The organism is Chryseobacterium sp. II3a (genome assembly GCF_057815135.1).
The window spans coordinates 1-57671 of the sequence record NZ_JBYPZJ010000015.1 but is presented as its reverse complement, the minus strand read 5'-3'; the positions used below and the strand labels follow the sequence as shown (position 1 = coordinate 57671).

The window sequence follows — 57671 nt, the reverse complement described above, 5'->3', positions numbered from 1 at the left end:
AACGTTTCTCACGCTAATAACAAAACGAAGCGTCGTTTTGAAATTAACTTATTAGAGAAGAAGTTTTACCTTCCAGAGCAAGATAAGCACGTTACACTGAAAGTATCAGCTCATGGATTGAGAGTGATTAACAAGATTGGAATCGAGGAAGCTATTGAAAGAGCTACTAGAAACGGATTGATTAAAAAGAATTAATAAATCATGGCAAAAAAAGGAAATAGAGTTCAAGTAATCCTTGAATGTACAGAGCACAAAGAAAGCGGTATGCCAGGAATGTCTAGATACATTTCTACAAAGAATAAAAAGAACACTACAGAGAGATTGGAATTGAAAAAATACAATCCGGTTCTTAAGAGATCTACCCTTCACAAAGAAATCAAGTAATTTATAAATATAACTTACAATGGCAAAGAAAGTAGTAGCAACCCTACAAACCGGGTCTAAGAAAATGACTAAAGTGGTGAAAATGGTGAAGTCTTCTAAATCAGGAGCTTACGTTTTCGAAGAAAAAGTAATGAATGCTGATGAAGTAGATGGTTTTTTGAAAAAATAATCAATACTTTATTTACAATATAAAAAACTACTCATATTTTGGGTAGTTTTTTTGTTATCTTTGTTCACCAGATTATTAATCAGTGAAATATGATGAAGATTTTTGTTCTAATATGTACAGTTATTTTCCAATTTTCATTCAGTCAGAAAACAATGGATCCTATAGAATACAAAAATTCACCAAGAGTTTTCAGCATCCCGGGATTATCACAATCAGTAAGCATTGATTGTGGTACTTCCAAAATGATTTTACTGTCTGGTCAGGTTCCTTTAGATTCAAAAGGAAATCTGGTGGGAAACAATGTGGAAGAACAGACGCATCAAGTTTTCAAAAACATTGAAAATATTCTGAAAGAGTATGGAGGTACAGGAAAGGACATTGTCAAACTTAGCATTTTCATTACAGACATCTCAAAAACTCCGGATTTCAGAAAAGTCAGGGACGAATATGTCAATCTTCAGAATGCTCCTGTAAGCAGCCTTATAGAGGTAAGCAAACTATTCAGGAATGATGTACTGATCGAAGTAGAAGCCACAGCAGTGATTAAAAACAAAAGATAAGAATAAACTAAAACTATGAGTTGGTTTAAAAATATTTTCAAAAAGGAAGAAAAGGAAACTCTGGATAAAGGATTGGAAAAATCCAGCCAGGGATTCTTTGAAAAAATGACGAAGGCCGTAGTCGGTAAAAGCAAAGTAGATGATGAAGTTCTGGATGATCTGGAAGAAGTACTGATTGCATCTGATGTAGGCGCTTCCACTACCATTAAAATCATAGAAAGAATTGAAGAACGTGTTGCCCGTGATAAATATGTGGGGGTAAACGAACTGGATGCTATTCTTCGTGAGGAAATTTCAGGATTGCTGCTTGAAAACCCTCACGCTGGAACAGGAAACATTGATACTTCAAAAAAACCTTATGTTATAATGGTGGTAGGAGTAAATGGTGTTGGAAAAACAACAACGATTGGAAAGCTGGCTCACCAGTTCAAATCAGAAGGTAAAAAAGTAGTTCTTGGAGCTGCGGATACCTTCAGAGCCGCGGCAGTTGACCAACTTGTTATCTGGAGTGAAAGAGTGGGTGTCCCTATTGTAAAACAAGAGATGGGGTCTGATCCTGCTTCTGTAGCTTTTGACACTGTACAAAGTGCTGTAGCCCAAAATGCAGATGTTGTGATCATTGACACTGCAGGAAGACTTCATAATAAAATCAACCTGATGAACGAACTTTCCAAGATTAAAAGGGTAATGCAAAAGGTAATTCCTGATGCTCCCCATGAAATCTTATTGGTACTTGATGGTTCTACAGGACAAAATGCATTTGAACAGGCCAAGCAATTTACTGCAGCAACTGAAGTAAACGCTTTAGCAGTCACAAAATTAGACGGAACAGCAAAAGGAGGTGTGGTAATCGGCATCTCAGATCAGTTTCAAATTCCAGTAAAATATATAGGCGTAGGAGAAAAAATGCAAGACCTGCAGCTTTTCAATGGTACGGAATTTGTAGACTCATTCTTCAAGAAAAGATGATTTATATCATGTTTTCCCTTACATTAGTAAACAAATCAATTTTAAATATTAACCATTAAAAAATTTGCAACTATGGGAATTATAACATGGATCTTATTCGGTCTTATTGCAGGTGCAATCGCTAAGATGATTATGCCAGGAACTCAGGGAGGAGGCTGGCTTATCACCATTATCCTTGGAATTGTAGGAGCATTTGTAGGAGGCGCTATAGGAGTTTACATTTTGCATTGGGGAGATGTTACCTCATTCTGGAATCCTAGAAGCTGGATTCTCGCTATTGGAGGCGCTTTAATTGTCCTCTGGATTTACGGAATGGCTACGAAGAAAAGCTGATGTAATGCTGATAAAAAAATAAAATCCCGGATCTGAAATTCAGATCCGGGATTTTTGTACAATATAATTTAGTTAGTTGTTGATTCTAATCTGGTAAGGCATTTCCATTTTTATCTCAGACTGCAGCTTCTTGTCTGTAATCTGTTGAAGGATTTCATAATTGGACTTTCCTATTTTATTTTTGATAATTCTTGCAGAAACATCGTCTTCATTAAGATCTTTGAAAATTTGCTCGAATGGGGTCATTTTCTTAGGATAGGATTCTACATAGTAAGACTTCACTCCTGCTTTCTGTGCTGCAAATTTCACAGCATCGTTAAGAGTTCCAAGCTCATCTACCAAGCCGATTTCCTTAGCACGTACGCCACTCCAAACTCTACCTCCACCTACATTATCAATCTGCTCAAATGTTTTCTTTCTATTCTGAGTAACGAAATGTACAAATCTTTTATAAGTACCTTCCACACTTTTTGTCATCATGTTTACTCCATAAGGTGTTACTCCGTTTAATCCTGAATAATACATGGAATTAGCATTAGTCGCCACAACATCTGCACGAATACCGTTCTTATTTGCGATATCTTTATAGTAAGGCAATACACCAAATACTCCAATAGAACCGGTAAGCGTGTTAGGCTCAGAATAAATCTTATCAGCAGCCATTGCTACATAATAACCACCAGAAGCTGCATAGTCCCCAAAAGAAACAACCAGTGGTTTTTTCTTTTTCAGCTGCTGTAATTCAAATAAAATTTCATCTGAAGCATTTGCACTTCCCCCAGGAGAGTTAATTCTGAATACTACCGCCTTCACTTTATCATCCTCCTGTAGTTTTTTAATGTATTTAACATACTTCTCAGAGTGAATGTCATTATATTGATCTCCATTGTTAATAGATCCCGATGCATATAATATCGCTACTTTTTCACCCGATTTATCATCATCAGCAAAAGAACTGATATAATTTGTTAAAGAAACCTTATTCAGTTTCTCTTCATTCTTTACATTCAGCTTTGTTTTAAGCATATCCTCATATTCTGATTTCTGGATAAGCTTGTCTGCCAGTTTATATTTTAATCCCTGCTCAGGAATCATCCCGTATAAGCTGTCAACAATTGTTCTGAACTGAACTGTATCAATTTTTCTGGAGGCAGCCATTTTATAGGATGTATTTTTCCAAAGGTCATTTAACAGAGTACTCAGCTGTTCTTTATTTTCAGGAGAAATATCATTTCTTAAGAAAGGCTCTACCGCAGATTTAAATTTACCATGACGAATTACCTCTATTCCAACACCGTACTTATCTGCAAAATCTTTAAAGAAGGTTACCTCAGTAGAAAGGCCTTTCAATTCTATACCTCCAGCAGGATGAAGATAGTATTTATCTGCTACTGATCCCAGGTAATAAGCGGATTGAGAAACTCCGTTTCCATAAGCATACACAAATTTTCCGCTTTTCTTAAAATCTTCAATAGCATTTCTAAGATCATCAATTTGAGTAAGTCCTGCATTCAGGTCATCGGTCTCAATACTGATTCCTTTAATATTATCATCAGTTTTAGCCTTATTAATCGCCTCAAGTACGTCATATAGAAGAACGTTTTTATTCTGGCTGCCCAGTCCAAACAGGTCCATTTGTTCTTCAGTAGGGCTGTCTATTATATTGGTCTTTAAATTAATGGTAAGAACCGAATTCTTTTTCACTGCCACAGACTTGTCACTTCCCATAGAACTGAACACAAGCATCATAATAAAAAAGACGAAAAATACAGCACAAAGTATGATTATTGCTACTATATTTGCCAAAACATTTTTAAAGAAACTTCTCATAAATCAATCAATTTTTCAATATGTCGCAGCAAAGGGTAGTTTTGTTACTAGGAAGTAACCTTGGAGAGCAAAAAAAAAATATTGAACAGGCTTTACAAAAAATAAAGGAAGCCGGAAATCAAATTTCACAGGTAAGCGAATTTTTAATGTCTGATCCTGTAGAATTTGTCAGTTCCAATATTTTTTGTAATATTGCAGCAATAATATTCACGCATCTTTCACCAATTCAGCTGCTTGATTGTATTAAAAACATTGAAGCTGAAATGGGAAGAATTAATGATTCAAAAGTATCCGGTGGTTATACAGACAGGATAATAGATATTGATATCATTACATATAATGAATTAAATTTTATATCAGAAAGATTAGTAATCCCTCATAAAAAACATCTTTTTGAAAGGGATTTTTCCAGAATATTATTAAAAGATTTTATTTAAAACATAAAACATATTGTATGAAATTAGGTTTATTATTATTGGCTACAACCTTGCCAATTGCCGCTTTCGCACAAAGCAGCAGTACTACAGTAAACTCTTCTACTGAGTATCCTAATACATTCTCTTCAGGCTCCGCTAACGTACAACCTTTTGACAACAAAGCAAGACGCTTCAGAGATTGGTCTATTTCAGTAGGTGGAGGAGCAGCATTTATGGTTCATTCTGACCTTAAATCTCTACGTAAAGATAAAACCAATTGGGGGTATAATGCTTATGTAAGTATTGATAAGCAAATCTCACACACTTTCGGTTTAAGCTTGATGTATACTAAAGGAGAAACTAAACAGACAGGACAACTTACGGGTGCTGCGGGTGCCGCTGCAGGAGTTGCTACTGCAACAACGCAGTTTGACCAATTAGCTTTAATGGGAGATATCAACTTCTCAAACTTGTTAAGAAGAGTTGATAACCATTCTCCTTACAGATGGGCTTTCCATGGATACATGGGTATCGGGCTTCAGGCATTCAGAACGTCATTACATGATAATAATGAAAACAGATGGAGTGATAATCCGAAAAGAATTCCTTCATTTGTAAGACAACCTCTGGATATTGGTTCCGTATTCTATCAGGGAGGTTTAGGACTTAAATATAATGTTTCTAAACTTATTGATGTTGAAGCAAGAACTATGTACATCATCAGTGGTGATGACGAATTTGATGGCGGTGGTCCAGCTTACACAGCATACAACATGCTTAATGACAGAAAATCTGATAACGCATGGACTGTAAGTTTAGGGGTATCTTTCAAATTAGGAAAACACGATTCTCATTTAGCTTGGCATGACCCACTTCAGGAAGCATACTACAGAACCTACGTTTTAGAAAATAAGACTACAGATCTTGTAGTGTGTGAAAAAGGAGATGCTGATAATGACGGAGTATGTGACGATTGGGACAGACAACTTGATACTCCTGCTGGAGCAAGAGTAGATGGTGCTGGTGTTGCTCTTGATATGGATCTTGATGGTGTTATCGATCTTTATGATAAATGTGTAACAGTTCCCGGACCTGTTGAAAACAACGGATGTCCAACCAAATAATATAAAAGCAGAAAACCGCTTTAAAAAATCAAAATAAATAATACACGATGAAATTAAGTTTAGCAATTGTTGCTTTAGCTTTGGCAATCCCTACAGCCAGCTATGCACAAGATTCATCAGCAGCTACAGATGGAAAGTATCCTAATACATTCTCTTCTGGTTCTGCTAATGTTTCCCCATTTACCAATCAGTCAAAAAGATTTAATGACTGGTCTATTTCAGTAGGAGCTGGAGTTCCGTTACTTCAATCAGCGGATTTAACTTCTATCAAAAATGGTAATGGTAAAAACCTTTTTGGATATTCAGCTTATGTAAGTATTGATAAAGCCATCACTCATGCTTTTGGGATCAACTTACAGTATGACAGAGGTGAGACAAGACAAGGATGGTTCAATACCAAAGATGCAGCCCCTGATGCGGGTGCTGTAGCAGGCAGAACTCAGTATGATGCAATTTCCCTTTTAGGAGACATCAATTTCTCTAACCTTTTGAGAAGAGTTGACAACCATTCTCCTTACAGATGGGCCCTTCACGGATATGCAGGTATTGGTACTATTGCTTACAGAGCTTATCAGAAAACGAGTAAAGGACAAACATTAGCTACTGAAATTAAACCTTTCCAATTAGGTTCAATGTTTATGCAAGCTGGTGCAGGTCTTAAATTCAAAATAAACAGAAGAATCGATCTTGAAGGTAGATTAATGTATGTAGTAACCGGTGATGATGAATTTGACGGCGGAGGTATGGCGTACAGCGATATCAACAGACGTTCAGAGCAGGTTTCTGACAACTTCTTCAACGCTACTTTAGGTCTTTCTTTCAAGCTAGGAAAACATGAGTCTCACTTAATGTGGCATGACCCGCTTCAGGAAATCTATTACAAACTTGATGTTTTGGCTAATAAAAACCAGGATATCGAAGTATGTAAGAAAGGAGATGCTGATAACGACGGAGTATGTGACGATTGGGACAGACAGCTTGATACTCCTGCTGGAGCTAGAGTGGATGGTGCCGGTGTTGCTCTTGATACAGACCTTGATGGGGTTATTGATCTTTACGATAAGTGTGTAACGGTTCCTGGACCTGTTGAAAACAACGGCTGTCCTGTGAAAAAAGACAATAATCAAACTGCTGTAGAGGTAGAGAGAACACTTAAAGATATTTACTTTAACTTTAACAAAGCTACCATCAGACCTGAATCTAACAGTAAATTAGACCTTGCCGCTTCAATTATCAAAGAAAACGGAGGAAACTACTTACTAACAGGACACACTGATATTAAAGGAAATGCTGCATACAACTTAAGACTATCTAAAGAAAGAGCTGCTGCAGTAGTAAATGCTCTTGAAAACAGAGGGATCAATGAAAGTGTGTTGAAATCAAGAGGAGTAGGCTCAGCAGAAGCTACTATTCCAGCTTCAGCTTCAGATGCTGAAAGATTGGCAGACAGAAAAGTTACGGTAAGATTTATAGAAAGCTCAGAATGGAATTCTATTAAAAAGAAAGACTATGAAGATGCTCCTGTGAAAAAACCAGTAAAAAAAGCTCCGGCTAAGAAAAAGAAAAAATAATTTCTTGTTACAATACATAAACCGAAAAGAATTGCTCTTTTCGGTTTATTTTTTTTCTACTACCACTTTTTTTACATACCTTTATATCATTTTCCGGGCAATAGGCACAAAATCATCAAGATATAGCCATTATTGTTTTGGAAAAAATAATATAAAAATCACTTTTTAACGTAAAAAAATCATTTAAAATAACTTAACTAAAAAAATAACACTATGAAATTAAGTTTAGCAATTGTTGCTTTAGCATTGGCAATTCCTACAGCCAGCTATGCACAAGACTCAACGGCAGTTTCAAAAGGAGAGTATCCCAATACGTTCTCGTCTGGGTCTGCCAATGTTTCCCCATTTACCAATCAATCAAAAAGATTTAATGACTGGTCTATTTCCGCGGGGGTTGGAGTTCCACTACTTCAATCTGCAGATTTAACATCCATCAAAAATGGTAATGGTAAAAACCTTTTTGGATATTCAGCTTATGTAAGTATTGATAAAGCCATCACTCACGCTTTTGGAATCAACTTACAGTATGACAGAGGTGAGACAAGACAAGGATGGTTCAATACCAAAGATGCAGCCCCTGATGCGGGTGCTGTAGCAGGCAGAACTCAGTATGATGCAATTTCCCTTTTAGGAGACATCAATTTCTCTAACCTTTTGAGAAGAGTTGACAACCATTCTCCTTACAGATGGGCCCTTCACGGATACGCAGGTATTGGTACTATTGCTTACAGAGCTTATCAGAAAACGAGCAAAGGACAAACATTAGCTACTGAAATTAAACCTTTCCAATTAGGTTCAATGTTTATGCAAGCTGGTGCAGGTCTTAAATTCAAAATAAACAGAAGAATCGATCTTGAAGGTAGATTAATGTATGTAGTAACCGGTGATGATGAATTTGATGGTGGAGGTATGGCGTACAGCGATATCAACAGACGTTCAGAGCAGGTTTCTGATAATTTCTTCAACGCTACTTTAGGTCTTTCTGTAAAATTAGGAAAACATGAGTCTCACTTAATGTGGCATGACCCGCTTCAGGAAATCTATTACAAACTTGATGTTTTGGCTAATAAAAACCAGGATATCGAAGTATGTAAGAAAGGAGATGCTGATAACGACGGAGTATGTGACGATTGGGACAGACAGCTTGATACTCCTGCTGGAGCTAGAGTGGATGGTGCCGGTGTTGCTCTTGATACAGACCTTGATGGGGTTATTGACCTTTACGATAAGTGTGTAACGGTTCCTGGACCTGTTGAAAACAACGGCTGTCCTACAACCACTACAGGACCGGTAGTAGAAACAGAAACTAAATTAGAAGGAATTGAATTTGACTTAAATTCTGACAGAATTTTACCTTCAAATACTCCTATCTTAAATAATGCTGTAAACTACATCAATTCTTCAAACGGTTCTTACAATGTTGTAGGAGCTACTGATACAAGAGGTACTGATGCTTACAACCAAAAATTATCTCAAAGAAGAGCAAACAACGTTAAGAATTATCTAATTAAAAACGGAGTTCAATCTGGTAAGTTAAACGCTGTAGGTAAAGGAGAAAAAGACCTTAAATACCCTGAGTGTGAACCTGCAACGAAGTGCCCTGAATGGAAAAACAGAGCCAACAGAAGAGTATACTTCGAAGCTAAATAATAAACTTATTAAGTTACTATATAAAAGTCACGCATCGCGTGGCTTTTTTTGTCTGATACTTTCCTTATTTTTACAACATGATTTCTCCACAGGATTTTCAAAAGCTAAAATATGATACTCTTAAGTATTTCTGGGGCTATACCGGCTTCAGAGATTCTCAGGAAGAAATTATCAATGCTGTCATCAATGAAAAAGATACACTAGTATTGCTTCCTACAGGTGCTGGAAAATCATTATGTTATCAACTTCCCGCTTTACTAAAAGAAGGAACCTGCCTGGTAATTTCCCCTTTGCTGGCTTTAATGAAAGACCAGGTAAATCAGCTTAAATTCCGCGGTGTAGAGGCAGAGTATCTGTCGTCCGAATTAGATGAATATGATGCCGAGGCCATTTACAACCGTTGTAAAGAAGGACTCACCAAATTGCTATACATATCTCCGGAAAGATTAACCAACACCCAGTTTCTTCAGAATATCGAAGAAATTGAGCTGTCATTCATTGCCGTTGATGAAGCACACTGTATTTCCGAATGGGGACAGGATTTTCGTCCAAGTTATCAAAATATCAAAGGTTTTAGAAGTAATAATCCTGAAATCCCTTGTCTGGCATTAACAGCAACAGCAACTCCAAAAGTTCTTGAAGAAATTAAAAATAAACTTGAACTGAGAAATCCTGTAGTTTTCCAGAAAAGCTTTAAAAGGGATAATATCAAAATCTTTACAGAAGAAGTCTCTGATAAATTCCAACGTGTTCTGGATATTTTAAAGTATAATACGGATTCCGGAATTGTTTATGTAAGAACCCGAAAAGAGGCTGAACTGCTTTCAGAATTTCTAAAGAAAAATCATCTGAAAAATGTAGATTATTTTCATGCAGGATTAACAACAAAGGATAAAAATACAAGGCAAAATCTCTGGAATAACAGTGATAATCAGGTTTTAATTTCTACCAATGCATTTGGAATGGGTATTGACAAGGACAATGTACGCTTTGTTCTCCACTACTCCCCTGCCGCTTCGATTGAAAATTATTATCAGGAAATAGGAAGAGCTGGAAGGGATGGCAAAGAAAGTTTTGCATTTATGCTATGGAACAAACAGGAACTTTTAAATTTTGATCAAATCCTTAAAAATCAGATTCCTAATAAAGCGGAATTTTTAAAGATCATCAGCTACCTCTACTCTATTTTTCAGGTAGCAGAATTTGAGTTACCCGAGAAAACGTTCCAGTTAAATACAACCGGAATACAAAATTTCACCAGGTTATCAAAAGCCAAGATCAATAATGTTCTTAATTTTCTTCATAACCAGGAAATTATTTACCACAATGATAATAAGAGCCTATCCTCTCTGGAACTTTTTATTAAATCTGATGAAATAGATCAGCTGCCTCAAAAAGATGCTTATTTTATAGAGCTTCTTCTTCGTACTATGTCCGGAATTACCACACACAAAGTAATGTTCAGCGAGCAGCAGATAAGCAATAAAATTCAGGTAAGTGTTCCTTTAATTAAAGAACGTTTAAAAGAACTTCAACAGAAAAACTATCTTGAATATATAGATGGCGCTTTATCGAGTATAAAATTCCTGAAACCTCGTGATGAAAGGACAGTGAACAATGCTTATTGGAAACTTTTTGAACATATTCAGCGAAACAAGATTCAGAAATGGGAAGAAATGAAGTTCTATGTAGAAGATAAGGACTACTGCAAAATGAAACTTATCCTGGCTTATTTCGGAGAAAAGAATTCGAAAAACTGTGGCCAATGCTCTGTATGTGAAAAGAATAAACAATCTATTTTCGGAAAAAATATTTCCCAGCAGATTATCAATCTATTAGCAAAAAAATCAGCAACCATAGAAGAACTTTCTATACAGCTAAGCTATCATTCCAAGGAAAGCATTCTGGAAAACTTAATTTTTCTATTAGACTCCGGAAAGGTAAAAATGCTGAATTTCAGAACATATGCATTGAACCATGAGTAATGAGTAATAAGTAATTAGCAATGAGTTCTTGAACCTTAAACATTGAGCTTTAAATTGTCTGAATTTCCTCCGAATCAAGACCATCCAACTTCGCATATCATCTACAAAACCTTATCTTTGCAGTATGAAATCATTGAAAGTCGTTTTTTTAGGTACTCCTGAGTTTGCAAAAACTTCTTTGGAGGCTATTCATCAATCTCATCATCAGGTGGTAGGTGTAGTAACCGTAGCAGATAAAGCAAGCGGGCGTGGTCAGAAAATCAACCAGTCACCAGTAAAAGTATATGCTTCAGAAAATAATATTCCTGTTTTTCAACCTGAAAAATTGAGAAATCCTGAATTCTTAGAGGAACTTAGACAGCTTGATGCTGATGTTTTTGTGGTGGTAGCATTCAGAATGATGCCTAAGGTTCTTTTTGAAATGCCTACAATGGGAACTTTCAATCTTCATGCTTCTCTTCTTCCAGATTACAGAGGAGCTGCACCTATTAACTATGCCGTCATCAATGGTGAGGAGAAAACAGGAGCAACCACTTTCTTCATTAATGAAAAAATTGATGAAGGAAATATTCTCCTTCAGGAAGAAATTGAAGTTTTACCTGATGAAAATGCAGGTCATCTTCATGACAGACTAATGGAAATGGGTTCAAAATTAGTAGTAAAAACACTGGATGGATTAGCAGACAATACTATTGAAGAAAAGCCACAACCTGAAGTAGAACACCCTAAAAATGCTTATAAAATATTTAAGGAAGATACCCGAATCAATTGGACCGCCGCATCAAAAACGGTACATCAATTTATCCTTGGAATGTCTCCGTATCCGGCTGCCTTCACAACGTTGAAAATTGGTGAAGAGGAAAAAGGATTAAAAATATTTGGCGGAAAATTTGAAATTTCCAATCATGATAAACCTGCCGGAACATTGGATATTTCAAAAAATGGATTCAAAATCTATACTCAGGACGGAGCTTATTTTCCACAGGAACTTCAATTAGAAGGAAAGAAACGAATGACGGTAAAAGACTTTTTGAATGGCTTCAGAAACTTTGATGAAATAACATTATTGTAATTTATATAATTGAATTTTAACCATAAAAAAGTCACAGCAGATATTTTGCTGTGACTTTTACTTTTTAAAATCATCAAGAATATTGAAGTTATTATAGATAGTTAAGATAAAAATCAGATGATTTTTTTATGCTTTTCCTACAATCTTTTTGCGAAGCCTGCTCAGAGATTCAGGGGTCACCCCCAGATAAGCTGCAATCTGAATATTGGTAAGACGATGAACTGTTTCGGGATATTTCTTTAAAAACTCAATATAGCGCTCTTCTGAAGATTTACTTAAATTATCAATAATTCTACGCTGTAAAGCAATAATTGAGCTCTGAAATTTGAGTCTCATTAGTCTTTCCACCTCCGGCATTTCCACATATAGTTTTTCTTTATCCTTTTTTGAAATCAAAAGAATTTCACTGTCTTCGAGCGCCTGAATGGTAAGTTTGGACGGAATTCTATTGATAAAACTATCTATATCGGAGATCCACCAGTTTTCAATAGCAAAATATAATATTTGTTCCGCAGCATTTCTGTCCGTATGAAAAACCTTAAAACATCCTTTCACTACAAATCCTTCAAAATCGCAGATACTGCCTTCCGTCAATAAAAATTCTTTCTTCTTTATTTTCCGATGGGTAAAGGCACTGCAATACTTTTCCAGTTTTTCATCTGAAATATCAACATATTCCCGGATATGTTTTTCTAAAGACTCGGTCATGGTCTAAAAATAAAAAAAGGTTTAGAAAAATCCTAAACCTTTTATTTTATATGGTAAAAAATCATTTAAAGTGAAACAAATTCACTATCGATCTTCTCTTTTTATAACTGTACCAGCTCAGTAACTTCTACATCATATCCTCCAACCTGAGGTTTGATATTAGGGTTTTGAGTGATTACTTTAAACTTATTAATTCCTAAATTCTTTAAGATCTGCGTTCCAATACCATAATCTCTGTAGTTGTATGCTAAAGTAGGATGCTGCTCCTGCCCGTCCTGATAATTTAGGAACTGCTGAAGTTTTCTTAATGTATTTTCAGAATTGGAAACGTTATTAATGAAAATAATGGCTCCTTTTCCAGCTTCGTTCACCATATTGGTTACTTTCTCCAATAAAGGTTTTTCACCGTTGTTTAATCTTGTTAATACATCAAAATAAGAATCTGAAGACTGTACTCTTACCAAAACCGGCTCATCTACTGTCCATGCACCTTTTGTCAATGCAAAGTGGATCTGATCATTAGAAGTCTCTCTGAATGCATAGAAGTCAAAATCACCGTAATGTGTTTTTACTTTTTTCTCTTCCAGCCTTTCTACAAGATTTCCTTTTTTAAGCTGATAGTGAATCAAGTCTTCAATAGAAACAATCTTCATATCATGTTTCTGAGCAAATGCATGAAGTTCAGGTAAACGGGACATCGTTCCGTCTTCGTTCATAATTTCACAGATGACACCACCTTCTTTCAACCCTGCTAAATGGGTAAGATCAATAGCAGCTTCAGTATGTCCTGCTCTTTTCAATACTCCTCCTTTTCTTGCACGAAGCGGGAAAATGTGCCCGGGTCTCATGAAGTCTGTAGGCTTGGATTTTTCATCCATCAAAGCTAAAATCGTTTTTGCTCTATCTCCTGCAGAAATCCCGGTAGAAGTGCCGTTTCCAAGGAGGTCAACTGACACGGTAAAGGCTGTTTCTTTAGGATCGCTGCTTCTGCTTACCATTACTTCTAGTCCAAGTTCATCACATCTTTTTTCAGGAAGCGGCATACAGATAAGCCCTCTTCCGTGAAGTGCCATAAAATTGATAATTTCTGGTGTTGTGAGTTCTGCTGCGCAAAGAAAATCTCCTTCATTTTCTCTGTCTTCATCATCTACTACTATGATTATTTTCCCATTTCTAAGGTCTTCAATAGCCTCCGGAATAGTATTTAATTTAATATCAGACATTTTTACTTTTTATTTGTGTGCAAAGATACTCATAAAAATAAGCATCTGCCAATTTATATGAGGGGTTTATTACGCTTTGGATAAAGAGTTCACCGCTTCTCTAATAATCTCGTAAGATCTTAATCTTTTCTGATGATCGTAAATATGTGAATTAATCATCAGTTCATCTACATTGAATCTTTCCTGGAAATCTTTAAGTTTTGCCTGGATTTCACTTTGGTCTCCGATAAAAGTATATCTGAGCTTCTGTAAAACCATAGATTTTTCCATTGGTGACCAGATTTCATCCATATCATCTACAGGCGGAGCAAAAGGTTTTCTATCATTTCTTACAATATTGATGAATGCCTGAAACAAAGTGGTTGACATTTTATGAGCTTCTTCCGAAGTTTCTGCAGCAACTCCATTTACACAGGCAATGATATAAGGTTTATCTGAATATTGTGAAGGCTGAAAATGTTCCCTATAAATTTTAAAAGCCATTTCCATTTGTTCGGGAGCAAAATGTCCAGCAAAAGCATATGGCAATCCAAGTTCTGCCGCCAGCCATGCGCTGTCTGTACTGGATCCTAAAATATATAGTGGAATATCTAATCCTTCTCCCGGAATAGCCCGAACCATTGCGTCTGCATTGTCCTTAGAAAAATACCTTTGAAGCTCTAAAATCTGTCTTGGAAACTGCTCATTGATAATGGCAGGATTTCTTCCTAAAGCCTGAGCAGTTAATCCGTCTGTTCCGGGAGCTCTTCCCAGTCCAAGATCTATTCTACCCGGGAATAGGGATTCCAATGTTCCGAATTGTTCTGCAATGATTAATGAGCTGTGATTAGGCAACATAATTCCACCTGATCCTACTCTGATTTTTTTTGTTCCATTGGCAATAAAACCAATTAAAACAGAGGTTGCTGAACTGGCAATGCTTTCCATATTGTGATGTTCCGCCAGCCAGAATCTTTTATAGCCTAAACTTTCTGCGTGATTGGCTAAGGACAAACTGTCCTGAAAAGTATCATGAATGCTTTTTCCTTGCTTTACCGGTGCAAGGTCTAAAACAGAAATTTCAAAATTTTTCATATTGAGATGTTATTTTTAAGGTGATATAAAATCTCCTTTTTCTAAGTGGTATTAAAAGCCATACAAATGTAAGACATCTGAGCTGCATTAGTTACTTTTTGTAATTAATAGGATCTATTGATGAGTTCAGGGAAAAACTATTGGAATTGAATTTTTATTTAAATGATTTTAATTATAAACTTTTGGAAAAAATTAATGACTTATTTTCTCAGAAAGTATTCACAAAAAAACTTTCATCATGAGCCTTGTGGTGGCTGCAATTGCATCTTCTTGTAGTAAAAGTAATACAACCGAAACCCAAGCTACAGCAGTGAATGCTGCCAACCTTAAAACAGGTCACTTGGACGGTCAGGAGATCACATATAATGACATACTGGCCAAATTCCTATTCTAAAAATGGACAACCTACTATTAAGAGAGCTAATAATATTACTTTCACTTACAATAGAACAGTATTTACCACCGGAAATATCAATACTACTAATGCGATGTATCCTTAATTGATACATCAGACTCCTATTAATATAATTCAAAAGCAAGAAAAGAATTCCCTAGGAATTCTTTTCTTTTTTATAGTTGTAGTGATTGATTAAGATTCTGATTTCATTAAATTCAAAATGACTTGGCAGAGCATTTTTCCACTCTGTTAAAGTCTCGTGCGGATTTTTATAAAACTCATCTTCAAAAGCTTTGATTTTATCTGAGGTAATGACTCTGGAAATATCCAACAACCCTTGTTCTGCAAATTTCGCCAGGTGCCCGATCACGGTTTCTTTAACCAATCCTCTTTCCAATGCAATTTCACCAATAGTCTTTCCTTGTTCAAAAAGTTGGAAAGTAAGAACCTGTGAAGGAACTTTAGCAATTTTCATACTGACTTCCTTATCATTCTTTTCATCCAGAAGCCTTACTTCCAGAAGGTGAATATCTTTTAAACTGTTGAGGTATTCTTCAATATCTTCCAGCCAGCTTTTTACTTCTTCATTGTACTGCTTCAGCCCTTTTGCACCTTTAATTTCAGCATAAAACTCTTTCAACGGATCAAAAATTTTATTTCTGGTTTCAGTAAAGAAGAAATTAACAGCCCCTTTTGATTTGCTTTCAATTTCTGACCATTGTTCTTTCTGCTCAATGAAATTATTTACTTTCTGGAAGATAATACGTTCCAGTTTTTCAAAGATTTTCCCAAGATTGGAAGCTTCGTGTTTCAGCTGAAGGTAAAGCTGATTGGCTTTAACACGGTCTATATTTTTAGTCGCAGAAGAAAGTTTGTTCCACTCCTCCACTTCATTTAAAAACCACATGCAATCAACAGTACGAAGTACTTTTCTGATGCTGTAATCATATTTTTCCTGATTCAGAATAGCTTCTACATGATCGTTAGCCACCGTATTGCTATGGAAACTCAGGATTCTGTTATCTTTAAAAATAACTTCAGGAGTAATTTTTGATTTCAAAACAATCCCTTCCAACGTTCTACAACGTGATAAAGCCACATATACCTGGCCAGCTGTAAAGCTTTTCCCTGCATCAATAATGACCTTATCAAAAGTAAGTCCCTGGCTTTTATGGATGGTAACAGCCCATGCTAATTTAATCGGAAATTGTTCAAAACTTCCCAATACTTCTTCTTTGATGGTTTTATCCGTATCCAGGAAATATTTTTTCTGCTCCCAGGTTTCTTTTTTTACAGTAATTTCTTTTTCGCTTTCATCCAGAACAACACGAATTTCATCTTCATCCAACCCAATGATTTCACCAAGCTTTCCATTGAAATATTTCTTTTCTCCGGAAATATCATTTCTGATGAACATAATCTGAGCTCCTATTTTCAGTTCCAAAAACTGGTCATTCGGAAATTGATTTTCTTTAAAATCCCCAACCAGCTTTGCTTCATAGGTTTTGGCATCCACTTTTATTTCTTTAAGCTTTTCCTGATTGATCTCATCTGCCATCTTATTGTGGGAACACAGGTAAACGTAAGATTCTTTACCCATATCAAAATCGGGATCATATCTTTTGTTCAAATGATCGAAATCGATATTTGCTACATCACCATCACGGATTGCATTTAATATTTCCAAAAACTCAGTATCAGATTGTCTATACACTTTCGTAAGCTCAATGGTAACAATCGGAATGTCTTTGATGGCATGGCTGTCAAAAAAGAATGGAGAATCATAATACATTTTAAGGATATGCTCATCTCTCACTACTGGCGGAAGCTGAAACAAATCTCCAATAAACAGCATCTGTACTCCACCAAACCTTTGATTATTTCGTCTGATAAACCGTAAAGAAAAATCCATCATATCCAGAACATCCGCTCTCAACATGGAAACCTCATCAATAATAATGATCTCAACCTCTCTTAGAAGCTTGAGCTTATCTTTACGATATTTGAAATGTGGCATCAGGTCGGCAATATTATTAGCCAAACTGGTATCTATCCTTTCCGTCGTAGGCAGAAAAGTTCTCAGAGGCAATCCGAACATGGAATGGATGGTTACTCCACCCGCATTAATTGCTGCAATTCCCGTAGGAGCAATCACTACATGCTTTTTCTTTGTTCTTCTTACAAAATCGTTAAGAAATGTTGTTTTTCCCGTTCCAGCTTTCCCTGTCAGGAAAACACTTCTGTTGGTGTACTCTATTAAGTCAAAAAAATGATTGTTCATCGTTGTCAAAAATACGGAAATGAATTTGATTTTCTTACCTTGGCATAAGTTTTGAAAATTCTTAAAAAGAAAAAGTTTATTGTGAAAAAATTTTTACTCTATATCCCTGTAATAGTATTATGTACTACTTTAACGCTGGTTTCCTGTAATTCAACAAAAAATCTTGATACCAATCTTCCTATTGATATTGCCAACCGACCTGCTGATGATGAAAGCCAAAAGTATGATCAGGCACAGCTGGATAAATTAAAAGCATCCATTGAAGCTGAAGCCAAAGGGGAAAATTGTACGGATGGCAGTGGATGGACATTTGCGCCTATGGGAGTAAAATCTTGTGGCGGCCCTCAGCAATACATTGCTTATTCTAAAAAAATTGAATCTTCAATTCTGCCAAGAATCAATGAATATACCGACAAAGTAAGGATTTTTAACGAAAAATATAATATTACTTCTGACTGTACGGTCATTGCTCCTCCAGCATATGTTAAATGCATCAAAGGAGAGGCAAGACTGATTACACCAGAATCAAAATAAAAAATAAAGCAAAGGTTCTATATCAAATCAATACTAAGACTTGATATACAAAGCTCCGTCGGAAGACAGAGCTTTTGTTATATTTGAAAATTTGAGATTTGAAGTTTGAGATTAACCAGTAATTCCCTAAAGACCTTGAGTCCGAAATCACGTATTCAGCACCTTGAATCACGCATCAGTTAAAGCTCATAGTCTTTCACATTCTCCTTATACCATGACGAATATTTCACATAATTGTCGGCAATTCTATTTACTTCCCCTTCCAATAACTGGGCATTGATATCTTTGATTTTTTTAGCAGGAACTCCACCCCAGACCTCTCCGGACTTAATATGTGTTCCCTGAGTCACTACAGAACCTGCTCCTACAATTGAGTTTTCTTCAACCAGGCAGTCATCCATTACAATTGCTCCCATTCCGATCAGTACATTATCTTTAATGGTACATCCATGAACAATAGCATTATGCCCAATAGAAACATTATTTCCAATATTCAACGGGTGTTTCTGATAGGTACAGTGCAACATTGCGTTATCCTGAACATTTACCTTATCTCCCATTTTAATATAATGAACATCTCCTCTGATGACTGCATTATACCAAACACTGCAGTCTTTTCCCATCGTAACATCTCCGATAATGGTAGCGGTTTCAGCTAAAAACGTATTCTCTCCGATCTGTGGTATTTTTCCTAAAAGTTCTTTTATAAGTGCCATAAGTATTAATTTGAAAATTTAAAAATAGGCCAATTTGAAAATTAAAATATACTATCTCTTTATGTATATAAGTTCTAAATTACAGCGATAGCAAAAATCTAACTCTCAGTTTCCAGCTTCTAACTTCTAATGCGTATTTTTGTATCTCAAATTTAACGAAAAAATGCGTACCGTACTTATAGAACCAACTGAAAACCCAAAAGTGATGAAATTTGTTGCAGATTACAACTTGATTCCGGGGTCTTTGGAGTTGGACAGAACTTCAGATGTTTCAGAAATTCCTTTAGCACAGGAACTTTTCAATTATCCTTTTGTAGAAAGAATTTTCATTACAGCTAATTTTGTAGCTGTTGCAAAACAGGACACTATTGAATGGGAACATGTAGCTGAAAGTCTGAAAAATGTGATTGAAGACGAGTTATTGGCCAACCCAAGAATTTACCTTCAAAAGAAAAAAGAGATGTATCAGATCTATTCTGAGATGACTCCTAACCCGAATGTAATGAAGTTTGTTTCCAGCAAACTGCTTATGGAAGGGTTTGTAGAAGTAAAATCAAGAGAAGCGGCAGAAGAAGTTCCTTTAGCAGCAGCTATCTTCAATGAATTTGATTTTGCAAAAGAAGTTTTCATCTCTGATAATTTTGTGGCTGTTACCAGAGATAATTCCGTAGAATGGCATGAGGTAATGATCACAGTTCGTGCTCTTATCGCGGATTACCTGCAGAATGGTGGTGAAATTTCCAACATTGAACCTCAAAAACATGAAAATCCTGTAGAAAAGATCATCAACAGAGATTATACGGATGATGAGCAAAAGATTTCTGACATCTTAAATGAGTATGTGGCTCCAGCGGTAGAAAATGATGGTGGAAAAATTTCTCTTATGGAATACGATGAATCTACTAAAACAGCTAAAATGCTTCTACAGGGAGCTTGCTCAGGATGTCCAAGTTCTACAGCTACATTAAAGAATGGAATTGAAAATATTTTAAAGCAATTCGTTCCTGATCTTGTAGAAAGAGTGGAAGCCGTAAACGGATAATCAATATTTCATGACTCTCCCCAAAAAGATCCTCATTATTATTGGAAGTGCTACAAAGAATTCCAATAATCAGAAGCTGATGGAACAGGTAATGGAAAAAAATTCCAATATCACATTCCAGATGTATGATGATCTTTCTGCTCTTCCTCATTTTGATACAGCATTAACTGATGTTGACACGCCTGAGGAAATTATGAAGATCAGAGATTACATTCAAGATTCAGCAGGAGTTATTATTTCTACTCCGGAATATATTTTCAGTATTCCGAGCAGATTAAAAAACCTATTGGAATGGTGTGTTTCCACGAATGTTTTCCTGGATAAACCGGTTGCTTTTATTATCGGTTCTGCCAATGGAGAGAAAGGTCATGAAGAATTATTATTAATTTTAAAAACCCTTGATGCTGTCATTGATGACAAACATCAGCTTTTAATCAAGGCGATAAAGGGCAAATTTGAGTCTGATGGCTCAGTTGAAAACAATACCTTTGTTAAAGTATTAGAATTGGTAACGGATTTTGAAAAGTCTGTTTCATCATTAAAATAAAAAAATTGAATAAAAAAGGAATTTTACTGGTCAACCTAGGATCACCAAGATCTACGGCTGTAAATGATGTAAAGGAATATCTTGATGAATTTTTAATGGATGAAAGGGTAATTGATTACCGCTGGATCTTTCGTGCACTGCTTGTTCAGGGAGTTATCCTTAAAACAAGACCTGCAAAATCTGCTGAAGCCTATAAAACGGTATGGACTGAGGAAGGTTCACCATTAATCGTCATTACTGAAAAGATTCAAAAAAAGCTTCAAAATCTGGTAGATGTACCTGTGGAAATAGGGATGAGATATGCAGAACCAAGCATTGAAACCGGAATCCAGAAATTGGTAGATCAGGGGATCTCTGAAATTGTTCTTTTTCCATTATACCCTCAATATGCAATGAGTACTACAGAAACTGTAATTGAAAAAGCAGAAGAAGTAAGAAAGAAGAAATTCCCAAAAGTAAAGATCAATTATATCCAACCTTTCTATAACAGAGATATTTATATCAACTGTCTTGCGGAAAGTATCAAGGAAAAGCTTCCTGAAAATTTTGACGCCCTTCAGTTTTCTTACCATGGAGTTCCGGAAAGGCATCTTTACAAAACAGATCCTTCGAAGACCTGTAAAATTGATGATGCCAATTGTATTAATAGCCAGGTAGATACTCACAATGCTTATTGCTACAGACATCAGTGTTACAAAACTACGGAGGCAGTGATTGCCAAAATGGGACTTCCCAAAGAAAAAACAATTATCTCATTCCAATCAAGGTTAGGGAAAGATAAATGGATTGAACCTTACACTGATGAGACTCTGGAAACCATTCCTAAAAAAGGGGTTAAAAACCTTGCTGTGGTTTGTCCTGCATTTGTATCAGACTGTCTTGAAACCCTTGAAGAGATTTCTGAAGAAGGAAAAGAACAGTTCATGCATGGCGGCGGTGAAAACTTCCACTACATTCCCTGCCTGAATGATGAAGATCGCTGGATAGAAGTGGTAAAAACACTTTGTGAAGAAAAGCTGAATGATTTTTATTTTGTATAGACGATTGAGACAATATATAAAAAGGCCGCAGAAATTTTTCTGCGGCCTTTTCTTGAAATATATTAAAACTTATTTTTTGATAAGGTTTCCGGCTTTCTGTCCGTTCACGGTTACAATATATACTCCTGGAAGCATATTGGATGGAAGCTTTATTTCCAATCTATTTGCCCCATCAGTAAGATTAACTTTTTCAGAAAGTTCTTTTCTTCCTGTTAAATTAACCACCTCTACAGTTCCTTTACCAGCTTTTCCATTAAACCCTACTGTAAATCTGTCGGTTGCCGGATTTGGGCTGATGGTATATGGAGACTCATTGACAGCAGCCGCAATAAGTCCTGCAGGAGAAGTTCCCCCACCAACTCCTACTGCATTCCAGGCATTGGTAACCTGTGTTACCTCATTACTTCCTGCACCATATAGGTCAGCGGCAGCCTGTAAAGAATAGGTTCTTGTATTGGCATAGGTGGAAGTAGAAGTAAGATAGGTAGTCAGTGTTCTGTAGGCAATAGCTCCTGCCTTATCCAATCCTATCCCGGAAACATTATATGCAAAACCATTATCGTTGGTTCCTGTTCCTCCTGTTACTAATAAGTAATACCAGAAATTAAGCACTCCTGAATTGGTGTGTACTCCACAATTGTCGTTGGTATTGGAGCTTGGAACTGCACAACCTGTAGTGGTTGCATCTTTCCAATAGGTTCCTTTATAGGTATCTGGCTGACGGTAAGCATTAGGGTTTGACATATCACGGATCACATAACTAAAATCTTCTCCCAGCGTCCAGCTTGCCTGAGTAGGTCTGGCCCAACGTTCTATGGTGTTCCCAAAAATATCAGAAAAACCTTCATTCAATGCTCCAGGTTCTCTCTGGTATACTAAATTTGCAGTTTTAGAAGTCATTCCGTGGGTAATTTCATGACCACAAACATCAATAGCAGTTAAAGGTTTTCCGCCATTCGTTGTAGAGCTTCCATCTCCATAAAGCATTCTAGATCCATCCCAGTAAGCATTGAAAATATTATTTCCATAATGAACATAAGACTTAATAGCAAAGTGATTATTGTCTATACTTTTTCTTCCGAATTTTGTAAAATAATAGTCTAATGTCATCTCAGCTCCCCAATGGGCATCGGTAGCATATTGATCTTTATTCGCATTTACGTTATTCCAGGCATTATCAGTATCTGTAAAATCTACAGCAGAAGAGAAATTAGTAGTTTTCTTAAGGTTATAGGTTTCCACCGCGGTTCCACCATTTCTTCCCGTTTCCCTTAATCTGTAGCTTCCGCCATAGGAATCTGCCACAATATTCCTGTTTCCGCTGTATACGGTAGTGGCTGTTCCAGGAGTATTTACTTCATGAATAATAGCATCTGTTCCCAAAATTTTTCCATTCTTCGCATCTACAAATACATATTGTCTGCTTAATGGCTTCTCTGCATAAATATCAAATTTATAAGCAAGTTTCAGGTCTTTAAGCGTTTCATCAGTTGGATCTGAATAGTATACAAGCTCACCTTTAGGAGCAAAACTTGCATTATCATCCTTAGATTCTTTTTTTATAAATTCCTCTTCTTCTTTATTTTGCCATTTATATTGATCTGCCCCTACAAAAGCCATAGCGCTTTGCAAAGCAATGCTTTCAGATATATTGGATTTTTTTTCCACTCCTGATGGAATTTTAAGCACCCATTTTCCGGACTGCCCCACAATTTTACCGTCTTTTGTCTGTACAGACATTACTCCATATTCAACAGGAATATCATTAACCGTTTGCTGAAACCGATGAGTTTCAAAACCTAGCTTATCTGTCTCAATTCCTAGTTTACGGGCCTGGCCTGGCGAGAGTCTTTCAGATCTTTCATCAAATAAGACAGGACTCCCCTGAAAAGTGGGTCCATTTTTATCAAATCTTAAAAAATCTGCATGTAATCCATTTTTACCGGAAATTACTTTTGATGGAGTGTTTTGACCAAAAACGAAAGAGCAGGCTGCAACGCTTACTGCTAAAATAAATTTTGTTTTCATAAATAATATTTGTTAAGTGTGAAACGAAGGTATAAACTTTTCACAATAAAACAACATGTAAATTACTTAAAATTCAATTGAAAATATAAATCATTAAATAAAACACAATAATGATTTTAAAACAAAGAGAAATATTTAAAAATAATTTTATTATTATGAAAATTTTTCATGAATTTATTTCACAAAAATCAATGTTTTGTGAATTATTTTTTTTCATCTAATAATGTTTTATTTTGAAGAGGATGATTCAAAACCGAAATTATAAGTAAAAAAATAAGGTTGTCTCGTACTGAGACAACCTTTTATTTTTAAAGTAAATTTCAAATCTTATTTTCTAACAGGAGTTCTGAATTCACCATACCCCATCAGTCCATCATAATTACGGCCGAAAGGTGCAAAGTAAAGAAATGCCTGATAAAGATTTTCCGTCTGCCAGAAGTTACCGTTCACTTCACCAAAATCTAAAGGCCCATCTCCTTGTTTTGTAGCAAGAATATAGTTATAAAATCCTTGTTTTAGGAATAACTTAGCCACATATTGTTTAGTCGCAGCATCATATTGCATCTGATTTTCTTTGCCGGGTTTAAAATTATTGAACCCACCCAGAATATAAATATCTTTATCTACCGGATCAGATTCCAGGTAAAAATATACCCAGGAATAATCTGCTTCTCTCTCAGCATCTCTTTCTCTTCCAAGATCATTTCTTCTATAATACCAGGCACCATTTACATCGGGTTGATATTGGTAATTTAAAGGGAATGCCCACACTGGATGTAAATATGTATGATTAACATCATCTTTAACTTCCACTGCACGAACCATATCCGCAGGGGTTGTCATATTTTTATTATCGAAATAATAAAATTCATTGTCTCCCGGAAAAGCAAGATTCATTTGTTGGAATAGCAGTTGGTTCCCCAAAACAGAACTTGGCTTCAAGTTGGAAACCGTCATATTAGGGTTGTTGTTCTGCATCACGTTTAAGCTCATAGAATTCACATTGGAAGAAAGATCACCCCCTTTCGGCAAAGCTTGTACTTCTACTCTCTGATTGATATCAGGTCTTTTGGCGTCAGCTATCCTTGAAACATTTACTCCTAAAGTAGCCATATCCTCCACCAGATAAAATCTTCTTTTAAAAAGAGGTTTATCAGCAGAGTCTTTATAAACGATCAGTTCATAATTCCCTGATATTTTCGGTTGAATTTTATCATTAGGAAAAGTCAGCTTGTAATGAGTATATGACTGCAATGTATTGAATGAATATTGAAACTTATCTAAAAGTGCATTCATCGTACCGGTGGCAAATTCTGTGAAAAACAAATTATCATCGTTCCAGTTTCTGTCATAGTGCTTGATCGTGTACCTATAGATCTCACTGCCATTGGTAAGATCGTCAAAACTCAACACCAGTTGTTCACCAAATTTAATGACCGGCGTTTCATCATTCGTCTGTGGGTTAAATAACTGGATGCTTTGGATATTCTGTCCATACATCAGCCCGCCCAGGGAAAGTAAGAGTATTCGCAAAGTTTTCATTATGACGAAGATAACGAAAAATAGCCATTTTCTTAATAATATCGTATTTTTGAATAAAAATATTCAGATTATGCTTCAGATTCAAGGTTTCGTATGCAACTTCGCGAGTGAGAATACCTATATTCTTTATAATGAAAATAAAAATGCCTGGCTAATAGATCCGGGAAATATGAATGAGCAGGAAACTAAGGCTATTGACAGCTTTATCAAAGAAAAAGAGCTTAACATTCAGAAAATTCTTTTAACCCATGCACATATTGATCATGTTTTAGGGCTTCAATGGGCATTTGATACTTTTAAAGTCCCAGTAAATATGCATAAAGAAGATCAGGAAGTTCTTGATATGCTTCAGGCAAGCGGAATGAGATTCGGATTCCCTGTAGATCCTGTAAAAGTAGATATTGAATACATTAACGAAGGAGAAGAACTTGATATGGATGGTGAAAAATTCAAAATTTACCATGTTCCGGGACATTCTCCAGGAAGTGTTGTTTACCATAACGAAAATCAGAAGTTCATGATCTCCGGCGATGTGCTTTTTGAAGGCAGTATTGGAAGAACAGATCTTTACAAAGGAAATTACGAGCAATTAATTGAGGGCATTAAAACTAAACTTTTTATCTTGGATCCTGAAACACAGGTTTTCTCCGGTCATGGAAATCCTACATCGATTGGTTTTGAGAAACAGTATAATCCTTTTTTTAAATAAACAGAGTTAGGTTTGAGAGTTTTAGTGTGTAAACATTTTACATGTCTTTGACGTTCTGAAAAAAATACTTGTGATATCTTACATCTACGATAACAATAAAAAATAAAAACCGTCAGGACTAGGTCCTGGCGGTTTCGAGTTATAAAGAAATAGAGTTTAGAAATCTAAAGTGATAGAAGCTCTGGCAGCGGCCCCCATAATAGGTCTTGCCATTCTGATATTGCCGGCGGGAGTTTGAGATCTTGGATCTCCTTCTGTAATTCCGATGGTATTGAATATATTGGTTCCATCAACCGCAAAACGGATTTTCCCTAGTTGATAAGACATTCCTGCTCCGAATTCTGTAAAAGAAGGTAAAATATTATCATCCGTATTTCCTTCATTCTGGAAACGTTTTCCGTAATAATTCATACTTACATAAGCTCTCCATTCTTTAGTGATATTCACCGCAGGAGAAATATTGAAATAGAATTTAGGAATTCTTCTTACTACATTTCCACTATAATCGAAGGTAGTTCCATCAGCATTTCTTCCAGTAAAATCTTTATATTTCGGATTCTGAATGGTTCCGTTGAAAGTAACTTCAAAGATATTATTGAATAATCTCGCATACCATTCAATTTCTACCCCAAAATTGGTAGTATTGGCAAATTTATTCTCCGAAGTTCCATCTGAATAAACATCCGTAAACGAAAGATTTTTAAGCGCCGAATAGAAAGGAATCACTGCAATATCGAAAGTACGGGAATAATACTTATAGCCCACTTCCAATTGATTGGTCAATACAGGCTTTACAGCATCCAGCTTCCCTATATTATTATAGTAAGCTTCTTCATTCGGAGATCTGAAACCGTGAGAAAAACGGGCATATACCGCATTTTCACGATTGATCTTATAATTGGAAGCCAATGTATAAGAAACCTTGTTGATATCATAATACCAGTAGGTGAACTGATTGCCTAAAACATTCATGTTATCATCTGCTGTTGTAGTATCAAAACCATGAGTTCCATCAACTGTTAAACCGGAATTATTAAGATTGGCTGTAGTAGTATTTACTTTATATCCTCTATAATAATCACGGCTGTAACGGATTCCTCCGTTAAAACTTAATGCATCTGTTACATTATAGTCAACATTTAAATAAAGATCATTAAGACTTCCCTGGATCTGTGAATCCCTAAGCAAAGTAGACATATCCGTCACTCCATTATAGGTTTTAGAATATCCAACACTGCTTGGGCTAAGAGATGGATCTACAAGGTTTAGCAGTTCAGGTCTGTCTGTAGCAGTGGTCAGAATATTGCTCCAGTTCCAGTATTGATGGGATTTCCAATTTGACTTATAAAATCCGGCCGTTACATTTCCTTTGTCAAATTTATAGTTGAACTGTAAATCATTCACAAAATTATTCATCTGCTTATCAATCGCCCAGAACCCAAGTTTTTGTACAAACTCTGGGTTAACTACAGCTCCACTGCTTACCAATGAATACTGATAATTCGTCATCCCCATACCTCCTTTATCAATTGGTTTTGTAGCAAAATCAGCTCCAGTTTGGGGTGCTCCGGCAGGGAAAATCCCTGTATAGTTCATATTGATATTGGTATATCTTGTTTTATTGATAACACTAAAATTTCCACCCAAATCATATTTAAACTCAGCACCCAATACATCTACTTTCGGATGAATTCCATCTTCAAGATTTCTATTGAAGAAACCACCTCCGGCCTGTGGGATATTTAACTGGCTGATTGCTCTATAACTGTAAGTACCATAATTAGGATCAAAACCATTGAATCCCTTTAATTTATCTCCATCCTGCATTAAAGGAATCGGAAGGAAGAATGTATTTCTGTCATCCAGTTTTTTATAATACACCTTTACGTAGCCTTTATCAAAGACATACTTCAGGTTCATTCTTATTTGTCCGCCATTATTAGCTTTGAATCCTGTTTTTCTGATCCCGTCATCTGATCTGTAGAAACCTCCAATATTGAAGAATAGCTTATCTTTTACTAAAGCTCCTCCTACGTTAAGATCTGTACGGATCAATCCATAAGTACTGGTTTCCAGCTTGGCGGTACCTTTAAAATCATTGGTTCCTTCTTTCGTAATAAAATTGATAAGACCTCCCGGAGAATTATTGGCATAAATAGATCCTGAACCTCCTCTTAAGGCTTCTAACCTGCTCACTGAATTATCAACACGGAAAAAATTATCAGCATTAGCAAATTGGAGTGCCCCATCTTCAAAAACCGGAAGACCATCTTCCTGAACCTGTACAAACTCGTAAGCTCCTGCGGAAGGAATACCTCTTGCAAAAAGGTTATTCCCCACTTCACCTCCTGACGTTTCTACAGCAAATCCAGGAACTCTCTGGAGCAGCGCTGCTGCACTTATTGGATTCTGTTTTTGAATTTCCTTGGCATTGAATGTGGAAATAGCGGTACTGGATTCTATTTTTTTCTTGGGATTAGAGTTCCCCGTAATCACAACCTGATCGATAGAGGAAACCTTCACAGAATCCTGCGGAGTTTCCTGTGCATATGCTTTATTGAAATACAATACAGCAGTTGCGGCGATTAAAAAGATTGATTTTTTTTTCATAGCCTTATTTTTATTGTTAGTTTCAGTTTTGTTGTAGTTTTAAATACACTCCGTTCGTCCAACCGAATCCATCCTGATTGGGATATTCCCCGCCTCCTGCTATTGTTTCCGTATCTAATGCATTGTATTTTTCCATCAATTTCCCGGTGTTCTTATACACTCTTTCTACATTCGAACACCAGTTATTTTTTATCTGCTCTGCCGTTTCATTAAACCCATAATCTTTCATCGCTTTAAAGCCTAGCCACTGATAAGGAGCCCATGCATTGGGCAAGTCCCACTGCTGGCCTGTTTTCTTAGTTGTAGTAACCAATCCTCCCGGATATAAAAACTTTTCAGAAATGGTTTCAGCCACAGCTTTTGCCTGCTTCTGATCTGCAATTCCCAGGAATAAAGGGTAAAGAGCAGCAATATGTTCAGACGGTGTTTTTGTGTTTTTTTTAATATGATAGTCTCTGTAAATCTTCGTGCTTTCATCCCAGAAGTATTTATTGATCATATGTCTTCGCTTTGCTGCTCTTTCAGTAAAATAATTTTCTTTGTTTTTCAGATGCTGAAGCGCTGATGATTTTGCCAATGTCATTTCCAAGTGCCATAAAAGACAATTTAAATCTACTTGAGCAAGGTTCAACGTTTCAATGGTCTGAATATGTTCTCCGTCTGCCAGCCATCTGCTGGAAAAATCCCAGCCAGACTCACAGGCACTTCTTATATTTCTGTAAAATTCTTCACCTGAAGCCTTCTGCTGATCTTCAATATCAATCAGATAACTTTCAGGACGAGGGTCGTTTTCAGCATCGTAATATCTGTTCAGGATATCACCATCCTGAGTTTTCACTACTCTTTTGATTCCCGTACCATTCTCTACCTCCTCTTCCCCACTCATCCAGAAAGCGTACTCTTTCTCTAAAGTATCATGATATGTTGAATAAATAGTTTCGTCATTCGTGGTCTCAACCAAAAGGTCCAGCATCAATGAAAAATAAGGAGGCTGTGAACGGCTTAAAAAATGAGTTCTGCTTGCATTAGGAACAAAGCCGACATTTTGAATCAGGTAAGAACAATTTTCCACAATATTCTCCATCATTTCTACTCTGCCTGAAACCTGTAATCCAAGCATAATAAAATAGCTATCCCAATAAAAAAACTCATTAAAACGTCCCCCTGGAACGATATATGGTTTTGGTAATTTTAAAAGTGTTCCTTTTTCTTCATAAGCTGTGCGGGTCAATTCATCCCAAAGCTTTTCTATATGCTGGCCAATAGGAAGATGATCTTCTCTCTGAATAAAAACTTTAGCCCCCAGAAAATCAAAATGAGTCATCACAAAATTCTTCAGATCAAAACCTGCGGCACTTTTTTCCTCTTCATATTTTGCATTGATCTCTGCAATTGGAAATAAAGGAACGGCATCGGTCATCATTTTCTGATCTTCAAAAATTTCCGATTTCTGTACGGCATCAAAAAGCACCTGTATTTCTTTGATATAAAGTTGATTACTCATGGTTATTTTTTAGGGTTAATTTTTAATTTATTCATGAAAATTGCTGAGATGATCAACAATGAAAGCGGGATCAGGGATAAATAAAAGGCTTGTTGCCCACTGAATTCCTGAAACACAAAACCTGTAATGATAGAGCCTATTGTTCCTCCAATAGCTGAAAAAACAACGATCAATCCAGACATTGCGCTGTGTAAGTATTTAGGAATGGAAGCCAAAATCACCGAGTTGATACTCGGATAAATTGGAGCCAGTAAACCTCCCATTAATGGAAATAAATACACTACAAGCGGCGCATTCAGCCAATTTGTACCTGTATCAATATGAATGTTATGTGTCAATGGAAGGACCAGGAGTAAACTTACAGCAAAACCAATCACACAGAATGACACCACATAAATCCAGCTGATTTTTCTGGAAAAGAAACCGGATAAAAATCTTCCCAGCGCAAAAGCTCCTGCCAAAACGGCTCCTGCCTGAATACTCATAGAGGTTGGAACTTTTAAAATTTCTTTATAAAATGTGGGAGTCCATGTCTGAAAACTCTGCTCTACCAATACAAAAAGGAATGCGCAGAGTAAAAAGAACAATACTTTTTTATAGCTGAATAAACTGACACTGTTCTTTAGATCACCTAATAAATCGGTTTTCTCACTTCTCGCCTCTTTTTCATTAAGCTTTGAAAAGAATAAAAATAAAAATGACAGGGATGAAAGTATTCCTAACACCCAATACACATTCAGCCAATGGGTAGATTTCGGATTATGATCGTCAATATATAAACTGAATAAAACATTTCCTGCCAATACACCAATCATAAAAAAACCTTCCAGAAATCCCATAAAGCTTGAATGCTCTTTATCTGTTTCTGTCACCAAACCGATGGAAGTAAAAACAGAAATTTTAATCAGTGCAAAAGAAACTCCTACAATGGCAAATAATACTTTGAAGACCCAAAAATCATTGGTAAACGGCATCACAAAACACATTCCGCTTACCAGAAATAAGGCAATCAACATGGAGCTCTTAATTCCGATTTTGGGAAGAAAAGAAGCAAGAATGAATGAACAGATGGCAATCGGAAGATCTTTAAAGCCTTCCAATACACTCGCAGATGATTTTGAAATACCAAAGTTCTGCTGTACCTGCAAAATCACTGTTCCCACAGAATTCAGAAGAATTGCGAAAACAAAATAGTTCAAAAATAAAACCGCCTTGATGTTGAAGTTTTTCATTCAGGTTATTTCTTTGTGGCTAAGATAGAAGCATTTTTGTTCACAATAATTTAACACAATAAATCAATATTTGAACAATATTAATATAATTAGTATTTTTAGCAATTAAATATGATTAATTAAATGAAAGTTACTTTTGAAAGAGTAATTCCCAATGAAAAAAGCTCCTTTCGGACAATTCATAATAATTCCCCTATTTCAGAGTTCAAATGGGAGTACCATTACCATCCCGAAATTGAGCTGGTCTGTGTTATTTCCGGGAATGGAACCCGTCACGTTGGCTATCATAAAAGCAATTACACTCATGGAGATCTTGTGCTGATTGGTTCCAACATTCCCCATTCAGGATTTGGATTAAATTCTATTGATCCTCATGAAGAAATAGTCCTTCAGTTTAAGGAAGAAATTCTCCAATTCCCCCAACAGGAAGTAGAGGCCCGATCCATCAAAAACTTGCTGGAGCTTTCAAAATATGGTATTCATTTTCATCATAAGGTAAAAAAAGCTATGCTTCCGAAACTCAGACTTATGCTTGAATCGGAAGGCTATAAAAGATATTTACTCTTGCTGGAAATCCTTTTTGAACTGTCAAAGTGTAACGATTATGACCTTTTGAATAAAGAAATCATGCCTTATACTATTATTTCAAAGAACAAAACCCGCCTTGAAAATATTTTCACTTATGTAGAGCATCACTATGATAAGGAAATCAATATTGAAGACGTTGCAAAACTGGCAAACCTGACTTTACCGGCCTTTTGTAATTTCTTTAAAAAAGCAACTCAGATCACTTTTACAGAATTTGTGAACCGATATAGAATCAATAAGGCCTGTCTTCTGATGGCTCAGGATAAATCTATTTCAGAATGCAGCTATCATTGTGGCTTCAATAATGTGACCTATTTCAACAGGATGTTTAAAAAGTATACGGGGAAAACGCCATCAGAGTTTATTAAGGATTATGCTCATAACAAAGTGAATGTCTATAAATCTCTCTCAGATCAAGCAAATTTCGCAGATATTGCCGGATAAGAAAATCAGAGATTTTCTAAACTTATGTGCGCTTCTTATACAGTATACTTTTAACTTAAAAAATTACTTAAATGTTTAAAATCTTTTGTGGCTTTTGTGGTTACAATAGCCTCTGCAAATTGTAAAATTTTATTTTCCCACAGATTTACACAGATGTTTTTTTAATATTTCTCCTCTGGTTTTCCAAATTGGTATCCTTGTCAATGTTTATAATCTTGACAAGGATATTTTAAAATTCAGCCACTAATATAAAATTCAGCTGATGTTTAACTTAAGATTTTTAATTTACATTCCGACATTGTGGATAACTTTTTCACAAAATAAACTATACTTATTTTTGAAAAAGCCCTTAACAAATGGCTTTATAACCCATTGATATTGGATTAGATACTTAAATATATTTTTTATAATTTCATATTGTGGATAACTTTTTTCTACAGATTCATACAGAGGTTTACATATAAAATACCTTAATAAAAAACCTGCATAATCACCTAAATCAGCGAGAAAAATACTCTATAAAGACTTGAAAATTTATAGAAACAAAAAAGCTGTTCCAAAAAAGAACAGCTATATATTATTACAAGTAAGAATGTAAGGAAAATTACTTCCATTTAATATTACATCCCATGCTTGGTCTCTGAATTTCTTCCTGTGGTTCTCCAGCTAAAAGATTCTCAAAAGCAATAATCAGATCTTCTCCGGTAACATCTTTATTATTTCCAGGTCTTGAATCATCCATCTGGCCTCTGTAGACAAGATCCAATTTATCATCAAAGAAATAGAAATCAGGAGTACACGCAGCTTCGTAAGCTTTTGCAATAGCCTGGCTCTCATCAAATAAATAGGGAAAATCAAAATTTCTTTCAATCTGGAATTCTATCATTTTTTCAGGAGAATCATCCGGATATTTTTCAATATCGTTAGCGTTGATCGCGATGAATTCAATTCCTTTTTCATTATAGTCTTCATATAATTCATTAATCTTATCAATTACGTGAAGAACAAATGGGCAGTGGTTACACATGAAGATAACCAATGTTCCTTTTTCTCCTTTCAGTTCTTCTAAAGACTGAAGTTCATTCGTTTTTGACGGGTTTGGAAGCTCAAAAAACGGAGCTTTTGTACCTAATGCCAACATATTGGAGGGAGTATTCATATCCTTTTTCTTTAGTTTCACAAAGATAGAAATTTCTTTGGTTATATGGTAAGGAAGATGGGTGCTGGAAGATGGAAGTTATTCTTCCCAATATATTTATCGAGTGAAACTATATACTTTATTAATTTTTACAATAATTTCAAAATTGCACACTTTAAACTACTTCCAGTACCCATTCTTCCAAATTCCAGACTGTCTTAAACTCTTTCTTTTTTTATGAAAATCAAAATAACATTTGGAAGATATCTTTAAAAGTTTGTAGTTTTGCTAACACCGTTAGAAAAGAATATCAATGGGTCTACATGAACGTCGTCAAAGAGAAAAAGAATCCATCCGTGCAAGTATCTTGCAGGCTGCATTCACTTTGGCTAAATCTGAAGGCTGGGCATCACTTTCCATGCGCAAAATAGCAGACGCTATTGAATACAGTGCACCGGTGGTGTATGATTATTTCGAAAATAAGGATGCTATTCTATTTGAAATTTCATTAGATGGTTTCCATAAATTACATATAGAATTATTAAAGGCACAGCAGCAGTATAACACCCCTGAAGAACAGCTTACAGCTTTAGTAGATGCTTACTGGGATTTCGCTTTTAATAATAAGGAATATTATCAATTAATGTTTGGTTTGGGAATGCAATGCTGTGGAAAAGGGCAGATGAAAAAGGAATTCTCCTCATTCCAGGACTTGATTTACGAATGTACTTATAACATTATTGAAAAGAACGGATCAAATACGGATAACGCATGCCATATGTCTCACGCTTTATTTTCAGCGGTTCATGGAATGATTTCTATTATGATGATGCGTACAGGCGATATTCCTTCTACTATGAATAAATCGACTTTAGATGAAACTGTTTCGTCTTTTATTAAGTCTTTATAATATATTTTTTTGAACTAAAATTAACACTGTTAGGAAATTTAACACTGAATTAATATAACTCAATGCTATAATCCTGGCAAAAAACAAAAACTATTTTTATGCAAAACTCTACTTCATTGAATTGTTAAAGGTACTTATTTTTCTTTTAAAATTAACACCGTTAGCAAAATTAACACAATTTACACCTCACACCTTCATATACTTAAATACATTAAAAACAATTTTCAATTATGGAAACAATCGATCTGATCGGACATTAAAAATTCTGTAATTTTTTTTGAACAAATTATTAACACTGTTAGGAAAAAAAACAGCATTTATTAAAAAGAAAACATTACTTCAATCTAACACTTCATTAAAAAAATTAAATTAACAATGAACATACCTGGAAAAACAAGGTTTATTGTACTTATATCAAGTATAATTCTTTTACAGAGCTGCACGAAGGCTGCGGAAGGATCCAATACTGCACCTCCAGCTCCTGAACTTCCGGTTTATACCGTTATCACCTCTCCTGCTACCACCTATCAAGAATTCCCAACAGCTTTGGAAGGGAAAAATAATGTGGAAATCAGATCTCAGGTTGATGGATATCTTGATAGAATTTATGTAGAAGAAGGCGCCTATGTAAGAGCCGGACAGCCTTTATTTAAAATAGATTCAAGAAGCTATGGTGAGCAAATGAATATGGCTCAGGCTAATCTTCAGGCTGCCAATGCCAATATACAGAAAGCTAAAGTAGAGGTTGACAGACTCCAGCCTTTAGTAGCAGCAAAAGTGGTTTCTGATGTACAACTTAAAACAGCAAAAGCCAACTATGAAGCAGCTGTAGCAGCATCTGCACAAGCCAGAGCATCTGTGGGAAGCGCCAAAATCAATGTAGGATTTACCACCATTACAGCACCGGTAAGCGGATATATTGGTAGAATTCCTTTCAAAAAAGGAAGTTTAATCTCCAGAACAGATCCTAATCCATTGACTTTATTATCAGACATTAGTGAAATCTATGCTTATTTCTCTTTAAGCGAGCTTGATTTTATTGCATTTCAGAATAAATATCCGGGAGCAACTTTAGAAGAAAAGTTAAAAAATATGCCAATGGTAGATTTGGTTATTGCTGACAACAGTACTTACCCAGAAAAAGGAAGATTAAGTATTGTAGACGGACAGTTTGACAAAACAACAGGAGCCATCAGTGTACGTGCGGTTTTCCCTAATGCGAACGGATCATTGAGAACCGGAAATACAGGTAGAGTACGCATGCCGCAACTGATTTCAAATGCAGTGGTTATTCCACAAGAGTCTACTTTTGAAATTCAGGATAAAACCTATGTCTATGTAGTTGGGAAAGATCAAAAGGTAATGGGGAAACCTATTAAAATATCAGGAAAAACAGACAGTTATTACTTTATTTCCGAGGGACTTTCACCAGGAGAAAGGATTGTCTATACCGGAATCGGAAGCCTGAAAGATGGGGTATCCATCAAACCTAAGACTATTTCTTCGGACAGTTTATTGAGAGCAAAACCTTTGTAAATATTCTGAAAACAGAAGACTTAAAAAAATAAACTTCTTATGTTAAAACAATTTATAGAAAGACCGGTACTATCCACGGTCATCTCCATAATACTCTTATTATTGGGAGCCTTGTCTCTCTTTAATTTGCCTATTGCCCTCTTTCCTGATATTGCACCACCAAGCGTTCAGGTAACGGCTTTTTATCCGGGAGCGAATGCTGAAGTAGTGGCTCGTTCTGTAGCAACTCCTATTGAGGAAGCTGTAAATGGGGTTGAAAACATGACCTACATGACTTCCAACTCCAGTAATGACGGAACCATGACGCTGAGCGTTTTCTTTAAGCAGGGATCTGATCCTGATAACGCAGCAGTAAATGTTCAAAACCGGGTATCAAAAGCCATGAGCCAGCTTCCTCAGGAAGTGGTACAAGCCGGAATTTCTACTCAGAAAGTTCAGAACAGTATGATCATGTTTATGGGATTATCCAGTGATGATCCAAAACAATACGATGAACTATTTTTACAAAACTATCTTAAAATCAATGTAATTCCGCAGATTCAGCGTATCCCTGGAGTTGCCCAGGCTCAGGTTTTCGGAACAAGAGACTATTCCATGAGAATCTGGCTAAAACCAGATCGATTAGCTGCTAATAACCTTTCTCCACAGGAAGTTTTGAATGCCATCAAAGATCATAACCTTGAAGCAGCACCAGGACGTCTAGGACAGGGAAGTAAGGAAACTTATGAATATATCCTTAAATATAAAGGAAAACTAAACAAAGGTGAAGATTACGAAAGCATTGCCATTAAAGCGAATAGTGATGGTTCATTCTTAAGATTAAAAGATGTAGCAAGAGTAGAATTTGGTTCTTACACCTATACTGCAACAAATAGAGTAGACGGAAAACCTGTTGCTGGATTTGCCATCCTTCAAACAGCAGGGTCTAATGCTAATGAGATCCTTACTGAGATTGAAAAACAGGTAGATCAGTTCAGTACTACTCTACCTAAGGGAGTAAAACCGATTATCATGTATAATTCCAAGGATTTCCTTGACGCGTCTATCCATCAGGTAGTAGAAACATTAGTGATTGCATTCATCCTGGTATTTATTGTAGTCTTTATTTTCCTTCAGGATTTCAGATCTACTTTAATCCCGGCGATTGCAGTGCCTGTAGCCATCATTGGTACCTTCTTCTTCCTTCAGTTATTTGGGTTCAGTATTAATATGCTTACATTATTTGCATTGGTATTGGCCATTGGTATTGTAGTGGATGATGCTATTGTAGTCGTAGAAGCAGTCCATTCTAAAATGGAACAGACAGGAATGCCTGTAGAGCATGCAACGATGAACTCTATGAGTGAGATCTCCGGTGCCATTATTTCCATTACGTTAGTGATGTGTGCGGTATTTATTCCGGTAGGCTTTATGCAGGGACCTGCAGGAGTTTTCTACAGACAATTTGCATTCACGTTAGTAATTGCTATCCTGATCTCAGCAGTCAATGCATTGACATTAAGCCCAGCTTTATGCGCAATGTTTTTAAATGATCCTCAGGGAGAACATGGTGAGCATGGTCACAAAAAAGGGTTTGGAGCAAGATTTTTCAATGCATTTAATGCAAGCTTCAACAATATGACCAAAAAATATATTTACAGCCTTAAATTTTTGGTTAAAAACAAATGGGTTGCTATTGGAGGTCTTGTTTTAATTACAGCAGCGAGCATTTTCATGATTAAAAAAGCACCTTCAGGATTTATTCCAACGGAAGACCAGGGATTTGTACTGTATGCGGTAAATACACCTCCGGGAAGTTCATTAGAAAGAACACACAGAGCCACTGAGCAGATTGATAAAATAATTAATGGGGAAAAAGCAACCAATCACCTTTGGGTGGCCGATGGAATGAACTTCATCAGTAACGCTAACGCTTCTCCTTATTCTGCAGGTTTCATTAAACTTAAAGATTACGATAAACGTGGAGAAATGAAAGATCCGGATCAAATTGCTGCTGCACTGACTGGTAAAGTAAGCCAGGTAAAAGATGCCAATGCTTTCTTCTTCAATTTCCCTACCATTCAAGGATTTGGTAACGTGTCCGGATTTGAATTTATGCTGCAGGATAAAACCAACGGTTCTTTCGAACAATTGGGAACCACCACCCAACAATTCATTGGTGAATTGATGAAACGTCCGGAAATTGCATTTGCCTTTACAACATATGCAGCCGGAAACCCGCAATACACGATTGATGTAGATACAGATAAAGCCAATCAGCTGGGTGTTTCGGTAACAGAATTGATGCAGACCATGCAGATTTATTACGGAAGTAGCTTTGTTTCAGATTTCAACAGATTTGGGAAATATTATAGAGTAATGGCTCAGGCAGATATTCCTTACCGTACGGATATTAATTCTTTGGAAGGAATCTACGTGAAAAACAAATCAGGAGAAATGGTTCCTGCTAAGACCCTGGTTACTTTAAAAAGAACTTTTGGACCTGAAACTGTAACCAGAAATAACCTATTCAACGCGGTAACCATCAATGGTACTCCAAAACCTGGATACAGTACCGGAGATGCCATCAAAGCAGTGGAAGAAGTTGCCCAGAAATCACTACCGAGAGGTTATGGTTATGAATGGACAGGAATTACTCGTGAAGAGATCAAAACAGGCGGACAAACTACATTTATCTTCTTATTAAGTATCTTATTTGTGTACTTCCTGTTAGCAGCTCAATATGAAAGTTATATTCTTCCGTTTGCTATTATCTTAACCATTCCAACAGGAATATTCGGGGTATTTGCCTTCACAGGGCTGGCAGGAATTGATAACAATATCTATGTACAGGTTGGATTAATCATGTTGGTTGGATTATTAGCAAAAAATGCCATCCTGATTGTAGAATTTGCTGTCCAGAGAAGAAAAGCAGGAAGATCTCTTATTGAATCTGCCCTTCAGGCTTCAAGATTACGTTTGAGACCAATCCTTATGACTTCTTTTGCCTTCATCGTAGGGATGCTTCCATTGGTTTGGACTCAGGGAGCTTCAGCAAAAGGAAACCACTCTATTGGCTATAGCACTGTAGGTGGAATGCTTACAGGAGTAGTATTCGGAATTTTCATTATTCCTGTGATGTATGTGGTTTTCCAATATCTGCATGAAAAAATGCCAAGCAGAAAAAAGAAAAGATTGCTGAAAAAACAAATGGAAGAAGAACTTTTAGCTTCAACTATTAATTAAGTGATATAAAAAATGGAATTTATAAAACCACAAAAGTCACGAAAATCATAAACATCTAAGTTAAAGGCTACAGACAAAAGAAGTACACATAAAATTTTTTGAAAATCTCTGATTTTCCTATCCATAAACATCTGTGTAAATCTGTACAATCTGTGGGAAAATAAACCCTCAAAGTTTTATACTCTATTAAAGTTTATTAAACAAAAACTATGAAAAGAATTAAGAATATTATATTAACATTCGCCATAGCTTTAGGATCTGTTTCGTGTGTGTCAAAACTGGCATACACGGAGCCGGACCTTCCGCTTCCGGAAAAATTCCAGTACACTGCCACTGCTGATACCGCTAGCATTGCTAACCTGGAATGGAAACAATTTTTCAGTGATCCTATTTTACAAGGATTAATTGAAAAAGGAATTAAAAACAACTATGATCTTCAAATTGCCTTAAAGCAAGTAGCTTCATCACAGGAAAAACTAAAACAGGCAAAATATATGCAATATCCGGATGTTGGATTTGGGGTATCTGCGCAAATTTCAAAACCATCTAAAAACAGCATGAACGGGCAGAGTCTAAATTTATTTTTAGGATCAAGTCATGTTGAAGATTACAACGCTGCTTTCAATTTATCATGGGAAGCCGATATCTGGGGAAAAATCAAAAATCAACAGGAAGTTTCCAGAATGCAGTATTTGCAGACCTATGAAGGTTCGAAAGCGATTCAGACTCAGGTTGTAGCAGCTATTGCACAGGGATATTACAATCTTTTGATGCTGGATAAACAGTTAACCATTGCAAAGTCTAACCTGGAATTAACCAGCAATACTTTGTTAATCACACAAAAAATGTGGGAAAGTGGTGATACAACTTCATTAGGGGTTCAACAAGCCACTGCCCAAAAGCAGGCAACAGAGCTTCTGATCTCACAATTGGAACAGAATATCGCTATTCAGGAAAATGCTTTAAGCATTCTGGTAGGAGAAACTCCCAATAAAGTCAACAGAACTCTTGAGATGTCGGACACTTCTTTACCACAGAACATTACAGCAGGTCTTCCGGCAGCTATGGTAAGCCGCAGACCGGATGTACGTCAGCAGGAACTGGTTTTACTGGAATCCAATGCTATGGTAGGAATTGCCCAGGCCAATATGTATCCAGCTTTAAAAATCACAGCCAACGGTGGAGTCAATTCATTCAAATTTGATAACTGGTTTCAGATTCCGGCCTCGTTATTTGGATCTGTTTTAGGAGGGCTTACTCAACCGATTTTCCAGAAAAGACAATTAAAAACAGATTTTGAGGTGGCTAAAATTCAGAGAGAGAAAAATGTATTGGCATTCCGACAATCTGTGTTGAATGCTGTAGGTGAAATTTCTGATGCTTTGGTTTTCAATGAAAACCTAAAGGTTCAGGAGCAAAAAGCAGCAGAGCAATCCAATACATTAAAAGATGGGATTAAAAGTGCACAACTTCTTTACAGAGGAGGCTCAACTAATTATCTAGAAGTGATTACCGCACAAGGAAATTCACTTCAGGCTGAGTTGAATCTTGCTTCCATTAAAAGACAGAGATTAAGCAGCATTGTAGATTTATACAGAGCGCTGGGTGGCGGTTGGAAGTAGTAAATTAAATTATATTGTTTGAGATGCGGTTCTTTATGAACCGCATTTTATTTAAATATTAAAAAACAATTATTAATTTTTATCTGCACTGTCATTCTGAAAGGAACGCAGTGGAATTGAAGAATCTTAGAACAATTGATGAGATTCTTCCTTCGTCAGAAATCGAAGATTCGACGTAGTCAATGACAAACCATATGCTTAATTTACTTCTCAAACTGCTCAGCAATCCATTTCAACAAATCTCCAAAATCCTTTTCAGAGTATCCCAATTGCAAATAATGAATATCATTCGCTTTTCTATACCATGTCAATTGGCGCTTAGCATATCTGCGGCTGTTCTTTTTAATTTCAGAAACGGCAAATTCCAGGTCCCATTCTCCATCAAAATATTTGAATAATTCAGCATAACCTACCGTATTTAAAGCGGTAAGTTCTTTGAATTTCTCCAGACCTTTCACCTCATCCAAAAGCCCTTTTTCCATCATAATGTCAACACGACGATTGATTCTGTCATACAATTCCTCTCTTGGCGCTTCAATTCCTATCCTGATCACATTAAAATCTCTGGAATCCTGAGAAACGGCAATCTGTTCAGAATATTTTTTGTTGGTTTGCCAGATGACATCAATGGCACGCAAAAGTCTTCGGTGGTTATGAATATCCACCACTTCAAAATATTCGGGATCTAAATTTTTTAAAATTTCCTGAAGTTTTTCAATTCCCTCCTGCTCCATAATAGTCTGAAGCTTTTCCTGATTTTCAACATCAGCCTCAGGTAAATCATTCAAGCCTTCAATCACAGCTTTTTCATACATCATACTTCCACCAACTAAAATTACAGTGTCGTGATTTTGAAAAAGTTCATTAAGCTTCTTTAGAGCATCTTCTTCATATTGGCCGATAGAATAATACTCCTCTACGGAAAGATTTCCGATAAAATGGTGAACAGCCTCAGCCAATTCTTCATCAGAAGGGGCAGCAGTTCCGATTTTCATCTCTTTAAAAAACTGCCGGGAATCACAGGACACAATCTCAGTATTGAAATGTTTTGCCAGATCAATGGCCAGTTTTGTTTTGCCTATTCCGGTGGGTCCTACTACAGAAATCAGATTTTTCATCAGTTCACATTCATTATTTTATCAGTAAAATAGAATCTTTTACAGATTTTACTGTGCTAATTTAAATGTTTATCTTTGTAGAACAATAAAAAACTATGATTTTATCAATGACTGGCTTCGGTAGAGCCGAAGATGTTTTTGAAGGAAAAAAAATAACAATAGATATTAAATCATTGAACAGCAAGAGCTTTGATTTAAATATTAAAATTCCTTTACGTTACAAAGAAAAAGAATTTGAAATCAGAAAAATTCTTAACGATAGAATTATCCGTGGAAAGGTTGACTGCTACGTCAATATTGAAAACCTTGAAGAATCTAATGATGTAAAAATCAATAAAGGTTTAATTGATTCTTATATCAATGAACTTAAAAATATTGCATCTGACGGTCCTGATTTCGAATATCTGAAAATGGCGGTAAGACTTCCGGATGCCATCACCTCAAGACCTGATGAACTTACAGAGGGAGAATGGGAAGCATTGGCAAAAATCGTTAATGCTGCTGTAGACCGATTTGAAGAATTCAGAAAGACTGAAGGCAGCAATTTACATGAAGAACTCAACAGAAATATTCAAAACATTGATAAATATCTGAGTGAGGTGATTCCTTTTGAAGAAGAAAGAATCGTAAGTGTAAAAGAACGTTACCAAAAGACTTTGAAAGAATTCGAAAATGTGGATGAAACCCGTTTCTACCAGGAAATGGCTTATTTCACAGAAAAACTGGATATTTCAGAAGAAAAAGTAAGACTTACTCAGCATTTGAAATATTACAAGGAGGTAATGGACAACGAATCTTTCAATGGTAAAAAACTGGGCTTTATTTCTCAGGAAATCGGAAGAGAGATCAATACATTAGGATCTAAAGCCAATCACGCCGAAATTCAGAAGCTTGTTGTGAAGATGAAGGATGATTTGGAAAAAATTAAAGAGCAAACGTTAAACGTGTTGTAGTGATGAGGTACGAGAAGCGAGACTACAGTTATTACTAATATGATAAGTGATCTCAAAACTCGAAACCCTGAGCTCGAAACTCAAAAATATGGATAAAGTAATTATATTTTCAGCACCGTCTGGAAGCGGGAAAACTACATTGGTAAAATATTCTCTGGAAACCTTCCCTGAATTGGAATTTTCAATCTCTTGCACTACAAGAGAGCCAAGAGGAAGTGAAATACATGCTGTGGACTATCATTTTTTAACACCTGATGAATTCAGGCAGAAAATTTCGGAAGATGCTTTTGTAGAATATGAAGAAGTATACACTGATAAATATTACGGTACTTTAAAATCTGAAGTGGAAAAGATCTGGAATCAGGGAAAAGTTGTTATTTTTGATGTAGATGTAAAAGGAGGAATCTCCCTGAAAAAATACTTTGGAGAAAAAGCATTGTCTATTTTTATAGAACCACCTTCCATTGAAGAATTGGAACGAAGATTGATTTCAAGAAACACAGATGATGCTGAAACTATTAAAACCCGTGTAGCAAAGGCTGAAGAAGAATTATCCTATGCCAGCGAGTTTGACAAGATTGTGATCAATTCCGATCTTGATGAAGCCAAAAGAGAAATAGAAAGTTTAATAAAAAGTTTTATCAATAATTAATGGCTGAAAGATGGAGGTCAGGAGATGACAGTAATATACTTTCATCAACATCTAACTTCTAATTTCTCCCCTAACTTCTGATAATAAAAAAACATTAAGGTTGATATGAGTACCGAAACATTAGAAAAAGCTAAATCTGCGATTCCTGTAAAGGGATTTTTGGATATAAAAGATATAGCGATTCCTCAGGGAGAAGAACTGGTAAAAGCCATTCTGAAACTTAAGGAAGAAAAAAATGCTGTAATCCTTGCCCACTATTACCAGCCTGGAGAAATTCAGGATATTGCTGATTTTCTTGGAGATTCTTTGCAATTGGCAAGGCAGGCAAAAGAAACAAACGCTGATATGATTGTATTCTGCGGAGTACATTTCATGGCTGAGGCTGCTAAAATTCTGAACCCAACTAAAAAAGTAGTTCTTCCTGATACTATGGCCGGATGCTCACTTGCAGACGGATGTTCAGGAGATGGTTTGAGAAAGATGCGTGAACAACATCCTGATGCTTTAATCGCAACATACATTAACTGTAATGCTGAAACAAAAGCAGAAAGTGATATCATCGTAACAAGTTCAAATGCTGAAACCGTTATTGAAGCACTTCCAAAAGACAGACCTATCATTTTCGCACCGGACAAAAACCTGGGAAGATACTTATCTAAAAAGACAGGTCGTGATATGATCCTTTGGGATGGAAGCTGTATAGTACATGAAGCATTTTCTATGGAAAGAATTGCAAAACAGCTTGCAGACAATCCCGATGCCAAAATGATTGCACACCCAGAAAGTGAAGAGGCTGTCTTAAAATTAGCACATTTCATTGGTTCTACTTCTGCTCTACTGAACTTTGTAGAAAAAGACGATTGCCAGAAGTTCATCATTGCAACAGAAGAAGGTATTCTTCACGAAATGAGAAAACGTGCACCGCACAAAGAATTGATTCCAGCATTGGTTTTCGATGAAAGCTGTAACTGTTCAGAATGTTTCTATATGAAACGTAATACAATGGAAAAATTGTACTTATGTATGAAATATGAACTTCCGGAGATTCTTATCGACGAAGAATTAAGATTAAAAGCACTGAAACCTATTGAGGCGATGCTTGATCTTTCTAAAAGTATAAAGTAAGCAAAAGAGGCTGTCTCAAAAGGTAAACTAATGCTCAGAGAATCTTCTAAATGACAAAAGTTGTCAGACAGGAGTCCAAGAGAGGGGTTATTTTTGAGACAGCCTCTTTTTATTACATCGGTGGGTAAACAAAACAGTCTCTACTTACAAAAGACTGTCCTTTACAGCAAGAAGACAATCTCTGATAATCTTCACAGGTGTGAGCAAAACCCGGGCCCGGGCCATAACCTCCTGTAGGACATCCTCCGGGACATCCAGCCCCATTGATGTTTTTTAATGTTGTTCTTGATAATTTTTTCATAATAATCTGTCTTTGATTTTATTTATTTTATTTGCTACACCATTGGTGCATAGCAGGTTCCACCAGGCGTACGCCAGCATCCCCATCCTCCTTGGCGGAAACATACAAAAGCGGCACCACCACAGGTATCAATCTGAAATTGAGTAAATCCACCATTTACTTTTTTCTGTTGTTCTCTTGAAAGTTTTTTAATATTTTCCATAATGAATGTTTTGTATTTTTAAGACTTTAATTAAGAGACTATTTCATTTCCCGGATAAGGTTTAAAGGCATTACAATTTACGCTCACATCCACACAATTCTTAAGGTTTTCACACCATTTCCGATTTTTCCCACAATATATTTGAGGGGTTCCTCCAATGTTTGCAGCACCACTTACTGTTTTTAGTTTCTGTCTTGACAATTTTTTTAAACTTTTCATCTTATTCAATTTTTTAGAATTAAAGAATTCCACTGTTTTCCGGATCATAATCCTTTAAATCACAAGATCCATTTTTGGGAATACACCTCTTTAGATTCTCACACCATTTATGGGTATAAATACATACTGAAGGAATTGGTCCCCCAATTATCCCAGCTCCAGTAATTGTTTTCAACTCGTTTTTTGAAAGTTTTTTTAAATTTTTCATAATAATTTATGAATTTAGTTATTGTATTCTTTTGCTACACAAAGATGGAATGCCTTTTAATCAAAACAAAGCTTCAATTAGCAGGTGTTATCAATTTTTAAATAAGTGTAACATTTTACAGGATTTGTGTAGAAATAGATTGAAATACCAACTCCCAATAAAAAAGACCGCCTTTTTGAGACAGTCTTTTATGATCAATTTAAATATTTATTTTAAGAAACTCCACCATCCACACACTCCATACTTACAATTACACACGCTTTGCAATAAGTAGGAAGAGCCTGATAAGCACTGCATGGAGCATCGTTTGGCCCAGTTCCATAAGTTGTATGCTGTGGGCATCTGCTGCAGTTTGATCCTATTGCACCATTTACTCCTCCAAGTTCTCTTCTATTTAATTTCTTTACATTTTTCATAGTTATTTTAATTTTTTGAGGTTATTAAAAAGTATTTTTTAGTTCCCGAAGTAATCAGAATAATCTGGTCCGTAGCAATCTGCACTTACATCCACACAGTTTCTGCAAGTAGGAGATAATCCCCAAAAAGCCATGCAGCTGTTGGTATATTCGGGGCCATCTCCATAGTTTCCTGAAGTAGGACAGAAGCCACAGCCTGTTCCTTTACCGCTAATGTCTTTCAGTTTTGTTCTTGATAGTTTTCTCATGTTTAGATTTGTTATTAATTACTGTTTTTACTTACTATTATAATTCTTCCTGTTAACTATTTCCAAAACAGGATCTGCTGACTCTAACACAATTTTTGTCTCTGCAGTAATCCGGTAATGCAAAATAATTTTCACAGGTCCCAGTGTATTCTACTCCTGGCCCATATGTAATATGAGCTGGACATCCGTTACAAATAGAAGCATTCTCACCTTTAATATTTTTAAGATGATTCCGGGATAACTTTTTCATACTGTAAAGATTTTGAATGATTTTAATTGATTCAAATTACAGCATTGGAGGATAGCATTTTCCGCCAGGTTTCAGCCAGCATCCCCATCTACCTCCTCCCATAAAACAAACAAGTTGTTCACTACCGCATGCTTCAATTTGAATTTGCGTAGCACCACCATTAATACTTTTCTTTTGGTCTCTTGATAATTTTTTAATTGTTTTCATACTATTTTATTTTTAAGATGATAAATCAAAAAAAGCATCGTAAAAACAATGCTCTTATATTATTGAAACAGATTAATAACGGTCAAAACAATCCATACTTACCAATACTCTTTTTTTACAGCACTCAGGCAGTCCATAAAAATCTCCACATGATCTTGGTTCATTTGGTCCATAAGGTCCAACAGGACAATTTTCATAACAATCCCCAATTCCGCCGCCATTGATTGATTTTAAATGTTCTCTTTTAATTTTTTTTGAATTTTTCATTGGATTTTCATTATAGTTAATTAGATAAATGTAAGATTTTTAATTAATTACACCAAATATTTCTCTTAAAAAGGATTTAATTAATTTATTATGTTAAAAGTTCTCTATTTCAAAATAATTTGTACATTTTATCAATTACAATGAATTTTTCAAAAAAACATCTGATATTTCTACCCGCAAGTCATCTATTTCAGGAGTATCTTCTGCTTCTACATTCACAACTATCCCCATAAAAGGGTAAATTTTCACATATTATTTCCAGTACCCTGTACTCTTTTTCTGTCTTCCAGCATTATTGCAGCAAGACTTCAGCATAAAGAATTGGATTGTGTATGGGAAATAATCTGAAATGGCAAGGTGCATTTACCTCAAAATATTTTTTGTAATCAGCTGGCATGTTCTACCGCCGACAAGTAAGGATTCTTATGGTAATGAACTTCCAGCACATCCACCTGTTTCTCCATTTGCCTGATAATTTTCTGAACCGATTCTTCCGTCTCGTTGATTATGATGACAAATTTTTTCACTTTTTCTATTTCACTAGGCCCCACATGAAAAGTCACCATAGAAATCCTTCTTCTTGAAAAAACAGCATTGATTCGGCCTATTAATCCTAAATAATCTTCAGTATAAGCAGTAATGGTATATTCTTTATGTTCTGTTCTCATTTTGTTCTTTTTAAAAATTATTGTTCAATACAATTTCTGAAACACTTTTCCCTTGTGGGATCATTGGAAATACATTGTGTGCCCTTCCAGTCATTACCTCAAGAAGAAAAGCCCCTTTATGATCAAGCATTTCGTAGAGGGCTTCTTTCAGTTTTTCTCTTTGGGAAACCCTGGTCCCTGCAATACCATATCCTTTTGCTACCTGTACAAAGTCAGGACTCTGAATATCTACAGACGAATATCTTTCTTCATGAAATAATTCCTGCCACTGCCTTACCATTCCCAAGTAACAATTATTAAGAATTAAAATTTTAACATTAGAATGGTATTGCATAATAGTGCCCAATTCCTGTATATTCATCTGCGCTCCTCCATCTCCCATAACAGCAATAACAGGCCGGTTCTTTTCCACATAAGAGGCTCCTATAGCAGCCGGAAGACAAAATCCCATTGTTCCCAATCCTCCGCTGGTGATATTGGTTCGCGAGTATTTAAATCGTGAATACCGGCAGGTTATCATCTGATGCTGCCCAACATCCGTTACAATGATAGCCTCGCCCGCTGTTATTTCGTTAAGGCTGCGAATAACTTCCCCCATGGTAATTTCTCCCTCTTCAGGATATAATTCATGATGGATCAGATTCCTATTTTCAATTTCATAGCAGTCATTAAATCTTTCATACCATTGTGGATACTCTTTCTTTTGAATCAATGCTGTAAGAAGCGGCAAGGTTTGTTTACAATTACCAAGAACCGGAACATCTGCTTTCACATTCTTATTGATTTCGGCCTGATCAATATCCAGATGAATGATTTTGGCTTGCTTTGCATATTGATCCAATTTTCCGGTTACCCGGTCATCAAAACGCATTCCTATAGCAATCAGGACATCACATTCATTGGTAAGAATATTAGGCCCATAATTTCCATGCATGCCTACCATTCCTGCAGCTTGAGGATGATCTGTAGGGATGACACCTATTCCTAGAAGAGTCCAGGCGACGGAAATTCCAGATTTTTCTGCAAACTGTAAAAATTCATGTTCAGCTTTTCCCAGCAAAACGCCCTGACCTACAATAATAAAAGGTTTCTGTGCATTGTTGATAAGTATTGCAGCCTTTTCTATGTTTTCTATATGAGGAACAGGTTCAGGCTTGTAGCTTCTTAAATTATGGCAAGGAGAATACCCTTTATAAATGGCACTTTGCAATTGTGCGTTTTTGGTTACATCTATCAAAACCGGTCCCGGTCGCCCTGATCTTGCAATATAAAATGCTTTGGCCAAAACTTCGGGAAGCTCATTAGCATCTACAACCTGATAATTCCATTTGGTGACGGGGCTTGTGATATTCATTACATCGATTTCCTGGAAGGCATCGGTTCCCAACAGATGTTCAAAAACCTGTCCCGTAATACATACCAGCGGAGTATTATCCAGTAAAGCATCTGCCAACCCTGTCACAAGATTCGTTGCTCCGGGTCCACTGGTTGCCAGTACAACTCCTACTTCGCCTGAGGCTCGGGCCAAACCTTGTGCTGCATGTACAGCTGCCTGCTCATGACGCACAAGAATATGTTCGAGCTTTCCCTGATAATCATAAAGAGCATCATAAATAGGGATAATTGCTCCTCCCGGATAACCGAAAACTGTTTTCACGCCTTCCTGAAGAAATGCGTCCAGTATCATTCGGCTTCCACTAATTTCTGTTTCTGTGGATAGATTTAAATTTTTCATTGTGTTTTATACTAAGAAGATCCGTCATATAATTTTTGATAACAGATAATATTAACATACATATAAATATAGCTATATTACAGGCCTAACGGCCATGTTTGCCAACCATTAATCCTTGGATCTATTTCATAGAATGAACCAATAATAGTAAAGAATTAATAACTGCTCTTTCTTCCTCAAAGGAGAATACCTTATCTGAAAGAATTTGGGATCTTACAAGAATATATACGATCTAAATCAGTATAAGTAGAAGAACATATTATTCAATGTTTATAATACATTCTAAAAAGAATTTGAGAAGTGAGGGAATTTATCATAATTTGTTTATTTGGTATTGTAAAGCTATAAAAAACAATTTAATTCACCAAAATATGATGTTATTTTTATAAAAATCAAAAACACAATCAACAAACAATATAATTAACAATAAAAATAAATATTTATTGTTAATTATTTGCTATTCAAATAAATTATATTCAAAAAAAGAAATACGAAAAATTTCGTTGTTTTTCTGAACCTACATTTATTATTTTAACATATTAACGGTTTGTAAAGCATGCAACATCCGCCAAAACCATTGCTTTACAACATTCTGGTAAAAGACAATAATCTTCGCATGATCTTGGCTGACCGAAACCAAAAGACCCAACTGGAAAATATTCATAACAAGGTCCACTCCCCCATCGAATGATTTTAATTTTTCTTTGATCAGCTTTTAAAGTTTTCATAATTATTTTATTTTAATCAACATCATAAATACAAGATTTTAAAACCAATTACATACAATACCATCTTATATTATTTCTCTAAAAAAGAAATACATTTATTTTCTAATAAAATTTGTCATTTCGGAATAATTTGTACATTTGTAAGATAACAATGAATTTTTCAAGAAACATATCTGATATTTCTATCCTGAAGTCATCTATTTCAGGAGTATCTTCTGTTTCTACATTCACAACTACAACAACTACCCCATAAAGGGGTAAATTTTCACATATTATTTCCGGTACCCTGTACTCTTTTTTCAAAGAGTAATCCTTTTACTTTTTCTAATCTCAAATAAATAATAGATGAAAATCTTAAAATTCGGCGGAACATCAGTCGCCAATGCTCAGAATATATTGCTTGTAGAAAACATTATAAAACAAGAATCGTCAAAAGACAACATTGCCGTAATTGTATCGGCTCTTCATGGTGTAACTGATCTTCTTATTAATGCTGCTGAATATGCTTCCGTTAAAAATGAAGATTACCTCCTGCTGCTTAAAAATACAGAAGAAAAACACCTAAACCTCGTCAAAGAACTTATTCCTGTTTTAGAGCAAAGTGCTTTGCTAAGTTTTGTAAAAAAACATTTCAATGATCTTGAGGATCTCTACAACGGAGTTTTTGTCCTTGGTGAGCTTACTCCAAGAATCAAAGATAAAATTGCTTCCTATGGAGAATTTCTGTCTTCCAGCATTATTGCCGCAAGACTTCAGCATGAAGAATTGGATTGTGTATGGATGAATGTTTCAGAACTTATCAAAACTGATAGCAATTTCACCCATGCAAAAGTAGATTTCAATAATACTGAAAACAATATTAAAAATTATTTCAACAATCATCAAAACCGTATTCTGATAGGCCCTGGCTTTATAGCTAGTGACGAAAAAGACCATACTACAACATTAGGTCGTGGCGGTTCAGATTACACTGCTGCTATTATTGCCGCTGCCATTCACGCTGAAGAACTTCAGATATGGACCGATGTAAGCGGAATGATGACTGCAGATCCCCGTCTGGCCTCACATGCTAAACCTATTGCTGAAATTTCTTATCATGAAGCGATGGAACTTTCTCATTTTGGTGCAAAAGTTATTTATCCACCATCTATTCAACCCGTGATGGTCAAAAATATTAACCTTAAAATTAAAAATACATTTGATCCAAAGGCACAAGGAACATTGGTTTCCCATCATCTGAATACTTCCGAAAACGAACAACACCAGATTGCAGTAGGAGTTTCAAATATGGGTAATATAGCTCTACTCACTCTGGAAGGCAGTGGAATGGTAGGAATTCCCGGTATTTCTGCAAAACTTTTCCAATGCCTGAGTCAGGAAAAAATAAATGTTATTCTTATTACCCAGGGTTCTTCCGAGCATTCCATTACCATAGCGATTCATGAAAAAGATATATCAGCAGCTGAAAATGCAATCAATGCATCCTTTGCAGATGATATTAATCTAAAAAGAGTAGCTCCGGTCAATATTGAAAAAGGACTTTCCATTGTAGCATTGGTAGGAGAAAACATGAAAAGCAGAAGTGGTGTGAGCGCCAAAATGTTTGGATGTCTGGGGAATAACGGAATCAATATAAGAACCATTGCACAAGGCTCTTCAGAAAGAAACATCAGTGTTGTTATTGCTGAAAAAGATGCTAAAAAAGCAGTCAATGTTCTGCATGAAGAGTTCTTTGAATCTGAAATAAAGCAGATTCACCTCTACCTCTGCGGAACAGGAAATGTTGGGACCAAACTTATCCAGCAAATCTTTAATCAGAATCAATATCTGAAGGAAAACCACTTCATCAATTTAAGAGTTGCAGGCCTTTCCAACAGCCGTAAAATGATCTTTGCTGACAAAGGAATTTCCGAAGAAGAATATATCAACTGGAATGAGTCAGGAATTGAAGCCTCAGCACAAAGATTTGCCGAAGAAATCATATCCCGTAATCTAAGAAATTCAGTTTTTGTAGACATTACAGCAAGCTCAGAAGTTCCTGATGTCTATGAAAGCCTGTTGAAAAGAAGCATCAATATTGTTGCCTGTAATAAAATTGCCGCTTCTTCGGATTTTGAAAAGTATAAAATTTTAAAAAATACCGCCAGAAATCATAACTGCTGCTTTCACTTTGAAACCAATGTAGGAGCCGGACTTCCGGTAATAGGGACCATTAATGACCTCATCAAAAGTGGCGACCAGATAACATCCATTGAAGCAGTGCTCAGCGGAACATTAAACTTTGTATTCAATACTTATGACGGAAGCAGAACTTTTTCCGAAGTGGTAGCCCAGGCCCAGAAAGAAGGATATACAGAACCCGATCCAAGGTTGGACCTTTCCGGGACAGATGTTGCCAGAAAAATATTAATCCTTGCCAGAGAAGCTGGGTATCCGCTTCAGTTTGAAGAGATTAAAAATATAGGTTTCTTACCGGAAGCCTGTATGGAAGGCAGTGTAGACCAATTCTATGAAAAGCTGACAGAGTACGAAGATCACTTTAAATCTTTATTTGACCATGCTCAAAAAGAAGGCAAAATCCTGAAATATACTGCTGAATTTAAAGATGGAAAAGCTAAAGTAGGCTTACAGCATGTAGCTCCGGGAAGTGATTTATTTCATCTATATGGAAAAGATAATATTGTCATTTTTAAAACCTTAAGATATTCTGAGCAGCCATTGGTCATCAAAGGAGCTGGTGCAGGAGCAGAAGTAACAGCCAGTGGGATTTTCGCAGACATCATCCGTTCAATTTAAAAACAAAAATATGAAAAAAGTAAAATTAAAAATTCCGGCTACTGTAGCCAATCTCGTGTGTGGATTTGATATTCTGGGGATGGCAATATATGAACCTTATGATGAAATGGAAATCCGTTTATTGGAGACATCAGAAATCATTATTAAACATCAAGATTCTTTTGGACTTCCCGAAGAACCTTCTAAAAATGTTGCAGGTGTTGTCCTTTTAAAAATTCAGGAATATTATAACTTAAAAAATGGCTTTGAAGTCATTATTTATAAACATATAAAACCTGGAAGCGGTCTCGGCTCCAGCGCGGCTAGCGCCGCTGGAGCCGCCCTAGGAGCCAATATTGTATTAGGAAATATCATGTCAAAAGATGAAATGGTACATTTTGCCATGTTTGGAGAAGAACTTGCCTCAGGAGTTCGCCATGCTGACAATATTGCTCCATGTATCTATGGTGGAATCACTTTGGTGAAATCTACAAATCCCATTGATATTATTCCATTGAATGCTCCTGATTTATTTGTGGCTGCCGTACATCCTCAGGTAGAGGTTAAAACTTCAGATTCGAGGCAGATCCTAAAGAAAAACATCACCTTAAAAAGTGCTGTTGAACAATGGGGAAACATTGCCGGGCTGGTAGCTGGTATTCAGAAAAATGACTTCCCACTGATCGGCAGAAGCCTGAATGACGTAATTATAGAACCTATACGAAGTATTTTAATCCCAAGATTTGATGAAATTAAATCAAAAAGTCTGCAGCTTGGAGCTTTGGGAGGGGGAATTTCCGGATCAGGGCCATCTATTTTCATGCTGGCAGAAAAAAGGGAAACCACAGAAAAAATAGATGAAATGATGAAAGTTGTATATGATGAAATCAATATAGATAACTTCGTATATGTCTCCAAAATAAATCCGGTAGGAATTGAAATTATTGAATAACAAAACTAGATTAAGAACAAATGAAATATTACAATTTAAAAGACCATCAGGAAAGTGTTGATTTCAAAACTGCTACTATAAAAGGGCAAGGTAAAGAAAAAGGGTTATTTTTCCCTGAAACTATTCCACCATTTGATCAAGAATTCATTCATAATCTTACTCAATATTCGGATGAGGAAATTGCTTATCAATGTATGAAAGACTTTATCGGAGATGAAATTCATTCAGAAGTACTTCAGAAGATTGTTGCAGAAACCATCAGTTTTGAAATTCCTTTGAAAAAAATAAATGACAACATTTCAGTATTGGAACTTTTTCATGGTCCTACTCTGGCATTCAAAGACGTTGGTGCGGGATTTATGAGCAGGTGTCTGTCTTATTTTTTAGAAAACCAGCAAAAAAAAATTACCGTTTTAGTGGCAACATCAGGAGATACTGGTGGAGCTGTTGCCCATGGATTTTACGACCTTCCGGGTATTGATGTTGTGATCCTTTATCCCAAAGGCAGAGTAAGTCCGGTTCAGGAAAAACAACTAACGGCATTAGGAAAAAATATTTATGCATTAGAAGTTAATGGCAGTTTTGATGATTGTCAAAGTCTCGTCAAACAAGCCTTCTCCAGTGATGAAATCAATAACCAATTATTTCTGACATCTGCCAATTCCATCAATATTGCCAGATGGCTTCCACAACAGATCTATTATCTGCTGGCTTTAAAACAATGGCAGCAGACGGAAAACAAAGCTCCGGTAATTTGCGTTCCAAGTGGAAATTTCGGGAATATATGCGCAGGAATTTTAGCACACCTTCGAGGCCTTCCAGCAGAACATTTTATTGCTGCCTGCAATGCAAATGATGTAGTCCCTGAATATTTAAAAACTAAAAAATTTAATCCAAAAAAAGCGATAGCCACTTTATCTAATGCTATGGATGTAGGAGATCCCAGCAATTTTATCAGAATTCTGCAGCTTTTCAATAATGAATTTGATTCTTTAAAAAATAAAATTTCCGGATATTCTGTAGATGATAAAAAGACAATACAGACGATTACAGAAGTTTATAACAGAGACCATTATATTTTGGATCCTCACAGTGCTGTAGCATTTGCTGCTCTGGAAGAGTATCTTAAAGAAAATCCTGGTAAAAAAGGATTTATTCTGGGAACAGCACATCCTGTGAAATTTCCTGATGCAGTAGAAAATGCTATTCAGGCAAAAATTAAAATTCCTCAATCCTTAAATGATCTGATGAAAAAGGAGAAAAAAACTGTTGAAATAAATTCTGATTTTAAAGAATTAAAACGATTTTTGCTTAATAAAAATTAAAGCAATGAGTAAGATATATCTTGAAGATGTAAAAATATATGCCTACCACGGAGTTTTACCCGAAGAAAATATTATTGGTACCTATTATATTTTAAATGCAGAACTTCATACCGATTTGTGGAAGGCCGCTGAATCTGATAACCTGAATGATACTATTAGCTATGCAGATATTAACGATATTATTCATCAGGAAATGAAGATCAAATCTCAGCTTCTGGAGCATGTTACAGGGAGAATTATTTTGAAAATACATGACAGTTTTCCACAAATCGACTATATCAAGCTTAAACTCACCAAAACAGCACCACCTATGGAGGGAGAAATGAAAGGCGCAAGCATAGAACTGGAAAAAAGCTTTAAACCAGAAAATTAAAATTCTTATTTTTATTTCATTAAAAAAATACAAAATTGAAATTCGTTAAAATATTATTTTTAGGAGTATGTATCAATGTTTTCGGTCAAACAGGTGTTGATAATCAATTGGCCAGTTACAACTTTCCAAAGATTAAATCCAGCATTACCATGCCGGTAACCATCCCGCTTTCGGAGCTTAGTAATATGGTGAATGCCTCTGTAAAAGATCTCATCTACCAGGATGATTCTTATACTGATAACAATAATGATCAGTTTAAAGTAAAAGTCTGGAAAACCAGACCTATCCGTTTGGTAGGAGGAACCAGCCAAAACCTTTTGATTGAAGTTCCATTGAAGATCTGGGCAGAGAAAGGAATTGGAACACTTGGAGTTTATTCTTACCAGAATACCACTTTTGAAACGGTAATGTCTTTTAATACAACCGTTACTTTTAAAAACAACTGGACTATTACGACCAGTACTCAGCCGAATGGATTCCGATGGGTAACCAAACCAGTACTGGATTATGGAAGAATACAAATCCCGATCACTCCTATCGTTGAAAAAAGCTTAAGAGAACAACAGGAAAAATTCTGTAAAACTATTGACCAGCAAATGGCTACCCAGCTTAATTTCCAGCAATATGCTGTTATGGCCTGGAATACTTTTGCCCAGCCATTCAATATTTCAGAAGAATACAATACCTGGTTGAAGGTAAGCCCGGTAGGCGTTAATATCACTCCTTTAAAATTCTATGGTAATCAAATCAATGCTACCCTTGGAATTGATATTTTCTCAGAAACATTTACAGGAAATAAACCTTCTGCCTCTCCTACAGTAACCTCTGCAAGTAATTTCAATTTCTCCCCTACTGTTGCAGATAAATTTGTACTACAGACGACCGCTAATATTCCTTTTACCGAAGCTAGCAATATGGCCAGAAAAACTTTTTTGAATAAGGAATTTGACATCAGGGATTCCAAAGTAAAAGTAACAGACATTAGAGTGTATGGATTAGATAATAGAATTGTCATCGAAGCACAAACAGATGGCTATATTAAAGGAACTGCCGTTATTTCAGGAATTCCAGTGTATGACGAAATCAAAAGAAAGATTGTACTATCTGATACAAAGTTCAAGCTTAAAACCATGAATATTCTTCAAAAAACAGCATCTCTCCTATTTCAAGGGAAAATTGTGAAGATGATTGAAGAGGAATATGGAATTCCAACCCAGGAATTGGAGGAAACATCCAGAAAGAGTATTGAAGAGGCATTCAATAAAGAATATTATAAAGGATTAAAGATGAGTGGAAAGGTATTTAATCTGAAACCAAGCAAAATCTTGCTTAACAGCACCGGAATTACGGCTGTTATTGATACGAATGCCACCTTAAAACTACTTGTGAACGGATTCTAAAACTAAAAAAATCTTACCAGCCAATATCTTTTTAATATCCTATTTTTTCCAAATGTAATGCAATCATAACAATAACAGGAAAAAAAGAATAATAAACACTAAAAATTATAAGTCTGAAATACAGACTAAAAGCAAAATTGGCAGCCTGAAAAGCAAAGAAATTTCATAAAAACTTTGGTTTATATAGAAATTTAGCTATATTTGCACACCTCAAAAATGGTAAGACATGGTACTTTGGCCGAGCGGCTAGGCAGTGGTCTGCAACACCATCTACAGCGGTTCGAATCCGCTAGGTACCTCTTTAAAACCTCTAAATTTTATTTAGAGGTTTTTTTATGCATTTATCAATTATCTATAAGCTTAGAGAAAATAATCAAGAATATTCTTGGATCAAGCACAAAATCTGGGGGCTAAGCAAAAAGTTTGGTTAATCTGAAGATAAAGAAAGTTTTATCTTTTACACCTCTAAGCTGTAATCTAAAGTTTTTAATCTTGGCATTAAAGGATTCAGCAGAAGCATTCGTACTTCTTTTATCGAAGAAGTTTAAAATATCTCTGTAATGATTCATTATTGTTTTTCTTAATGTAGAAAACGATTTAAATCCTGCCTCTTCGACGTTTTTAAACCAATGCGCCAACTTGGTCATCGCAATAGATTTTGAAATATTCTGATTATAAATTTTTCTAAGTTTATCAGTTAGCTGATAAGCTTGTTCCAAGTCAGGATATTCAGTAAAAAGGATGCAGGCTCTCTGTCTTTGGGATAGAGTCCATTTTTCCCGGCTCTTATAAAGCAGGTATCTGCTTCTTGCCAGAAGTTGTTTCCGGGTATCTCC

Annotated in this window: 58 protein-coding genes and 1 tRNA gene (1 of these 59 running past the window's edge); 32 read left to right on the top strand and 27 right to left on the bottom strand. The window is 35.9% G+C overall.

Going from position 1 to position 57671, the window contains the following annotated elements:
• The 6 genes from rpmB to AC3HD6_RS22930 all read left to right on the top strand — a co-directional run.
• Positions 1 to 195 carry the 3' portion of a 50S ribosomal protein L28 gene (rpmB, locus tag AC3HD6_RS22955; RefSeq protein ID WP_002976757.1) on the top strand. The gene continues 48 nt to the left of window position 1, outside the view, so 195 of the gene's 243 nt are visible here — the last part of the coding sequence; its start codon lies off the left edge, out of view; the stop codon is at positions 193 to 195.
• A gap of 6 nt (positions 196 to 201) precedes the next feature.
• Complete coding sequence (gene rpmG / locus AC3HD6_RS22950) at positions 202 to 384, top strand: 50S ribosomal protein L33 (protein ID WP_027373683.1); 183 nt, start codon at positions 202 to 204, stop codon at positions 382 to 384.
• Between the two features lie 19 nt (positions 385 to 403).
• Positions 404 to 553: a DUF4295 family protein gene (locus AC3HD6_RS22945; protein ID WP_065395045.1), complete on the top strand. Its 150-nt coding sequence runs from the start codon at positions 404 to 406 to the stop codon at positions 551 to 553.
• Between the two features lie 89 nt (positions 554 to 642).
• On the top strand, positions 643 to 1113 hold the full coding sequence (locus tag AC3HD6_RS22940) for a RidA family protein (protein ID WP_488898428.1): 471 nt from the start codon (positions 643 to 645) through the stop codon (positions 1111 to 1113).
• Positions 1114 to 1128: 15 nt separating this feature from the next.
• Positions 1129 to 2082 (top strand): signal recognition particle-docking protein FtsY, encoded by a 954-nt coding sequence (gene ftsY / locus AC3HD6_RS22935; RefSeq protein WP_123910164.1) that lies wholly within the window; start codon positions 1129 to 1131, stop codon positions 2080 to 2082.
• Between the two features lie 72 nt (positions 2083 to 2154).
• A complete protein-coding gene (locus AC3HD6_RS22930) occupies positions 2155 to 2415 on the top strand; it encodes a GlsB/YeaQ/YmgE family stress response membrane protein (protein ID WP_123910163.1) in 261 nt (86 codons plus the stop codon).
• Positions 2416 to 2487: 72 nt separating this feature from the next.
• Here the strand turns inward: AC3HD6_RS22930 and sppA are convergent, their stop codons facing one another.
• Positions 2488 to 4245 carry a signal peptide peptidase SppA gene (gene sppA / locus AC3HD6_RS22925; RefSeq protein WP_488898427.1) on the bottom strand — a complete coding sequence of 586 codons (1758 nt, stop codon included), beginning with the start codon at positions 4243 to 4245 and terminating at the stop codon, positions 2488 to 2490.
• A 20-nt stretch (positions 4246 to 4265) separates the two neighbouring features.
• On the opposite strand from sppA, the gene folK reads away from it, so the two are divergent.
• From folK to fmt, 6 genes are all read left to right on the top strand, one after another.
• Positions 4266 to 4682, top strand: coding sequence for a 2-amino-4-hydroxy-6-hydroxymethyldihydropteridine diphosphokinase (gene folK / locus AC3HD6_RS22920; RefSeq protein WP_488898426.1), 417 nt, complete (start codon positions 4266 to 4268; stop codon positions 4680 to 4682).
• A 17-nt stretch (positions 4683 to 4699) separates the two neighbouring features.
• Positions 4700 to 5785 carry a flagellar motor protein MotB gene (locus tag AC3HD6_RS22915; protein WP_068944559.1) on the top strand — a complete coding sequence of 362 codons (1086 nt, stop codon included), beginning with the start codon at positions 4700 to 4702 and terminating at the stop codon, positions 5783 to 5785.
• A 47-nt stretch (positions 5786 to 5832) separates the two neighbouring features.
• Positions 5833 to 7356 carry an OmpA family protein gene (locus tag AC3HD6_RS22910; protein WP_488898425.1) on the top strand — a complete coding sequence of 508 codons (1524 nt, stop codon included), beginning with the start codon at positions 5833 to 5835 and terminating at the stop codon, positions 7354 to 7356.
• 213 nt (positions 7357 to 7569) lie between these two features.
• The gene (locus AC3HD6_RS22905) at positions 7570 to 9006 is read left to right on the top strand and encodes an OmpA family protein (RefSeq protein ID WP_488898424.1); all 1437 of its coding nucleotides are present in this window, start codon (positions 7570 to 7572) and stop codon (positions 9004 to 9006) included.
• Positions 9007 to 9083: 77 nt separating this feature from the next.
• Entirely contained in the window at positions 9084 to 10991 is a 1908-nt protein-coding gene (locus AC3HD6_RS22900; protein WP_488898423.1) for a RecQ family ATP-dependent DNA helicase, read from the top strand.
• 124 nt (positions 10992 to 11115) lie between these two features.
• Positions 11116 to 12063: a methionyl-tRNA formyltransferase gene (gene fmt, locus AC3HD6_RS22895; protein ID WP_488898422.1), complete on the top strand. Its 948-nt coding sequence runs from the start codon at positions 11116 to 11118 to the stop codon at positions 12061 to 12063.
• Positions 12064 to 12189: 126 nt separating this feature from the next.
• On the opposite strand, the gene AC3HD6_RS22890 is transcribed toward fmt, so the two are convergent.
• The 3 genes from AC3HD6_RS22890 to AC3HD6_RS22880 form a co-directional block, all read right to left on the bottom strand.
• Positions 12190 to 12771, bottom strand: coding sequence for a Crp/Fnr family transcriptional regulator (locus tag AC3HD6_RS22890; protein WP_488898421.1), 582 nt, complete (start codon positions 12769 to 12771; stop codon positions 12190 to 12192).
• A gap of 101 nt (positions 12772 to 12872) precedes the next feature.
• Positions 12873 to 13994, bottom strand: a complete 1122-nt coding sequence (gene ribB / locus AC3HD6_RS22885) for a 3,4-dihydroxy-2-butanone-4-phosphate synthase (RefSeq protein ID WP_068944565.1) — start codon at positions 13992 to 13994, stop codon at positions 12873 to 12875.
• 69 nt (positions 13995 to 14063) lie between these two features.
• Positions 14064 to 15068, bottom strand: coding sequence for an LLM class flavin-dependent oxidoreductase (locus AC3HD6_RS22880; protein ID WP_488898420.1), 1005 nt, complete (start codon positions 15066 to 15068; stop codon positions 14064 to 14066).
• Positions 15069 to 15306: 238 nt separating this feature from the next.
• On the opposite strand from AC3HD6_RS22880, the gene AC3HD6_RS22875 reads away from it, so the two are divergent.
• Positions 15307 to 15462: a hypothetical protein gene (locus AC3HD6_RS22875; RefSeq protein WP_488898419.1), complete on the top strand. Its 156-nt coding sequence runs from the start codon at positions 15307 to 15309 to the stop codon at positions 15460 to 15462.
• A 157-nt stretch (positions 15463 to 15619) separates the two neighbouring features.
• Here AC3HD6_RS22875 and AC3HD6_RS22870 read toward each other — a convergent pair whose 3' ends face one another.
• The gene (locus tag AC3HD6_RS22870; RefSeq protein ID WP_488898418.1) at positions 15620 to 17746 is read right to left on the bottom strand and encodes a helix-turn-helix domain-containing protein; all 2127 of its coding nucleotides are present in this window, start codon (positions 17744 to 17746) and stop codon (positions 15620 to 15622) included.
• Between the two features lie 81 nt (positions 17747 to 17827).
• On the opposite strand from AC3HD6_RS22870, the gene AC3HD6_RS22865 reads away from it, so the two are divergent.
• Positions 17828 to 18280 (top strand): hypothetical protein, encoded by a 453-nt coding sequence (locus tag AC3HD6_RS22865; RefSeq protein ID WP_488898417.1) that lies wholly within the window; start codon positions 17828 to 17830, stop codon positions 18278 to 18280.
• Between the two features lie 179 nt (positions 18281 to 18459).
• Here AC3HD6_RS22865 and AC3HD6_RS22860 read toward each other — a convergent pair whose 3' ends face one another.
• Positions 18460 to 18996, bottom strand: a complete 537-nt coding sequence (locus tag AC3HD6_RS22860) for a gamma carbonic anhydrase family protein (RefSeq protein ID WP_065395062.1) — start codon at positions 18994 to 18996, stop codon at positions 18460 to 18462.
• 163 nt (positions 18997 to 19159) lie between these two features.
• On the opposite strand from AC3HD6_RS22860, the gene AC3HD6_RS22855 reads away from it, so the two are divergent.
• The 3 genes from AC3HD6_RS22855 to hemH are packed head-to-tail and all read left to right on the top strand — an operon-like array spanning position 19160 to position 21625.
• Positions 19160 to 20038, top strand: a complete 879-nt coding sequence (locus AC3HD6_RS22855; RefSeq protein WP_068944570.1) for a NifU family protein — start codon at positions 19160 to 19162, stop codon at positions 20036 to 20038.
• A 10-nt stretch (positions 20039 to 20048) separates the two neighbouring features.
• The gene (locus AC3HD6_RS22850; RefSeq protein ID WP_488898416.1) at positions 20049 to 20585 is read left to right on the top strand and encodes an NADPH-dependent FMN reductase; all 537 of its coding nucleotides are present in this window, start codon (positions 20049 to 20051) and stop codon (positions 20583 to 20585) included.
• 5 nt (positions 20586 to 20590) lie between these two features.
• On the top strand, positions 20591 to 21625 hold the full coding sequence (gene hemH / locus AC3HD6_RS22845) for a ferrochelatase (protein WP_488898415.1): 1035 nt from the start codon (positions 20591 to 20593) through the stop codon (positions 21623 to 21625).
• A 69-nt stretch (positions 21626 to 21694) separates the two neighbouring features.
• Here the strand turns inward: hemH and AC3HD6_RS22840 are convergent, their stop codons facing one another.
• Positions 21695 to 23653, bottom strand: coding sequence for a M4 family metallopeptidase (locus tag AC3HD6_RS22840; RefSeq protein WP_488898414.1), 1959 nt, complete (start codon positions 23651 to 23653; stop codon positions 21695 to 21697).
• Positions 23654 to 23980: 327 nt separating this feature from the next.
• A complete protein-coding gene (locus AC3HD6_RS22835) occupies positions 23981 to 25195 on the bottom strand; it encodes a type IX secretion system plug protein (RefSeq protein WP_068944574.1) in 1215 nt (404 codons plus the stop codon).
• Between the two features lie 70 nt (positions 25196 to 25265).
• Between AC3HD6_RS22835 and AC3HD6_RS22830 the strand changes: the two genes are divergently transcribed.
• The gene (locus AC3HD6_RS22830; protein WP_488898442.1) at positions 25266 to 25904 is read left to right on the top strand and encodes an MBL fold metallo-hydrolase; all 639 of its coding nucleotides are present in this window, start codon (positions 25266 to 25268) and stop codon (positions 25902 to 25904) included.
• Between the two features lie 156 nt (positions 25905 to 26060).
• Here AC3HD6_RS22830 and AC3HD6_RS22825 read toward each other — a convergent pair whose 3' ends face one another.
• From AC3HD6_RS22825 to AC3HD6_RS22815, 3 genes are read right to left on the bottom strand one after another with little or no spacing between them, the layout of a single operon-like run.
• Positions 26061 to 28514, bottom strand: coding sequence for a TonB-dependent receptor (locus AC3HD6_RS22825; RefSeq protein ID WP_488898413.1), 2454 nt, complete (start codon positions 28512 to 28514; stop codon positions 26061 to 26063).
• 22 nt (positions 28515 to 28536) lie between these two features.
• Positions 28537 to 30018: a trehalase family glycosidase gene (locus AC3HD6_RS22820; protein WP_488898412.1), complete on the bottom strand. Its 1482-nt coding sequence runs from the start codon at positions 30016 to 30018 to the stop codon at positions 28537 to 28539.
• A gap of 2 nt (positions 30019 to 30020) precedes the next feature.
• Positions 30021 to 31250, bottom strand: a complete 1230-nt coding sequence (locus tag AC3HD6_RS22815) for an MFS transporter (protein WP_488898411.1) — start codon at positions 31248 to 31250, stop codon at positions 30021 to 30023.
• A gap of 123 nt (positions 31251 to 31373) precedes the next feature.
• On the opposite strand from AC3HD6_RS22815, the gene AC3HD6_RS22810 reads away from it, so the two are divergent.
• Entirely contained in the window at positions 31374 to 32282 is a 909-nt protein-coding gene (locus AC3HD6_RS22810) for an AraC family transcriptional regulator (RefSeq protein ID WP_488898410.1), read from the top strand.
• 604 nt (positions 32283 to 32886) lie between these two features.
• On the opposite strand, the gene AC3HD6_RS22805 is transcribed toward AC3HD6_RS22810, so the two are convergent.
• Positions 32887 to 33441 (bottom strand): thioredoxin family protein, encoded by a 555-nt coding sequence (locus AC3HD6_RS22805; protein ID WP_068944579.1) that lies wholly within the window; start codon positions 33439 to 33441, stop codon positions 32887 to 32889.
• 292 nt (positions 33442 to 33733) lie between these two features.
• On the opposite strand from AC3HD6_RS22805, the gene AC3HD6_RS22800 reads away from it, so the two are divergent.
• The 4 genes from AC3HD6_RS22800 (at position 33734) to AC3HD6_RS22785 (ending at position 40713) form a co-directional block, all read left to right on the top strand.
• Entirely contained in the window at positions 33734 to 34330 is a 597-nt protein-coding gene (locus AC3HD6_RS22800; protein ID WP_488898409.1) for a TetR/AcrR family transcriptional regulator, read from the top strand.
• Between the two features lie 375 nt (positions 34331 to 34705).
• Complete coding sequence (locus tag AC3HD6_RS22795; RefSeq protein WP_488898408.1) at positions 34706 to 35866, top strand: efflux RND transporter periplasmic adaptor subunit; 1161 nt, start codon at positions 34706 to 34708, stop codon at positions 35864 to 35866.
• Positions 35867 to 35905: 39 nt separating this feature from the next.
• A complete protein-coding gene (locus AC3HD6_RS22790) occupies positions 35906 to 39091 on the top strand; it encodes an efflux RND transporter permease subunit (RefSeq protein WP_488898407.1) in 3186 nt (1061 codons plus the stop codon).
• Between the two features lie 209 nt (positions 39092 to 39300).
• Positions 39301 to 40713: an efflux transporter outer membrane subunit gene (locus AC3HD6_RS22785; protein ID WP_488898406.1), complete on the top strand. Its 1413-nt coding sequence runs from the start codon at positions 39301 to 39303 to the stop codon at positions 40711 to 40713.
• Positions 40714 to 40916: 203 nt separating this feature from the next.
• Here AC3HD6_RS22785 and miaA read toward each other — a convergent pair whose 3' ends face one another.
• The gene (gene miaA, locus AC3HD6_RS22780) at positions 40917 to 41831 is read right to left on the bottom strand and encodes a tRNA (adenosine(37)-N6)-dimethylallyltransferase MiaA (RefSeq protein WP_488898405.1); all 915 of its coding nucleotides are present in this window, start codon (positions 41829 to 41831) and stop codon (positions 40917 to 40919) included.
• A 95-nt stretch (positions 41832 to 41926) separates the two neighbouring features.
• On the opposite strand from miaA, the gene AC3HD6_RS22775 reads away from it, so the two are divergent.
• From AC3HD6_RS22775 to nadA, 3 genes are all read left to right on the top strand, one after another.
• On the top strand, positions 41927 to 42784 hold the full coding sequence (locus tag AC3HD6_RS22775) for a YicC/YloC family endoribonuclease (RefSeq protein ID WP_082811276.1): 858 nt from the start codon (positions 41927 to 41929) through the stop codon (positions 42782 to 42784).
• 88 nt (positions 42785 to 42872) lie between these two features.
• Positions 42873 to 43436, top strand: coding sequence for a guanylate kinase (gene gmk, locus AC3HD6_RS22770; RefSeq protein WP_488898404.1), 564 nt, complete (start codon positions 42873 to 42875; stop codon positions 43434 to 43436).
• 105 nt (positions 43437 to 43541) lie between these two features.
• Entirely contained in the window at positions 43542 to 44561 is a 1020-nt protein-coding gene (gene nadA, locus AC3HD6_RS22765) for a quinolinate synthase NadA (RefSeq protein ID WP_488898403.1), read from the top strand.
• A gap of 112 nt (positions 44562 to 44673) precedes the next feature.
• Here nadA and AC3HD6_RS22760 read toward each other — a convergent pair whose 3' ends face one another.
• The 13 genes from AC3HD6_RS22760 to AC3HD6_RS22700 form a co-directional block, all read right to left on the bottom strand.
• The gene (locus tag AC3HD6_RS22760) at positions 44674 to 44862 is read right to left on the bottom strand and encodes a hypothetical protein (RefSeq protein WP_488898402.1); all 189 of its coding nucleotides are present in this window, start codon (positions 44860 to 44862) and stop codon (positions 44674 to 44676) included.
• 34 nt (positions 44863 to 44896) lie between these two features.
• Complete coding sequence (locus AC3HD6_RS22755; RefSeq protein WP_488898401.1) at positions 44897 to 45064, bottom strand: bacteriocin-like protein; 168 nt, start codon at positions 45062 to 45064, stop codon at positions 44897 to 44899.
• 30 nt (positions 45065 to 45094) lie between these two features.
• The gene (locus AC3HD6_RS22750) at positions 45095 to 45283 is read right to left on the bottom strand and encodes a bacteriocin-like protein (RefSeq protein WP_488898400.1); all 189 of its coding nucleotides are present in this window, start codon (positions 45281 to 45283) and stop codon (positions 45095 to 45097) included.
• 19 nt (positions 45284 to 45302) lie between these two features.
• Positions 45303 to 45491: a bacteriocin-like protein gene (locus AC3HD6_RS22745; protein ID WP_488898399.1), complete on the bottom strand. Its 189-nt coding sequence runs from the start codon at positions 45489 to 45491 to the stop codon at positions 45303 to 45305.
• Between the two features lie 212 nt (positions 45492 to 45703).
• Entirely contained in the window at positions 45704 to 45907 is a 204-nt protein-coding gene (locus AC3HD6_RS22740; protein ID WP_488898398.1) for a bacteriocin-like protein, read from the bottom strand.
• 38 nt (positions 45908 to 45945) lie between these two features.
• Positions 45946 to 46155 (bottom strand): hypothetical protein, encoded by a 210-nt coding sequence (locus tag AC3HD6_RS22735; RefSeq protein ID WP_488898397.1) that lies wholly within the window; start codon positions 46153 to 46155, stop codon positions 45946 to 45948.
• Positions 46156 to 46207: 52 nt separating this feature from the next.
• The gene (locus tag AC3HD6_RS22730; RefSeq protein ID WP_488898396.1) at positions 46208 to 46405 is read right to left on the bottom strand and encodes a hypothetical protein; all 198 of its coding nucleotides are present in this window, start codon (positions 46403 to 46405) and stop codon (positions 46208 to 46210) included.
• 36 nt (positions 46406 to 46441) lie between these two features.
• Entirely contained in the window at positions 46442 to 46612 is a 171-nt protein-coding gene (locus AC3HD6_RS22725; RefSeq protein WP_167387030.1) for a bacteriocin-like protein, read from the bottom strand.
• Between the two features lie 72 nt (positions 46613 to 46684).
• On the bottom strand, positions 46685 to 46879 hold the full coding sequence (locus tag AC3HD6_RS22720) for a bacteriocin-like protein (RefSeq protein WP_068944592.1): 195 nt from the start codon (positions 46877 to 46879) through the stop codon (positions 46685 to 46687).
• Positions 46880 to 47265: 386 nt separating this feature from the next.
• Positions 47266 to 47547 (bottom strand): ACT domain-containing protein, encoded by a 282-nt coding sequence (locus tag AC3HD6_RS22715; protein WP_488898395.1) that lies wholly within the window; start codon positions 47545 to 47547, stop codon positions 47266 to 47268.
• A gap of 10 nt (positions 47548 to 47557) precedes the next feature.
• Positions 47558 to 49282 carry a biosynthetic-type acetolactate synthase large subunit gene (gene ilvB, locus AC3HD6_RS22710; protein WP_488898394.1) on the bottom strand — a complete coding sequence of 575 codons (1725 nt, stop codon included), beginning with the start codon at positions 49280 to 49282 and terminating at the stop codon, positions 47558 to 47560.
• Between the two features lie 539 nt (positions 49283 to 49821).
• Positions 49822 to 50010, bottom strand: a complete 189-nt coding sequence (locus tag AC3HD6_RS22705) for a hypothetical protein (RefSeq protein WP_488898393.1) — start codon at positions 50008 to 50010, stop codon at positions 49822 to 49824.
• Between the two features lie 102 nt (positions 50011 to 50112).
• Positions 50113 to 50313 (bottom strand): hypothetical protein, encoded by a 201-nt coding sequence (locus AC3HD6_RS22700; protein ID WP_488898392.1) that lies wholly within the window; start codon positions 50311 to 50313, stop codon positions 50113 to 50115.
• 42 nt (positions 50314 to 50355) lie between these two features.
• Between AC3HD6_RS22700 and thrA the strand changes: the two genes are divergently transcribed.
• The 6 genes from thrA to AC3HD6_RS22670 all read left to right on the top strand — a co-directional run bounded on the left by thrA (position 50356) and on the right by AC3HD6_RS22670 (position 57134).
• The gene (gene thrA, locus AC3HD6_RS22695; RefSeq protein WP_488898391.1) at positions 50356 to 52806 is read left to right on the top strand and encodes a bifunctional aspartate kinase/homoserine dehydrogenase I; all 2451 of its coding nucleotides are present in this window, start codon (positions 50356 to 50358) and stop codon (positions 52804 to 52806) included.
• A 10-nt stretch (positions 52807 to 52816) separates the two neighbouring features.
• Positions 52817 to 53737 (top strand): homoserine kinase, encoded by a 921-nt coding sequence (locus tag AC3HD6_RS22690; RefSeq protein ID WP_488898390.1) that lies wholly within the window; start codon positions 52817 to 52819, stop codon positions 53735 to 53737.
• A gap of 20 nt (positions 53738 to 53757) precedes the next feature.
• Positions 53758 to 55062, top strand: a complete 1305-nt coding sequence (gene thrC / locus AC3HD6_RS22685) for a threonine synthase (protein WP_488898389.1) — start codon at positions 53758 to 53760, stop codon at positions 55060 to 55062.
• A gap of 4 nt (positions 55063 to 55066) precedes the next feature.
• The gene (folB, locus tag AC3HD6_RS22680; protein ID WP_488898388.1) at positions 55067 to 55435 is read left to right on the top strand and encodes a dihydroneopterin aldolase; all 369 of its coding nucleotides are present in this window, start codon (positions 55067 to 55069) and stop codon (positions 55433 to 55435) included.
• A gap of 35 nt (positions 55436 to 55470) precedes the next feature.
• The gene (locus AC3HD6_RS22675; RefSeq protein WP_488898387.1) at positions 55471 to 56835 is read left to right on the top strand and encodes a DUF4403 family protein; all 1365 of its coding nucleotides are present in this window, start codon (positions 55471 to 55473) and stop codon (positions 56833 to 56835) included.
• Positions 56836 to 57063: 228 nt separating this feature from the next.
• Positions 57064 to 57134 (top strand) — tRNA-Cys (locus AC3HD6_RS22670).
• Between the two features lie 111 nt (positions 57135 to 57245).
• Here the strand turns inward: AC3HD6_RS22670 and AC3HD6_RS22665 are convergent.
• Positions 57246 to 57671, bottom strand: a 426-nt coding sequence (locus tag AC3HD6_RS22665; RefSeq protein ID WP_488897300.1) for an ISL3 family transposase, incomplete at its 5' end; no start/stop codon positions are given.

Bases quoted from the DNA above. Each gene is read 5' to 3' on its own strand.
- AC3HD6_RS22735 (WP_488898397.1), bottom strand. From the start codon at position 46,155: ATGAGAAAACTATCAAGAACAAAACTGAAAGACATTAGCGGTAAAGGA.
- AC3HD6_RS22760 (WP_488898402.1), bottom strand. From the start codon at position 44,862: ATGAAAAAATTATCAAGAACAACATTAAAAAACATCAATGGGGCTGGA.
- AC3HD6_RS22805 (WP_068944579.1), bottom strand. From the start codon at position 33,441: ATGAATACTCCCTCCAATATGTTGGCATTAGGTACAAAAGCTCCGTTT.
- miaA (WP_488898405.1), bottom strand. From the start codon at position 41,831: ATGAAAAATCTGATTTCTGTAGTAGGACCCACCGGAATAGGCAAAACA.
- AC3HD6_RS22740 (WP_488898398.1), bottom strand. From the start codon at position 45,907: ATGAAAAATGTAAAGAAATTAAATAGAAGAGAACTTGGAGGAGTAAAT.
- AC3HD6_RS22870 (WP_488898418.1), bottom strand. From the start codon at position 17,746: ATGAACAATCATTTTTTTGACTTAATAGAGTACACCAACAGAAGTGTT.
- AC3HD6_RS22720 (WP_068944592.1), bottom strand. From the start codon at position 46,879: ATGAAAAATTCAAAAAAAATTAAAAGAGAACATTTAAAATCAATCAAT.
- AC3HD6_RS22930 (WP_123910163.1), top strand. From the start codon at position 2,155: ATGGGAATTATAACATGGATCTTATTCGGTCTTATTGCAGGTGCAATC.
- AC3HD6_RS22855 (WP_068944570.1), top strand. From the start codon at position 19,160: ATGCGTACCGTACTTATAGAACCAACTGAAAACCCAAAAGTGATGAAA.
- AC3HD6_RS22790 (WP_488898407.1), top strand. From the start codon at position 35,906: ATGTTAAAACAATTTATAGAAAGACCGGTACTATCCACGGTCATCTCC.
- thrA (WP_488898391.1), top strand. From the start codon at position 50,356: ATGAAAATCTTAAAATTCGGCGGAACATCAGTCGCCAATGCTCAGAAT.
- AC3HD6_RS22755 (WP_488898401.1), bottom strand. From the start codon at position 45,064: ATGGAAAATATTAAAAAACTTTCAAGAGAACAACAGAAAAAAGTAAAT.
- folK (WP_488898426.1), top strand. From the start codon at position 4,266: ATGTCGCAGCAAAGGGTAGTTTTGTTACTAGGAAGTAACCTTGGAGAG.
- ilvB (WP_488898394.1), bottom strand. From the start codon at position 49,282: ATGAAAAATTTAAATCTATCCACAGAAACAGAAATTAGTGGAAGCCGA.
- AC3HD6_RS22825 (WP_488898413.1), bottom strand. From the start codon at position 28,514: ATGAAAAAAAAATCAATCTTTTTAATCGCCGCAACTGCTGTATTGTAT.
- AC3HD6_RS22900 (WP_488898423.1), top strand. From the start codon at position 9,084: ATGATTTCTCCACAGGATTTTCAAAAGCTAAAATATGATACTCTTAAG.
- AC3HD6_RS22840 (WP_488898414.1), bottom strand. From the start codon at position 23,653: ATGAAAACAAAATTTATTTTAGCAGTAAGCGTTGCAGCCTGCTCTTTC.
- AC3HD6_RS22820 (WP_488898412.1), bottom strand. From the start codon at position 30,018: ATGAGTAATCAACTTTATATCAAAGAAATACAGGTGCTTTTTGATGCC.
- AC3HD6_RS22795 (WP_488898408.1), top strand. From the start codon at position 34,706: ATGAACATACCTGGAAAAACAAGGTTTATTGTACTTATATCAAGTATA.
- AC3HD6_RS22730 (WP_488898396.1), bottom strand. From the start codon at position 46,405: ATGAAAAAGTTATCCCGGAATCATCTTAAAAATATTAAAGGTGAGAAT.
- AC3HD6_RS22775 (WP_082811276.1), top strand. From the start codon at position 41,927: ATGATTTTATCAATGACTGGCTTCGGTAGAGCCGAAGATGTTTTTGAA.
- gmk (WP_488898404.1), top strand. From the start codon at position 42,873: ATGGATAAAGTAATTATATTTTCAGCACCGTCTGGAAGCGGGAAAACT.
- rpmG (WP_027373683.1), top strand. From the start codon at position 202: ATGGCAAAAAAAGGAAATAGAGTTCAAGTAATCCTTGAATGTACAGAG.
- AC3HD6_RS22785 (WP_488898406.1), top strand. From the start codon at position 39,301: ATGAAAAGAATTAAGAATATTATATTAACATTCGCCATAGCTTTAGGA.
- AC3HD6_RS22890 (WP_488898421.1), bottom strand. From the start codon at position 12,771: ATGACCGAGTCTTTAGAAAAACATATCCGGGAATATGTTGATATTTCA.
- sppA (WP_488898427.1), bottom strand. From the start codon at position 4,245: ATGAGAAGTTTCTTTAAAAATGTTTTGGCAAATATAGTAGCAATAATC.
- AC3HD6_RS22945 (WP_065395045.1), top strand. From the start codon at position 404: ATGGCAAAGAAAGTAGTAGCAACCCTACAAACCGGGTCTAAGAAAATG.
- AC3HD6_RS22715 (WP_488898395.1), bottom strand. From the start codon at position 47,547: ATGAGAACAGAACATAAAGAATATACCATTACTGCTTATACTGAAGAT.
- AC3HD6_RS22905 (WP_488898424.1), top strand. From the start codon at position 7,570: ATGAAATTAAGTTTAGCAATTGTTGCTTTAGCATTGGCAATTCCTACA.
- AC3HD6_RS22880 (WP_488898420.1), bottom strand. From the start codon at position 15,068: ATGAAAAATTTTGAAATTTCTGTTTTAGACCTTGCACCGGTAAAGCAA.
- nadA (WP_488898403.1), top strand. From the start codon at position 43,542: ATGAGTACCGAAACATTAGAAAAAGCTAAATCTGCGATTCCTGTAAAG.
- AC3HD6_RS22810 (WP_488898410.1), top strand. From the start codon at position 31,374: ATGAAAGTTACTTTTGAAAGAGTAATTCCCAATGAAAAAAGCTCCTTT.
- AC3HD6_RS22725 (WP_167387030.1), bottom strand. From the start codon at position 46,612: ATGAAAACAATTAAAAAATTATCAAGAGACCAAAAGAAAAGTATTAAT.
- folB (WP_488898388.1), top strand. From the start codon at position 55,067: ATGAGTAAGATATATCTTGAAGATGTAAAAATATATGCCTACCACGGA.
- thrC (WP_488898389.1), top strand. From the start codon at position 53,758: ATGAAATATTACAATTTAAAAGACCATCAGGAAAGTGTTGATTTCAAA.
- AC3HD6_RS22815 (WP_488898411.1), bottom strand. From the start codon at position 31,250: ATGAAAAACTTCAACATCAAGGCGGTTTTATTTTTGAACTATTTTGTT.
- AC3HD6_RS22800 (WP_488898409.1), top strand. From the start codon at position 33,734: ATGGGTCTACATGAACGTCGTCAAAGAGAAAAAGAATCCATCCGTGCA.
- AC3HD6_RS22745 (WP_488898399.1), bottom strand. From the start codon at position 45,491: ATGAAAAATTTAAAAAAACTTTCAAAAAACGAGTTGAAAACAATTACT.
- fmt (WP_488898422.1), top strand. From the start codon at position 11,116: ATGAAATCATTGAAAGTCGTTTTTTTAGGTACTCCTGAGTTTGCAAAA.
- AC3HD6_RS22860 (WP_065395062.1), bottom strand. From the start codon at position 18,996: ATGGCACTTATAAAAGAACTTTTAGGAAAAATACCACAGATCGGAGAG.
- AC3HD6_RS22750 (WP_488898400.1), bottom strand. From the start codon at position 45,283: ATGAAAAGTTTAAAAAAATTGTCAAGACAGAAACTAAAAACAGTAAGT.
- AC3HD6_RS22830 (WP_488898442.1), top strand. From the start codon at position 25,266: ATGCTTCAGATTCAAGGTTTCGTATGCAACTTCGCGAGTGAGAATACC.
- AC3HD6_RS22940 (WP_488898428.1), top strand. From the start codon at position 643: ATGATGAAGATTTTTGTTCTAATATGTACAGTTATTTTCCAATTTTCA.
- AC3HD6_RS22910 (WP_488898425.1), top strand. From the start codon at position 5,833: ATGAAATTAAGTTTAGCAATTGTTGCTTTAGCTTTGGCAATCCCTACA.
- AC3HD6_RS22875 (WP_488898419.1), top strand. From the start codon at position 15,307: ATGAGCCTTGTGGTGGCTGCAATTGCATCTTCTTGTAGTAAAAGTAAT.
- AC3HD6_RS22915 (WP_068944559.1), top strand. From the start codon at position 4,700: ATGAAATTAGGTTTATTATTATTGGCTACAACCTTGCCAATTGCCGCT.
- AC3HD6_RS22835 (WP_068944574.1), bottom strand. From the start codon at position 25,195: ATGAAAACTTTGCGAATACTCTTACTTTCCCTGGGCGGGCTGATGTAT.
- AC3HD6_RS22690 (WP_488898390.1), top strand. From the start codon at position 52,817: ATGAAAAAAGTAAAATTAAAAATTCCGGCTACTGTAGCCAATCTCGTG.
- AC3HD6_RS22850 (WP_488898416.1), top strand. From the start codon at position 20,049: ATGACTCTCCCCAAAAAGATCCTCATTATTATTGGAAGTGCTACAAAG.
- ftsY (WP_123910164.1), top strand. From the start codon at position 1,129: ATGAGTTGGTTTAAAAATATTTTCAAAAAGGAAGAAAAGGAAACTCTG.
- ribB (WP_068944565.1), bottom strand. From the start codon at position 13,994: ATGTCTGATATTAAATTAAATACTATTCCGGAGGCTATTGAAGACCTT.
- AC3HD6_RS22705 (WP_488898393.1), bottom strand. From the start codon at position 50,010: ATGAAAACTTTAAAAGCTGATCAAAGAAAAATTAAAATCATTCGATGG.